Annotated in this window: 63 protein-coding genes and 2 tRNA genes (1 of these 65 cut by a window edge); 19 read left to right on the top strand and 46 right to left on the bottom strand. The window is 71.9% G+C overall.

The genetic code is table 11. The features are described 5' to 3' along the window. Together CLV30_RS23150 and CLV30_RS23145 are read right to left on the bottom strand one after the other, a co-directional pair. Positions 1-858, bottom strand: partial view of a phage/plasmid primase, P4 family gene (locus CLV30_RS23150; RefSeq protein WP_106539612.1) — the beginning only. 3,639 nt of this gene lie to the left of the window's left edge; only the first 858 of its 4,497 coding nucleotides appear in the window; the start codon lies at positions 856-858; its stop codon lies beyond the left edge, outside the window. Continuing rightward, positions 855-1,316 (bottom strand): hypothetical protein, encoded by a 462-nt coding sequence (locus tag CLV30_RS23145; protein ID WP_106539611.1) that lies wholly within the window; start codon positions 1,314-1,316, stop codon positions 855-857. The genes CLV30_RS23150 and CLV30_RS23145 overlap by 4 nt, the downstream gene beginning before the upstream one ends. Before the next feature lie 57 nt (positions 1,317-1,373). Here CLV30_RS23145 and CLV30_RS23140 point away from each other — a divergent pair, with 57 nt between their 5' ends. Further along, a complete protein-coding gene (locus tag CLV30_RS23140; RefSeq protein WP_106539610.1) occupies positions 1,374-1,808 on the top strand; it encodes a hypothetical protein in 435 nt (144 codons plus the stop codon). 16 nt (positions 1,809-1,824) lie between these two features. Here the strand turns inward: CLV30_RS23140 and CLV30_RS26725 are convergent, their stop codons facing one another. The 14 genes from CLV30_RS26725 to CLV30_RS23080 all read right to left on the bottom strand — a co-directional run bounded on the left by CLV30_RS26725 (position 1,825) and on the right by CLV30_RS23080 (position 9,229). Next, entirely contained in the window at positions 1,825-1,983 is a 159-nt protein-coding gene (locus tag CLV30_RS26725) for a hypothetical protein (protein ID WP_165358732.1), read from the bottom strand. Between the two features lie 158 nt (positions 1,984-2,141). Further along, complete coding sequence (locus CLV30_RS23130; RefSeq protein ID WP_106539608.1) at positions 2,142-2,927, bottom strand: Lsr2 family DNA-binding protein; 786 nt, start codon at positions 2,925-2,927, stop codon at positions 2,142-2,144. Positions 2,928-2,929: 2 nt separating this feature from the next. Next, positions 2,930-4,702, bottom strand: coding sequence for a DEAD/DEAH box helicase (locus CLV30_RS23125; protein WP_106539607.1), 1,773 nt, complete (start codon positions 4,700-4,702; stop codon positions 2,930-2,932). Further along, positions 4,699-5,508 (bottom strand): hypothetical protein, encoded by an 810-nt coding sequence (locus CLV30_RS26720; protein ID WP_170119658.1) that lies wholly within the window; start codon positions 5,506-5,508, stop codon positions 4,699-4,701. The genes CLV30_RS23125 and CLV30_RS26720 overlap by 4 nt, the downstream gene beginning before the upstream one ends. Then, the gene (locus tag CLV30_RS23115; protein WP_106539606.1) at positions 5,505-6,326 is read right to left on the bottom strand and encodes a hypothetical protein; all 822 of its coding nucleotides are present in this window, start codon (positions 6,324-6,326) and stop codon (positions 5,505-5,507) included. Before CLV30_RS23115 ends, CLV30_RS26720 begins: the two co-directional genes overlap by 4 nt. After that, positions 6,326-6,670 carry a hypothetical protein gene (locus CLV30_RS23110; RefSeq protein WP_106539605.1) on the bottom strand — a complete coding sequence of 115 codons (345 nt, stop codon included), beginning with the start codon at positions 6,668-6,670 and terminating at the stop codon, positions 6,326-6,328. Before CLV30_RS23110 ends, CLV30_RS23115 begins: the two co-directional genes overlap by 1 nt. Next, positions 6,670-7,047: a hypothetical protein gene (locus CLV30_RS23105; RefSeq protein WP_106539604.1), complete on the bottom strand. Its 378-nt coding sequence runs from the start codon at positions 7,045-7,047 to the stop codon at positions 6,670-6,672. The genes CLV30_RS23110 and CLV30_RS23105 overlap by 1 nt, the downstream gene beginning before the upstream one ends. Next, positions 7,044-7,427 (bottom strand): hypothetical protein, encoded by a 384-nt coding sequence (locus CLV30_RS23100; RefSeq protein WP_106539603.1) that lies wholly within the window; start codon positions 7,425-7,427, stop codon positions 7,044-7,046. Before CLV30_RS23100 ends, CLV30_RS23105 begins: the two co-directional genes overlap by 4 nt. After that, positions 7,424-7,771, bottom strand: a complete 348-nt coding sequence (locus tag CLV30_RS23095) for a hypothetical protein (RefSeq protein WP_106539602.1) — start codon at positions 7,769-7,771, stop codon at positions 7,424-7,426. Before CLV30_RS23095 ends, CLV30_RS23100 begins: the two co-directional genes overlap by 4 nt. Beyond that, the gene (locus CLV30_RS23090; RefSeq protein WP_106539601.1) at positions 7,768-8,112 is read right to left on the bottom strand and encodes a hypothetical protein; all 345 of its coding nucleotides are present in this window, start codon (positions 8,110-8,112) and stop codon (positions 7,768-7,770) included. Before CLV30_RS23090 ends, CLV30_RS23095 begins: the two co-directional genes overlap by 4 nt. A 331-nt stretch (positions 8,113-8,443) precedes the next feature. Then, positions 8,444-8,596, bottom strand: a complete 153-nt coding sequence (locus tag CLV30_RS26715) for a hypothetical protein (protein WP_165358731.1) — start codon at positions 8,594-8,596, stop codon at positions 8,444-8,446. Then, positions 8,593-8,826 carry a helix-turn-helix domain-containing protein gene (locus CLV30_RS26710; protein ID WP_211300108.1) on the bottom strand — a complete coding sequence of 78 codons (234 nt, stop codon included), beginning with the start codon at positions 8,824-8,826 and terminating at the stop codon, positions 8,593-8,595. Before CLV30_RS26710 ends, CLV30_RS26715 begins: the two co-directional genes overlap by 4 nt. After that, positions 8,826-8,999 (bottom strand): hypothetical protein, encoded by a 174-nt coding sequence (locus tag CLV30_RS26705; RefSeq protein WP_165358729.1) that lies wholly within the window; start codon positions 8,997-8,999, stop codon positions 8,826-8,828. The genes CLV30_RS26710 and CLV30_RS26705 overlap by 1 nt, the downstream gene beginning before the upstream one ends. Continuing rightward, positions 8,999-9,229, bottom strand: coding sequence for a helix-turn-helix domain-containing protein (locus CLV30_RS23080; RefSeq protein WP_106539599.1), 231 nt, complete (start codon positions 9,227-9,229; stop codon positions 8,999-9,001). Before CLV30_RS23080 ends, CLV30_RS26705 begins: the two co-directional genes overlap by 1 nt. A gap of 111 nt (positions 9,230-9,340) precedes the next feature. Between CLV30_RS23080 and CLV30_RS23075 the strand changes: the two genes are divergently transcribed. Then, complete coding sequence (locus CLV30_RS23075) at positions 9,341-9,640, top strand: helix-turn-helix domain-containing protein (protein WP_165358728.1); 300 nt, start codon at positions 9,341-9,343, stop codon at positions 9,638-9,640. Positions 9,641-9,896: 256 nt separating this feature from the next. On the opposite strand, the gene CLV30_RS23070 is transcribed toward CLV30_RS23075, so the two are convergent. The 4 genes from CLV30_RS23070 to CLV30_RS23055 all read right to left on the bottom strand — a co-directional run bounded on the left by CLV30_RS23070 (position 9,897) and on the right by CLV30_RS23055 (position 12,424). Then, positions 9,897-11,126, bottom strand: a complete 1,230-nt coding sequence (locus tag CLV30_RS23070; RefSeq protein ID WP_106539597.1) for a tyrosine-type recombinase/integrase — start codon at positions 11,124-11,126, stop codon at positions 9,897-9,899. Between the two features lie 101 nt (positions 11,127-11,227). After that, positions 11,228-11,299, bottom strand: a tRNA-His gene (locus CLV30_RS23065). 66 nt (positions 11,300-11,365) lie between these two features. Beyond that, positions 11,366-11,989 carry an oligoribonuclease gene (gene orn, locus CLV30_RS23060; protein WP_106539638.1) on the bottom strand — a complete coding sequence of 208 codons (624 nt, stop codon included), beginning with the start codon at positions 11,987-11,989 and terminating at the stop codon, positions 11,366-11,368. A gap of 39 nt (positions 11,990-12,028) precedes the next feature. Next, on the bottom strand, positions 12,029-12,424 hold the full coding sequence (locus tag CLV30_RS23055; RefSeq protein WP_106539596.1) for a hypothetical protein: 396 nt from the start codon (positions 12,422-12,424) through the stop codon (positions 12,029-12,031). 226 nt (positions 12,425-12,650) lie between these two features. Between CLV30_RS23055 and aztD the strand changes: the two genes are divergently transcribed. Then, on the top strand, positions 12,651-13,898 hold the full coding sequence (aztD, locus tag CLV30_RS23050; RefSeq protein ID WP_106539595.1) for a zinc metallochaperone AztD: 1,248 nt from the start codon (positions 12,651-12,653) through the stop codon (positions 13,896-13,898). A gap of 95 nt (positions 13,899-13,993) precedes the next feature. Continuing rightward, entirely contained in the window at positions 13,994-14,890 is an 897-nt protein-coding gene (locus tag CLV30_RS23045) for a phosphatidylinositol-specific phospholipase C/glycerophosphodiester phosphodiesterase family protein (RefSeq protein WP_106539594.1), read from the top strand. Between the two features lie 30 nt (positions 14,891-14,920). Here CLV30_RS23045 and CLV30_RS23040 read toward each other — a convergent pair whose 3' ends face one another. Beyond that, positions 14,921-15,301: a hypothetical protein gene (locus CLV30_RS23040; protein ID WP_106539593.1), complete on the bottom strand. Its 381-nt coding sequence runs from the start codon at positions 15,299-15,301 to the stop codon at positions 14,921-14,923. A 20-nt stretch (positions 15,302-15,321) separates the two neighbouring features. Next, on the bottom strand, positions 15,322-15,918 hold the full coding sequence (locus tag CLV30_RS23035) for a DinB family protein (protein ID WP_106539637.1): 597 nt from the start codon (positions 15,916-15,918) through the stop codon (positions 15,322-15,324). Positions 15,919-16,185: 267 nt separating this feature from the next. Here CLV30_RS23035 and CLV30_RS26700 point away from each other — a divergent pair, with 267 nt between their 5' ends. Together CLV30_RS26700 and CLV30_RS23030 are read left to right on the top strand one after the other, a co-directional pair. Then, positions 16,186-16,323 (top strand): hypothetical protein, encoded by a 138-nt coding sequence (locus tag CLV30_RS26700; protein WP_165358727.1) that lies wholly within the window; start codon positions 16,186-16,188, stop codon positions 16,321-16,323. Positions 16,324-16,481: 158 nt separating this feature from the next. Further along, positions 16,482-17,072: an Rv1352/Rv1906c domain-containing protein gene (locus CLV30_RS23030; RefSeq protein WP_129711100.1), complete on the top strand. Its 591-nt coding sequence runs from the start codon at positions 16,482-16,484 to the stop codon at positions 17,070-17,072. 109 nt (positions 17,073-17,181) lie between these two features. On the opposite strand, the gene CLV30_RS23025 is transcribed toward CLV30_RS23030, so the two are convergent. The 12 genes from CLV30_RS23025 to CLV30_RS22970 all read right to left on the bottom strand — a co-directional run bounded on the left by CLV30_RS23025 (position 17,182) and on the right by CLV30_RS22970 (position 26,549). Then, on the bottom strand, positions 17,182-17,805 hold the full coding sequence (locus CLV30_RS23025) for a histidine phosphatase family protein (RefSeq protein WP_106539591.1): 624 nt from the start codon (positions 17,803-17,805) through the stop codon (positions 17,182-17,184). Positions 17,806-17,950: 145 nt separating this feature from the next. Next, complete coding sequence (locus CLV30_RS23020) at positions 17,951-18,151, bottom strand: hypothetical protein (protein ID WP_106539590.1); 201 nt, start codon at positions 18,149-18,151, stop codon at positions 17,951-17,953. Positions 18,152-18,503: 352 nt separating this feature from the next. Continuing rightward, positions 18,504-18,577, bottom strand: a tRNA-Arg gene (locus tag CLV30_RS23015). 32 nt (positions 18,578-18,609) lie between these two features. Further along, positions 18,610-19,152, bottom strand: coding sequence for a YbaK/EbsC family protein (locus CLV30_RS23010; RefSeq protein WP_106539636.1), 543 nt, complete (start codon positions 19,150-19,152; stop codon positions 18,610-18,612). A 172-nt stretch (positions 19,153-19,324) separates the two neighbouring features. Continuing rightward, a complete protein-coding gene (locus CLV30_RS23005; RefSeq protein WP_106539589.1) occupies positions 19,325-19,870 on the bottom strand; it encodes a YbhB/YbcL family Raf kinase inhibitor-like protein in 546 nt (181 codons plus the stop codon). Positions 19,871-19,951: 81 nt separating this feature from the next. Further along, positions 19,952-20,626 carry a GntR family transcriptional regulator gene (locus tag CLV30_RS23000; protein WP_106539588.1) on the bottom strand — a complete coding sequence of 225 codons (675 nt, stop codon included), beginning with the start codon at positions 20,624-20,626 and terminating at the stop codon, positions 19,952-19,954. Continuing rightward, positions 20,623-21,558, bottom strand: coding sequence for an ornithine cyclodeaminase family protein (locus CLV30_RS22995; RefSeq protein ID WP_106539587.1), 936 nt, complete (start codon positions 21,556-21,558; stop codon positions 20,623-20,625). The genes CLV30_RS23000 and CLV30_RS22995 overlap by 4 nt, the downstream gene beginning before the upstream one ends. Then, complete coding sequence (locus tag CLV30_RS22990) at positions 21,555-22,556, bottom strand: proline racemase family protein (protein WP_106539586.1); 1,002 nt, start codon at positions 22,554-22,556, stop codon at positions 21,555-21,557. The genes CLV30_RS22995 and CLV30_RS22990 overlap by 4 nt, the downstream gene beginning before the upstream one ends. 13 nt (positions 22,557-22,569) lie before the next feature. Beyond that, a complete protein-coding gene (locus tag CLV30_RS22985; RefSeq protein ID WP_106539585.1) occupies positions 22,570-23,475 on the bottom strand; it encodes a dihydrodipicolinate synthase family protein in 906 nt (301 codons plus the stop codon). Between the two features lie 242 nt (positions 23,476-23,717). Continuing rightward, a complete protein-coding gene (locus tag CLV30_RS22980) occupies positions 23,718-25,142 on the bottom strand; it encodes an FAD/NAD(P)-dependent oxidoreductase (protein WP_106539584.1) in 1,425 nt (474 codons plus the stop codon). Further along, positions 25,123-25,395, bottom strand: coding sequence for a (2Fe-2S)-binding protein (locus CLV30_RS22975; protein WP_106539583.1), 273 nt, complete (start codon positions 25,393-25,395; stop codon positions 25,123-25,125). Before CLV30_RS22975 ends, CLV30_RS22980 begins: the two co-directional genes overlap by 20 nt. Continuing rightward, positions 25,392-26,549, bottom strand: a complete 1,158-nt coding sequence (locus tag CLV30_RS22970) for an NAD(P)/FAD-dependent oxidoreductase (RefSeq protein WP_106539582.1) — start codon at positions 26,547-26,549, stop codon at positions 25,392-25,394. Before CLV30_RS22970 ends, CLV30_RS22975 begins: the two co-directional genes overlap by 4 nt. Before the next feature lie 102 nt (positions 26,550-26,651). Here CLV30_RS22970 and CLV30_RS22965 point away from each other — a divergent pair, with 102 nt between their 5' ends. From CLV30_RS22965 to CLV30_RS22935, 7 genes are all read left to right on the top strand, one after another. After that, on the top strand, positions 26,652-28,298 hold the full coding sequence (locus CLV30_RS22965; protein WP_205741065.1) for a dynamin family protein: 1,647 nt from the start codon (positions 26,652-26,654) through the stop codon (positions 28,296-28,298). Then, positions 28,295-29,908 (top strand): GTPase, encoded by a 1,614-nt coding sequence (locus CLV30_RS22960; protein ID WP_106539580.1) that lies wholly within the window; start codon positions 28,295-28,297, stop codon positions 29,906-29,908. The genes CLV30_RS22965 and CLV30_RS22960 overlap by 4 nt, the downstream gene beginning before the upstream one ends. A 262-nt stretch (positions 29,909-30,170) precedes the next feature. Next, entirely contained in the window at positions 30,171-30,824 is a 654-nt protein-coding gene (locus CLV30_RS22955; protein WP_165358726.1) for a single-stranded DNA-binding protein, read from the top strand. A gap of 118 nt (positions 30,825-30,942) precedes the next feature. Then, the gene (gene ettA / locus CLV30_RS22950; RefSeq protein ID WP_106539578.1) at positions 30,943-32,619 is read left to right on the top strand and encodes an energy-dependent translational throttle protein EttA; all 1,677 of its coding nucleotides are present in this window, start codon (positions 30,943-30,945) and stop codon (positions 32,617-32,619) included. Between the two features lie 77 nt (positions 32,620-32,696). Next, complete coding sequence (locus CLV30_RS22945; protein ID WP_106539577.1) at positions 32,697-33,149, top strand: acyl-CoA thioesterase; 453 nt, start codon at positions 32,697-32,699, stop codon at positions 33,147-33,149. Beyond that, positions 33,146-33,550 carry an acyl-CoA thioesterase gene (locus tag CLV30_RS22940; RefSeq protein ID WP_106539576.1) on the top strand — a complete coding sequence of 135 codons (405 nt, stop codon included), beginning with the start codon at positions 33,146-33,148 and terminating at the stop codon, positions 33,548-33,550. The genes CLV30_RS22945 and CLV30_RS22940 overlap by 4 nt, the downstream gene beginning before the upstream one ends. Beyond that, a complete protein-coding gene (locus CLV30_RS22935) occupies positions 33,547-34,191 on the top strand; it encodes a DUF8185 domain-containing protein (RefSeq protein WP_106539575.1) in 645 nt (214 codons plus the stop codon). The genes CLV30_RS22940 and CLV30_RS22935 overlap by 4 nt, the downstream gene beginning before the upstream one ends. 215 nt (positions 34,192-34,406) lie before the next feature. Here CLV30_RS22935 and CLV30_RS22930 read toward each other — a convergent pair whose 3' ends face one another. Both CLV30_RS22930 and CLV30_RS22925 read right to left on the bottom strand, forming a co-directional pair. Continuing rightward, the gene (locus CLV30_RS22930; protein WP_106539574.1) at positions 34,407-36,050 is read right to left on the bottom strand and encodes a glycoside hydrolase family 13 protein; all 1,644 of its coding nucleotides are present in this window, start codon (positions 36,048-36,050) and stop codon (positions 34,407-34,409) included. A gap of 37 nt (positions 36,051-36,087) precedes the next feature. Then, positions 36,088-36,750 (bottom strand): hypothetical protein, encoded by a 663-nt coding sequence (locus CLV30_RS22925; RefSeq protein ID WP_205741064.1) that lies wholly within the window; start codon positions 36,748-36,750, stop codon positions 36,088-36,090. A 54-nt stretch (positions 36,751-36,804) separates the two neighbouring features. Between CLV30_RS22925 and CLV30_RS22920 the strand changes: the two genes are divergently transcribed. Beyond that, positions 36,805-37,335: a mycothiol transferase gene (locus tag CLV30_RS22920; RefSeq protein ID WP_106539572.1), complete on the top strand. Its 531-nt coding sequence runs from the start codon at positions 36,805-36,807 to the stop codon at positions 37,333-37,335. Here the strand turns inward: CLV30_RS22920 and CLV30_RS22915 are convergent. From CLV30_RS22915 to CLV30_RS22895, 5 genes are all read right to left on the bottom strand, one after another. Then, a complete protein-coding gene (locus CLV30_RS22915; RefSeq protein WP_106539571.1) occupies positions 37,332-38,018 on the bottom strand; it encodes an ABC transporter ATP-binding protein in 687 nt (228 codons plus the stop codon). The two genes, CLV30_RS22920 and CLV30_RS22915, sit on opposite strands and share 4 nt — an antisense overlap. Further along, positions 38,015-38,932, bottom strand: a complete 918-nt coding sequence (locus CLV30_RS22910; protein WP_106539570.1) for an ATP-binding cassette domain-containing protein — start codon at positions 38,930-38,932, stop codon at positions 38,015-38,017. The genes CLV30_RS22915 and CLV30_RS22910 overlap by 4 nt, the downstream gene beginning before the upstream one ends. After that, a complete protein-coding gene (locus CLV30_RS22905; protein WP_106539569.1) occupies positions 38,929-41,598 on the bottom strand; it encodes an FtsX-like permease family protein in 2,670 nt (889 codons plus the stop codon). The genes CLV30_RS22910 and CLV30_RS22905 overlap by 4 nt, the downstream gene beginning before the upstream one ends. Then, positions 41,595-44,222 (bottom strand): FtsX-like permease family protein, encoded by a 2,628-nt coding sequence (locus CLV30_RS22900; RefSeq protein WP_106539568.1) that lies wholly within the window; start codon positions 44,220-44,222, stop codon positions 41,595-41,597. The genes CLV30_RS22905 and CLV30_RS22900 overlap by 4 nt, the downstream gene beginning before the upstream one ends. Before the next feature lie 132 nt (positions 44,223-44,354). Beyond that, positions 44,355-44,744: a globin gene (locus CLV30_RS22895; RefSeq protein ID WP_106539567.1), complete on the bottom strand. Its 390-nt coding sequence runs from the start codon at positions 44,742-44,744 to the stop codon at positions 44,355-44,357. Between the two features lie 130 nt (positions 44,745-44,874). Here CLV30_RS22895 and CLV30_RS22890 point away from each other — a divergent pair, with 130 nt between their 5' ends. Further along, a complete protein-coding gene (locus CLV30_RS22890; RefSeq protein ID WP_106539566.1) occupies positions 44,875-45,300 on the top strand; it encodes an OsmC family protein in 426 nt (141 codons plus the stop codon). 142 nt (positions 45,301-45,442) lie between these two features. On the opposite strand, the gene CLV30_RS22885 is transcribed toward CLV30_RS22890, so the two are convergent. Then, on the bottom strand, positions 45,443-46,468 hold the full coding sequence (locus tag CLV30_RS22885) for a mechanosensitive ion channel family protein (protein ID WP_106539565.1): 1,026 nt from the start codon (positions 46,466-46,468) through the stop codon (positions 45,443-45,445). Then, positions 46,465-48,585, bottom strand: coding sequence for a prolyl oligopeptidase family serine peptidase (locus CLV30_RS22880; protein ID WP_205741063.1), 2,121 nt, complete (start codon positions 48,583-48,585; stop codon positions 46,465-46,467). The genes CLV30_RS22885 and CLV30_RS22880 overlap by 4 nt, the downstream gene beginning before the upstream one ends. A gap of 99 nt (positions 48,586-48,684) precedes the next feature. On the opposite strand from CLV30_RS22880, the gene CLV30_RS22875 reads away from it, so the two are divergent. Then, a complete protein-coding gene (locus CLV30_RS22875; RefSeq protein WP_106539634.1) occupies positions 48,685-49,137 on the top strand; it encodes a VOC family protein in 453 nt (150 codons plus the stop codon). Positions 49,138-49,173: 36 nt separating this feature from the next. On the opposite strand, the gene CLV30_RS22870 is transcribed toward CLV30_RS22875, so the two are convergent. Further along, a complete protein-coding gene (locus CLV30_RS22870; RefSeq protein WP_106539564.1) occupies positions 49,174-49,569 on the bottom strand; it encodes a VOC family protein in 396 nt (131 codons plus the stop codon). A 124-nt stretch (positions 49,570-49,693) separates the two neighbouring features. On the opposite strand from CLV30_RS22870, the gene CLV30_RS22865 reads away from it, so the two are divergent. The 3 genes from CLV30_RS22865 (at position 49,694) to CLV30_RS22855 (ending at position 52,542) form a co-directional block, all read left to right on the top strand. Further along, positions 49,694-50,209 (top strand): putative immunity protein, encoded by a 516-nt coding sequence (locus CLV30_RS22865; protein ID WP_106539633.1) that lies wholly within the window; start codon positions 49,694-49,696, stop codon positions 50,207-50,209. Between the two features lie 101 nt (positions 50,210-50,310). Beyond that, positions 50,311-50,991 carry a hypothetical protein gene (locus tag CLV30_RS26120; protein WP_205741061.1) on the top strand — a complete coding sequence of 227 codons (681 nt, stop codon included), beginning with the start codon at positions 50,311-50,313 and terminating at the stop codon, positions 50,989-50,991. Continuing rightward, a complete protein-coding gene (locus CLV30_RS22855; protein ID WP_106539562.1) occupies positions 50,992-52,542 on the top strand; it encodes a DNA polymerase Y family protein in 1,551 nt (516 codons plus the stop codon). 71 nt (positions 52,543-52,613) lie between these two features. Here CLV30_RS22855 and CLV30_RS22850 read toward each other — a convergent pair whose 3' ends face one another. Beyond that, positions 52,614-53,357, bottom strand: a complete 744-nt coding sequence (locus CLV30_RS22850) for a GNAT family N-acetyltransferase (RefSeq protein WP_165358725.1) — start codon at positions 53,355-53,357, stop codon at positions 52,614-52,616. 32 nt (positions 53,358-53,389) lie between these two features. Continuing rightward, positions 53,390-53,848, bottom strand: a complete 459-nt coding sequence (locus tag CLV30_RS22845; protein WP_106539560.1) for a nuclear transport factor 2 family protein — start codon at positions 53,846-53,848, stop codon at positions 53,390-53,392. Positions 53,849-54,193: the final 345 nt, after the last annotated feature.

Raw genomic sequence — 54,193 nt, 5'->3', positions numbered from 1 at the left:
TTCGGCGCCGTCCGGGTACTGCCGCCACGCCGCGCGGATCGTCGACTCGAACTCGTCCGCGGTGAACTCGTGCCCGCCGGCGGTTTGGTCGATCAGCGGCCACACTCGCGCGTACATCACCGCGACCGCGTCGTCGGACTGCCAGCCGCCACGCCCCCGCAGCGCGGCGGCCAGCTTCGCGACCCCGTTGTTCCGGCCGTCGGCGAAGAACGCCTCCGGGTTCGCCGTCAGCGACTGCCACGGCCCGGTCTTCATGAAGTCCTCGACCGTGCCGGTTGTGTCGGTGTGCGCGGGTTCGGCGAGCATCCGCGCCAGCGCGGCGCCGGACTGGTCGTGGCCGGACTGGTCGTGGCCGGACTGCGCGAGCCGCGCCAGATCGGGTGGTTGCACCCATCGGTAGGCGCTCGGCTGGCCGGTCGACTTCGACACCCGCACCGTCGGCGCGATGAACGCGAAGCCGCGGCCGCGCCCGTCCGGGGCGCCAGCCTTGATGTCCAGCCCGGGCAGCACGCCGTTTTTCGACCGCACGCCCATCGAGCGGACGAACGAGTGCACCCCGCCGGAGGCGCTGACCGCCGAGCCGTAGGACGTCGGCAGCTTGGCGTCGATCGCGTCGAGGGTGGCGCCCTTGTACAGGTCGACGTCGACGAGGTCGAGCCCGCAGCCCATCACCGCGCACAGCGCCATGCCCGGCCGCCACACCTCGACCACGGCCGGGTCCGGTCTGGTGTCCTGCCACCGCGGCGGCAGCTTGTACCCCGTCGGCTCGGTCTCGTCCGGGTACGCGACAAAGATCGGGACGCCGGCCGAAGCCAGCGCCCGCGCGACGTTCAGGGCCTCGATCTGGTCTGGTGTCATGCATGGCCCTTTCGGCTCAGAGGATCGGGCAGTCCGCCGTCGCGGACCGCGGCGTACAGGGCGTGCCGGGCTGCGTCGCGGGCGTGGCGCATGCCCTTCGTGGTGGTGAGCAGCCCGGCGGCGTCGAGACGTTCGTCGGTGGCCCACGGCTTCACCGCAGCGGCCGGGCGCTGGACCATTCGGTCGTCGGTGCCGAGCACAACGTCGGCGATCGCTCCGATCAGCTCGCGGGTGACCTCGCCCGCGTCGGGCCTACGTGAGCGCGCGGCGCGCTGTCTGACGACGAACTTCTCGACGGCGACGAGCGCCGGCGGGCCGTCGTCCAGCAGCAGCTTCACCACGTCGAGCGCCAGCACCGGCGAGCACTGCGCGACGTGCACCTCGGTGATGTGGGTACGGTCGACCAGCAACGCGACGATGCCAGGCACCGGGCCCGGGTCGACTCCGACGATCTTCATGCGCTAACCGACCGGTTTGGCTCAATTTCGTCCTGGCTGTCCGCTACCGTCTGCCTCATGGACTGGGCAGACATCATCGGCATGGTCGGCGGGATCGTCGGCGTCGCGTCGATCTTGATAGCCAAGCGTTCCGCAAATGCTGCCGAGCGCTCAGCACGCACCGGAGAACAGGCGCTGGAAGTCGAGAAAGAACGCGACAGAATTGCGCTGGAAGACCGCCGAAGCACGCAAGTGGACTTGCAGCCCGAATCACGCGGTAACGGAGAATTCGACGTGCGGAACGAGGGCAACGGATCGGCGTACGGCATCCAGTTCGAATTGCCGGACGGCCAGACCCCTCGGTTCAGCGAGTTCCCGCGGGGGTATTTCGAGCGGTTGTGGATCCGCGTTGAAGACGCTCGCCGCAATCCGGCAGTTACAGTGACCTGGCACTGCGAGCCCGATCTCTCGGATACCAAGCGTTCAAAGACGTTCTCCGTCAAGTTGGACTGACCCACTCCGACGATCTTCATGCGAGCTGCTCCGTCCTCGTGAGTCGTTCGACCAAGTCGTGCCGGTGCTGGCGCGTGAGCACGCTCGTAAGCGAGTCGAGGTGGCCGTAGCCGAGGCGGCGCGCGATGTTGTCCGGCTCGTCGGTGCCGATCAGGTGGTCAACCTCTCCCACCACGTACGCCGGGTCGTAGGTGCCGGCGGGACCGGAGACGCCGCGAGCTCGTCGACGAGCACAGCCGCTGCACATGCCGTGGTGACCGAGAGGCACCGTTCCCGGATAGTCAGCGGGGGTGGCGCGTTTCGGCCGCATCGCGCGATCGCAGACCACGCACGTCATGACGCTGTCGCCTCCCTCCACGCGTCGACGACACCCCGGGGTAAGAACCGCCCGCGGGTGGGACACTCGATGCCGTTCTCGCGTGCCCACGCGCGGACCTCGGCGGCGTTGTAGTCGAGCGCGGCCTGGGCCGCCTTGCCGCCTGGTGTGCGTGACTCGGCCGACGGTGAGCGGGTGACGGCGGCACGGCCGTTGCCACCGGGAGCGTTCTTGAACTTCCGCGCCTTCTTCCGCGCCGCCTCAAGCTGCTCTTCGAGCCGGCGGACCTCCTCGAGGGCGGCGGTCCGCTCGGCCTCACGCTCGGCTGCTTGCCGCGCCTCCTCTTCCTCGGAGTCGAGCCGGCGACGCAGGTCGTCGACGAGGCCTTCGATCCTGGCGCCGAGGTTGCGAGTGCGCGCCTTGCCGCTCTCCCGTGCCTGGGCGATCAGCTCGTCGACCGCCGGCGGCGCGGGTTCACGGCGACTGGAATCCAGTCGATCATGGTTCACGTCCGAGGCCGTATTCTGGAATCCGGTCGTCTCAGCGGCGTGAACACGGCGGGCAGGTGCGGACGCCTTCGCCGGCGGCACCTCGGCGCGTGCCTCGCGGAGCTTCTGCTTCTCGAGGATGTCTACGGCCCATGCGAGCTTGTCGCGGTCCGGGTAACCGTGCTCCGCGCCGAGGTGCTCCACGCCGCTGGCAGTCAGCCCGGCGTCCGGTACAGCCGAGGCGACGAACTCCGCGTCCCGGCCGGAGGCGAGCATCTTGAGAATCGTGATCTTGGCAGCTATTGCGATCGCCATGCCTACGCCGCCTTTCGATCTGGCGTGGATTCGGGTGTGCCGCCGAGCAGCTCGGTGACGATGCGTGGGTCTTGGACCAGGTCGCCGAGCTGGCCGGCCTTCTCGCGCAGGACGGCGCGCACGCGGGTGTCGATGGTGCGCGCGGCGACGACGTCGACGATTTCGATGGAGTCGTGTTGTTCGGAGCCGATCCGGTGGAACCGGTCCTCGGCCTGCATCGCCTCGACGATCGACCACGGTCGCTGCAGGAACACCGCGGTGCGCGCGGCGGTGAGGGTGAGCCCGACGCCGCCGGCGCCGGTGGTGCAGCAGATGACGTCGAGCTCGCCGGACTGGAACGCGTTTACGGTCTCGGTGCGCTCGGTCATGCATTGACCGCCGACGACGTAGCCGACGCGGTAGCCAGCCTTGGCCGCGGCCTCGCCGGCCAGCGTGATGAGCTGACGCGACGGCGCGAACACGCCGACGGCCTGTCCGGGGCGTTCGGCGAGAACCTCGAGCAGCGCGTCGACCTTCCATGACGGGCGCTTCAGCGTGACGGTGACGTGCTCGTGCTCGACACCGTCCTCGTCGACCTCCGTCGAGACCGCGATGTCCGCCGCCGCCGAGGCCAGCTGCGACAGCCGCGTGAGCTGAGCCAGCACGGACATGACCGACAGCTCCTCGCCGTCGGGCAGCTCGGCGAGCATCTTCGACTCGACATCGTCGTAGATCTTGCGCCACGCCTGCGGCAACTCCACCGTGCGCACCGAGTACACCTTCGGCGGCAGCTGGCTGAGCACGTCGGCCTTCGCCACACGCCGGGTGGCGCCGAGCAGCGTGGTGCGGAACTCCGGCTCGCGGTGCGGGTGCAACCCGATGATCTCTTCGTCATAGTCGCCGGAGACGCTCTGGCAGTACCGGTCGACCCACCGCTCACGCGACGGCCAGGCCGCCGGCTCGAGCGCGACCAGCGTCGGCCACAGGTCGCCCGGGTGGTGGGTGATCGGCGTGCCCGACAACGCGACGACGGTGTCGGCGTGCCGGGTCAGCCGGCGCACCGCGAGCGAGCGCAGTGACCGTTGGTTCTTGATCAGGTGGCACTCGTCGACGACCACCGCGCCGGGCTCGAGGTCGAGCAGGGGGCGGCCGCCGCGGCTGTGCGCCTCGGGTGGCGCGTCGATGCGCGCGGTGTCGTAACTGGCAACGTACACGTCGGCCGTACCGGCGAGCTTGCGTCGCTGCGCCGGGGTGCCGCGCCAGGCGACTGTGCGCCTGGCCGGCGCCCACGTTCGCCACGCCTCGACCCACGGATCGACGACCGACGCCGGTACGACGCACACCACCGGCCACACCGGATCGTCCTGCCCGCCACGCTCGACGATGCCGAGGATTGCGGTGATGGTCTTGCCCGTGCCGGGCTCGTCGGTCAGCAGCACCTTCCCGACCGACGCGATCATCTGCGCGCCCTCGAGTTGCCACGGATACGGCGTCAGCCCGTCCGGCGGTGTATACGCGAGATCCGGCGCACCCCCGTTGCGGCGCCGGATCTCCTCCTGCGTCCACTCGACCAGCCGCGGCCCGGGCCGCCAGCTGACGCCGTAGACGTGCGTCAACTGGACGACCGCGGGCCACGTCGCGGGCAGGGTGACCGCGCCGGGCGGGTCCGACTGCGAGATCAGCGGCGTCAGCAGCTTCAGCTGCCGGGCCGCCGCGGCGACGTCGACGTCCGACCCACCGGCGACGAGCACGATGTGCTCGCCGTCGGCGGTCAGCTCACCCGCGATCGTGGTCACTGCCCCTGACCTCCACCGGTCAGCTTGGCCAGCAGCTCCTGCTGCTCGGCACTGAGACCTTCCGGAGCAGGCTGCGCCGGGGCGGTCGGCGCCTGCGGCGCGGGAGCGGCCGGAGCCGGTGCCGGAGGCTGGGCGTACTGCGGTTGCGGTTGCGGCTGTGGCTGCGGTTGCTGGACGGGAGCGGGCTGCGGCTGGGGTGCCGGCTGCTCGGTCTGCGGGACCGGCGGCTGAGCCGTCGCGCCGTCGGGCCGCTGGTAGCGAACCGCGAACACGTTCGACGGGATCCCGCCGCCGCTGCCACGGCGTCCGGTCAGCGTGACGGTGATGACCGCGCCCGCCTCGGGCGGGCCCGACGGTGCACCCGCCTCGGCCATCGCACGGACGAGCTCGTCACGAGCCTGCCCACGCACGTACCACCGGGCCTGCCCTTCGGGAAACTCCTGGTTGGCCTGCACGTGCAGCGGCACGATCATGACGAAACGGGGACGGCCGTCGCGGTAGGTTTTCGGCTGGCCGGTCTGCGGGTCGGTCTCCTGCTGGACGTCGCCGGACGTGACCTCGCGGGACACGATCCCGATGTACGTCGTACCGTCCGGCTTGCCCTTCCAGCTGATCGCGGGACCTCCGCCCGCGGACGGCTGGCCGAAGAACTCGTCGAGCGAGCCCTTCGCGAGAGGCTGCGCCGGCGGCTGTTGCGGAGCTTGCGGATACGGCTGACCCATCGGCTGGGCCGGCGGCTGAGGGTACTGCGGCGCGGGCTGCTGCGGGTACTGGGGGTACTGAGGGAACTGCTGCGGGTAGGTCATTGACCTGGTCCTTTCGGGTTGACGGTGCCCGGACATCCCGGGCCTTGATCACGGGCGGATTGCGGTCGATAGAACGGGCAGAAGTAGCATTCGGAGTCGTCAGGAGAATTCGGAACGTCATTCAGGGCAGCGGCATTCGCGAGTAGGGCGTCCGCCCATTGCTTGCGGTATTCGGTCTGGGTGAAAACCTCCGTGAGTAGCTCGTCGTCGGCGGTGGAATAGTGCCGCTCCCAGACATAGAGACCGTCGAGGGTCGCGGCGGTGCGCGGGTAGGCGGCCAGCGCCACCCGTTGCACCGGCAGGCCGAGCCGGCGGTAGCCGAGCCCGTACAGCAGCAGCTGCACGACGTACTTCCGCGGCGGCCCGCCGGATGCGCGGACCTTGGTCATCGACGTCTCGCCGAGCACCTTGTGGTCGACCACGGCCTGCTCGCCCGCGTCGTACAGGTCGGCGGTGCCGGAGTGGTTCGGGTGTGGCACGACCCGCGTCTCGGTCACGAACCGCAGCAACCCGCGGCGCGTGTTCTCGGCCTCGAACGCTTCGGCCAGCCACGCGTGCACCGCGGTGCCGACGATCGACGGCCACGGGTCCGCGACGTGGTTCGTCGTGGGCAGGCCGGCCATTTTCCCGGCCACCTGGCGGTCGCACACCGAGCCGAGTTCCGACGGCCCGAGATGCTTCTGCACGTTCCGCGGCGCCCGCACGGCATGCCCGGTCACGATCTGGCGCAGCTCGGCCGCATACCGCGACGCCCACGGCGACGACCCGTTCATCGGCGCCGGCGCCGCTCCCATGAACTCGGCCGGTGTCGTCGTCATCACTTCACCGCACGCAGCTGCCACGTGCCGGACTTGCGGGCGTAGCGCACGTAGCTCTCGGGGTCCTCGGCCTTCATCCGCTTGGAGTCCAGCGACCACCGCTCGACGTGCACCAGCCGCAGCGGCTGCTGCAGCGACGGGCTCGCGACGTCGACCTGATCGACGCCCGGCGCCGCGGCGGCGAGCTCGGCCTTGATGCCGTCTTTCACCGCCTCGAACCGGGCGTTCGCCTCATCGGCCCACGCCTTCGCCGCGTCGTACTCGCCGAGCAGCTGCGCCAGCCGCCCGTCCGGCTCGGGCTGCACGCTCACGGCCGTCGGGACCGGTATCTCCGCGGCCGTCATCAGTACGTCCTCAGCACGTTCTGGGCCAGGACCTGGACCCGATCGATGTGACCGAGCTCGTGGCAGTAGTCCCGCGTGAAATGCTTCGTGCTGTGGTCCCCGCCCCAGGCGTGAAAGGTCTTACAGACCGGCCGCGGGCCGAAGTTCCGGGTGCCGGGCTTCTCCCGGCGCGGGCACTCGGTACAGTCGCTGATCTCGGCGAGGAACTCCTGGCCCGGGCTCACGGTGCGCGAGTTGCGACCCTTGACCGTCCAGCCGTTCTCGTGGCGGGTGATCACCACCTCGCCGTTCTTGTTCGTGAAGGTGTCGACGGTCTCGACGAACGCGCCGAGGTCGAGGTCCGGCGCCATCGGGCCGGCACTGGGTGCGAGGGTCATGCGGTCACTCCTGTGGAGGTGTTGAGAAGGCAGGGGCGGATGGCCGCGCGCAGCTCGTCGAGCGAGGCGAACGGCATCGTTTGAGTCGAGTTCGGGTAGGTGTGCGCGGCCGCGATCTCGACTGCCGCGCCGACGTCGATCGACGTGGCCGGCATCACCCAGTGCTGGACGTAGCCGACGACGTGCTCGAGGGGCCGGATCGCGTTCCAGCCGACCTGGCGGAACGCCTTGACCATCCCGTCGCGGTAGATGTTCGTCACCACGCCGACGTCGATCTGGTCCTCAGTCGACGCGCCCGCGGCGCCATGGGTGCGCTGCTGCCGGAGAACGGCGATCAGGTCACCACGCTTCGCCGGCTGCGTCACGATGCGCGCAGTCATGGCTGCTCACCCCGTTTCCAGGCGGCGCGCCGGTCGAGCGCTTCGACCCACGCGAGAGCGACGGCAGACACCTTGACGAGCTCGGCGCGCAGCTTGGCCGGGTCCGGCTGTGACGCCGCCTCCCAGAACTCTTCGTGAAGGATGTGCAGCCACGTCACGTAGCCGCCGGCCGCGGCGTCGCGGCGCTCGTCCCGCGCCTTGATCGCGCGGTCCTCGAGCTGCGCGACGGTGCCGTCGCGGTGATTCTGCTCGCCCCACTTCGCGTCCTGACGGTCGCGCTCGTCCTCGATCTCGTCGAGCACGTGCTGCCTGCGGATGCCGGCGGCCAGATTCGGGTAGGTCATGACGCGGTCCCTTCCGGCTCGAGAGCGGGCAGGATCGGGACCATGCGCTCGTTGCGCTCGTCCAGGACGAAGTCCCGCGGCGGGGTCCAGCCACCGACCACCGGCTCGTCGATCTCCGAGGCATCCGGTACTGGCTGGTGCGGCTGCTCGTCGACGACCTCGCGCAGCCGGCCGCCGAGCTCGCCGGGCCAGCCGAGCGCGTCGCAGACCTGCCAGACCGCGTCGAGGATGATCGTGTCGCCGTCGCGGATCACCCGGTCGACACGGCCGCGCGCCATCCACGTCCCGGCGATCAGAGCCGCGGCCAGTGCGATACCCAGCAGAACCGCCGCCGCACTCATCGCGGTCCCCAGAGGGCTACCTTGGTGGTGACTACGTGCGCGTGGTGCCCGGGGGCGCGCACGTGGTGCTTGGCAGCATCACGGGCAGCAGGCGACATTTCGGCGCGCCAGCCGCAGCCTTCTTCGAGGCACTCGGCGTATGGGTGATACTCGGCTTCCGTCTTCTTCGACGGTGTGTGCTCCATCGGTACACTTCCTCTCGTCTGGTGCTCGCCGTCTGCTTCGCGGTAGGTCGGCGGGCACTGGTCTGTCTGGCGACCGGGTGCGCCGAGTGGATCGGCTTCGGGGGGCTTCCGCCTCCGACCCGGCGCACCCGGGGTCTATGGAGCGGTCACCGGCTCACCGCGATCCCGATCTGCGCGCCGATCAGGAGCACGAACGCCAGCGGCAGGCCGACGACGAGGACCAGGACCGGCCACACCGGCTCGTCCGCGTGCTCGAGATCCATCCGGCGGCCGGCGCCGTGGTCGTAGTAACGGTTCATGCGGACCGCCTCCCTCGCTTGAGCCGCGATTCGCTCTGGGGGCTGCGCTTCCACGGGTCCTTGCCCTGGCGGGCGCGCTCGAGGTAGTCGTCCAGGTCGGCGTCGGTGAAGCGGCGATAGCGGCCGATCTTGCGGCTCGGGACGGTGCCCTTCCGTGCGGCCTTCGCCAGCCACTGCGGCGTGACCTTCAGCTGCGTGGCGGCCTGGTCGAGGGTCAGCAGCTCCTGCATCACGCACCGTCCTTCCATCCGTCGCGGATGGTGCGACCGAGGCCACCGACCGGCTTGCCCTGCTTGCCGCTGCGCTTGTCCTGGCGCTGTTCTTTGCGTTCGAGCTTCCGGACGGCCTTGTCCAGCGTCTTGCGCTGGTCGTCGCGGCCATTGCCCTGACCCCGGCGCGGCATCAGGCGACTCCCGATTCGGCGCGAGCGAGGATCGTGGTGATGGGCAACTCGAAGAACTCGGCGACGGCCGCGAGCTCGTCGTAGGTGAACGGGCGCTTCCCGGACAGCCGGCGCTGCAGGGTGACGTACGTGATGCCGGTGCCATTCGCGAGCGAGGCCCGGCTGATACGGCGGCGGGCCAGCTCGGCGAGCACTTCGGCGGCGACGCGCTCCCTGGGGGGGTAGTCCATATGAGCAAGCTAGTTCATACGAACTAGATCATGCAAGACGTGCCCCCTAGTTCATGTGAGCTATTTCGCGTCTTTCTGGACTACCTACCGGGGAGTTGGCATGATCTGAGCATGCCAACCGGACGAAGAGGCGCACCGAGTCCCGTCGCCAAGGAGATCGCGGCCGTCCTCAGCCGCGCGCTCAGCGAGACGAAGCGGACCCAGGGCGAGATCGCCGACCAGGTCGGCGTGTCCCAGTCGCAGCTCTCGAAGATCCTCCGGGGGGATCGGCAGATGGACGTCGACCAGCTGTACATGCTGTCCGGCGCGCTGGGTATCAAGGCACGTGATGTGATCCACGAGGCTGAGGAGGTCACGACGGTGCGGCGACGCGTGCAGGACGCTGGTTCAGATGGCAGCGAGGATGAGTAGCTGACGCTGCTCCCTCCGTCGCTCGCGTCGGACGGTCTCGCGCCTGCCTGCCTCGAAGCTCGCTGCGACAGCCACCACGGCAAGCGCTGTCCCCACCACGGCATTCACGTTCATACCTAGCCCCTCGCACGAAGAATCCCCCGGCCCGGCCCGCCCCCAGGCCGACAGAACCCACACATTACGCCGGGGTCGGACACAACGGGAAGTAACGGCAGTGGGCGAAATTGTCACGATCTGTTAGCTTCCGATCGCTCGGCTACTCATCGACCTCGACCACGACGAACTCGTCGGCGGCCTCGAGGGCGGTGCGGGAGGGGAGTAGCGGCGGCGTCAGCGCGGCCTCGGCCGCGGCCGCGGTCACCTCGAGGTGGTCCGGCAGCAGGTGACCGTAGGTGTCCGTCGTGGTCTGGATCGACTCGTGCCCGAGCCGCCGCGAGATCTTGAACAGGTCGACGCCCTCGTTGATGAGCCAGCTTGCGTGCGAGTGGCGGAGGTCGTGGATGCGGGGGCGCTTCGTGATTCGCGGCGCGTCGACGAGCTCGGTCCCGTTCTTGTCGCGCGGGTCGTTGGCCTGCCCGACGGCGCGGTGCCACACGCGGGGGTGGAAGTTCTGGTGATGCACGCGCCCGCCCTTCTGCCCGCGGAACACGAGCACATCCGGCCTGTCCTGCAGCGGCTGAAGTGCGGCGACGGCCCGCGGCGGCAGCGACACGGTGCGGCGGCTGCGTTTCGTCTTCGGCGTGCCGATGACGCGAGTCGTCGCGCCGCGCTTCCACGACTGCACCACCGTCAGGCGCGGGGGAGTGGCTACCAGATCGACGTCCATCCATCGCAGCGCGGTCAGCTCACCCCACCGCAAGCCCGTCGCCGCGGCGACGGTGACGAGCGGGCGCCAGTACTCGGGGATGTAGGAGAGCAGGATGTAGAACTCGGCCTGGGTGAGGAAAACCATCTCCTCCTGGACGTCGTCCGGGATGGTGATCCCACGGGCCGGGTTGTCCGGTCGGTGCTTCGGCACGGCCGCGGTGAGTACCGTGCTCAACAGGCCGTGCTCGTTCTTCACGGTCTTGGACCTGATCCGCTCGCCGCGCTGCGTGGTCGAGTAGCGCCGCTTCTGGATCCACTCCGTGATGTCGTCGCGCTGGATCGTGTCGATCGGCCAGGCCCCGAACGCCGGCATCCACGAACGGCCGGCCATCCTGGCGTCCTCGGCGATTGTGCCTTCGGTCACATCGGTGCGCGTCTTCTGCCACCGGTCGAAGAACTCGCGCAGGGTCGGGATGTTGCCCGCGGCAACACCCTCGCCGCTGCGTGCGTCGCGGATACGGCGCGCAGACGCGCCGCCGGCCTGGTCGACGAGCGCGGCGAACTCGAGCGCGGTCGCCTGGTCCTCGAACGTCTCGGACGTCTGCTTGCCGTCGATGCGGAACATGACCCTGTACGAGGTGTTGCCGGAGGCTCCTGGGCGCTCCTGAATGCTCGCCATGAACGCACAATAGCCCGACAACGCCCCTCAAATGTTGCCAAGGGTGTTGCCGGGTGCTACGGTCCTTCTCAGAACCGGCCGTTGACCTGCCAGTTCTTTCGGGTGAGTGACGGGATTTGAACCCGCGACTTCCTGGACCACAACCAGGTGCTCTACCACTGAGCTACACCCACCATGACGCGTCCGTACGGACGCGGCTGGACAAGTATACGGCCCGTCGGGCCGTGGTCGTGAACGGGTCAGGCGGTTGTCTCGTCCGTCGGACGCGGCGACTCGACGGCGGCATCCTTCACCGCGACGGCGGCGGCCCGGGCGTGGTGGCTGTCGGGGCCGGGATGCGGCACGAAGACGGTCTGCCGGTAGTAGCGCAGCTCGTCGATGGAGTCCTTGATGTCGCCGAGAGCGCGGTGGTTGCCGGTCTTGTCCGGGCTGGCGAAGTAGACCCGCGGGTACCAGCGCCGCACCAGCTCCTTGATCGACGAGACGTCGACGTTGCGGTAGTGCAGCCACGCCTCGACCTCGGGCAGGTCCCGGGCGAGGAAGAGCCGGTCCATGTGCACCGTGTTGCCCGCGAGCTGTGCCTTGGACGGCTCCGGGACGTAGGTCTTGATGTAGTCCATGACTCGGGCGCTGGCGTCCTCGAGCGTCACACCGTTCGCCAGCTCGTCGAGCAGGCCGCTGGCGGTGTGCATCTCGCGCACGACGTCGCCCATGGTCTTCAGGGCGAGGTCGGGCGGTCGGATGACCAGGTCGACGCCGTCACCGAGGACGTTCAGCTCGCCGTCGGTGACCAGGACGGCCACCTCGATGAGCGCGTCCTGCTCGAGGTCGAGCCCGGTCATCTCGCAGTCGATCCACACCATTCGGTCGTTGTTCACGCCGACCACCCTACGGGTAACCCGCTATTCGCGCCTGCGTCGGCGGGCACGCCCCGATTGTCGGGCGGTGGTTGCCGCCCACCGGGACGAGGCGAACGCGAGCGTGCTGACGACGACCACGGCGACGGTGACGACCACGGCGGCGTGCCACCACGGCCGCCCGCTGACCAGCAGGATCACCACCGCGACGGTGGTGGCGACGGTGCCGTAGAGGACGACTTCGACGGTCGACGGGATGTCCGGCGTTCCGGAGTCGTCGGTCGCCGAGGACCGGCGGCGTCCGGACGCGCGTCGCCTGCCCTCCGTGCCGGGCGTGCCGGCTGATTCGTTCTCGGTGGGCGGAGGCGTCGCGTCCGGCTCGGGCGTGTCGGGAGCGGACGGCGGATTCGCGGCCGCTGCGTCGTCCGTCGGGGCGGGCATGTGTCGCGTGTCGTGCGAATCGGGCGCGCCGGAGGCTGGCTCTTCGGGGCTCGGGCGTCCGGCTGCTCTGCGGCCGGCATGACGGCGTTTCGCCACCAAGCGCTCCTCGTGGCGTGCTGTGTGCTGCGGGTGGGGACGAGCGTAGTCGGCCGCACGTGATCGTGTCCGGCCGGTCGGCGAATGCCTCCGGTTGTGAATGAGGATGATTCTCATTTATGTTCATCCCATGACCTTCCGCACCATGCCGACGCGGCGCGTACTCGCCGCGCCACTGACGATCGCCGCCCTGACGCTCACCGCCTGCGGCACCGACGACGACGCCGGAACGCCGTCCGCCGGTTCGACCGGGGCCCCGACCGAACAACCACGCGAGACCGACGACGCCACCCCTCGCCTGGTGGCCACGTACGACGGCGGCGCGCTCGTGCTCGACGGCGAGACACTCGATGTGCTCGAGACGTTCGACGCCGAGGGATTCACTCGCGTCAACCCGGCCGGCGACGGACGCCACGTGCTGTGGTCGGTCGGCGACGCGTTCCGCGTCATCGACACCGGCGTGTGGAGCGGTGAGCACGGTGACCACGAACACCACTACGTCCAGGACCCGGCGCTGACCGACATCGAGTTCGAGGCCGACCATCCTGGGCACGTCGTCCACCACGCCGGCCTGACGGCCCTGTTCAGCGACGGGTCCGGGAAGATCGAGATCTTCGACCCGAACGCACTCGCCGAAGGGCGGCCGGAGACCGAGACCCACACCACCGCGGAAGCACACCACGGCGTCGCCGTGCAGCTCGAGAACGGTGAGCTGGTGACGACCCTCGGCGACGAGGACAGCCGCAGCGGCATCGTCGTGCACAACGCCGACGGGCAGGAGGTCACCCGCAACGAGCAGTGCGCGGGCGTGCACGGCGAGGCCCCGGCAGCCGACGGCGCCCTACTGTTCGGGTGCGAGAACGGCGTGCTGATCTACCGCGACGGCCGCATCACCAAGGTCGACAGCCCGGATCCGTACGGCCGCATCGGCAACCAGGCCGGCTCGCACGCGTCGCCCGTGGTGCTCGGCGACTACAAGGTGGACCCCGACGCCGAGCTCGAGCGTCCGGAGCGGGTCTCGCTGATCGACACCCGCTCCGGCACGTTGCGACTCGTCGACCTGGGCACGAGCTACTCGTTCCGGTCCCTCGGACGTGGGCCGCACGGCGCCGCGCTGGTCCTCGGCACCGACGGCGCCATCCACGTCATCGACCCGGCGACCGCGGAGGTCACCACGTCGATCCCGGTCGTCGATCCGTGGACCGAACCGATGCGGTGGCAGCAGCCCCGGCCGACACTCACCGTCGTCGGCCACACCGCGTACGTCACCGAGCCGGCCGCCGACGAGATCCACGCCGTGGACCTCGAGTCCCGCACGGTCACGAGCACCACCGGCCTGCCCGCGACACCGAACGAACTGACCGGCGTCAGCGGCTGACCCCGTGGCGGCGTCGGTGACCGTTCCACGGCTCGCCGTCGCCTGGTCGACACCACGTCATCGACTCGTTGTCACGGCGGCTGAACGTCGGGGGCATGAGAAACCACCCCCGCATCCACCGCCCTGCCCGCCTCACTCGGACCGCCCGGGTCCTGGCGGCCGTTCCCCTCGTGAGCGCGGCCGCCCTCGCGGTAGCCACCGTGGGGGCGGCCGCCACGTCGTCGGTCGAACCGCTCGACCAGGCCCACGCCCACAACGACTACGAGCACGAGCGGCCGCTGCTCGACGCGCTCGATCACGGCTTCACCAGCGTCGAGGCCGACGTCTGGCTGGTCGACGGGGAACTGCTCGTCGCGCACGACGCATGGGAGGTCGACCCGGACCGCACCCTCGAATCCCTCTACCTCGACCCGCTGCGCGACATCGTCCACGACAACGGCGGCTCGGTGTACCCGGGCTGGGACGGATCGTTGCAGCTGCTCATCGACATCAAGAACACCGGAGAGGCCACCTACGCCGAGATCGACCGGACGCTGCGCCGATACCAGGACATGATGACCCGGTACGTCGGCGGGCGGGTGCAGGAGAAGGCGGTCACCGCGGTGATCAGCGGGGACCGCCCGCGCGCGACCATGCGCGAGCAGCGGCTGCGCTTCGCCGGCTACGACGGGCGTCTCGCCGACCTCGGTAGTGGCCTGCCGGCCGGCTTCATGCCGCTGGTCAGCGACAACTGGAACAACCACTTCACCTGGCAGGGCGTCGGGCCGATGCCGGCCGCCGAACGCGAGAAGCTGCGCCGGATCGTCTCCCGCGCACACGACGCCGGGTACCGGGTGCGGTTCTGGGCGACGCCCGACCGGCCGACGCCGGCCCGGGAGGCGCTGTGGTCGGAGCTGGTGGCGGCCGGCGTCGACCACCTGAACACCGACGACCTGGCGGGCCTGGCCGAGTTCCTGGGTGCACGCGTGGCCGGGTCGGCGACGGCGAGTTGAGGCCGTGCGCGCGGCCGGGGAGCGGCACGGTCACGGTTCGTCGGTGTCGTGCTGCTCCTCGGCCGCGTCGCGGCTTCTCAGGACGTTGCGGATGCGGACGGCGACCGCCGCGCAGACGACCGAAGAGGCGAGTGCGCCCACGAAGATCCGGTTCGACAGTGCCGGGGCGACGTCGCGGGTGGTGCCGTCCTCCAGAACGCACGTCTTCTGCGGCGGTACGACCGTCCAGTGCACATCCGCGATTCGGGGCGAGTCGCCGGCGAGTCCCGGCGCGCAGGCGTCACCGTATTCGCTGGCGGCGAGAGCCAGCAGCCCGTACCCGTAGGTGACGATGACGGCCCAGATCAGGACCGCCAGCAGCACCCACAACGTGTCCACGGCATTCTGCAGCCGGTCGCTCGTGATCGCCAACGTGTCGGCGCCGGGCGGCGCTACTGGCCGATCCGGCCGTCGATGCGTTCGCGGAGAAGGTCGGCGTGCCCGTTGTGCCGCGCGTACTCCTCGATCATGTGCACCAGGACCTCGCGCAGAACGTGGCCCTCCGGACCGACGAAGCCGAGGTCCGGCGCATCGTCCACGAACCGCTCGGCGAAGGCCACCTCGACGCGCCACGTCCGCCACGCCTCCTCGACCACGCCGGGGTCGGCGACCGCGTCGTCGAAGTCGCCGTCCGGATCGTCGTCGTCGCGGAAGTGCTTGGAGATGCCCTGCCCGGCGAGACGGTTACGGAACCAGTGCAGTTCGACGTCGGCCATGTGCCGGACGAGCCCGAGCAGCGACATCGTCGACGGTGGCACCGAACGCCGGGCCAGCGCCTCGGCGTCGAGATCCGCGCACTTCATCTCCAGGGTCAGTCGCTGGTCCCGGAGGTAGCCGACGAGGGTGGCGCGTTCACCGTCGAGCCTGCCGTCGGAGCGCGGGTCGTCATCGGGGTGGGCGAACAGGTCCTGCCATCCGAACGACCGGACGGGGTCTGCGTCGTCGGACCGGCTGTCGTCGTGGGCGGAGGTGGTTTCGGCGGGTGGCATGTGCACACCCTAGTGAGGCAGACGGTCGGGGCAGAACGGTCATTCCCGAGCATCGGGGGCGCCGGCCCGGGCTCAGCGGGCCGTCGCGTTCGATGATCTCGAGGCAGCGCAGATCGCTGCGGTTGATCCCGTAGTTGTCGGCGACCGTGTCGAACATCGCCTCGGTGGCGCTGTGCAGTTCACGGACGGCACGGAGCGCAGCCGTCACGATGCAACCGCGTCAACAGCCGACTCGGGTACTGGCTCAACCGCGTCGTGCTCGGTGTCGTGGACGTGACGTTCGTGCCGGTGCTGGTCGTTCCCGGCCACGTCGATCCGGTCGGCGGCCTGTCCGGCCCGCTCGTGTGGCTGCTCGCGGCGGCATGCGCGACCGTCGCGCTCCGCAGGGAACCCGTGACCACCTGAGATCGCGCACGCCGACGGCCCCACGTGCGTCGGCCGTTGTGTCCCGGGTTGGTGCGACCGTCCTGGCGAAGCCCGGCACCGAGCCGGGCCGACATCAGTCACGTACCGCCTGCGACGTCGCGGACGTCACGCGGGCGACCGACTTGGGGGGCGACAACATGAGCGACGAGCAGAGCACCAGCGCGCCGCCAACACCGAGGAAGCCGAGGCGCTGGGTCTGGCCACTGGCAGCGTTCCTGCTGTTCTTCGTCGGCGTGGGCATCGGCACGTCCGGTGACACGGGCGGCACGGGTGATGCCGCGGCGGTCGACGACCTTCGCGGGCAGCTCGAAGAGGTGACCAGCGAGCGCGATTCGCTGGCCGAATCCGCCGACGCCGGAGAGTCCGACCTCGCGGAACGCGAGGCCGCTCTGGAAACCAGGGCAGGGGAGCTGGACGAGCGAGAGGCCGCACTGGACGAGCGTGCCGGGCAACTCGACCAGCGGGAGACCGCCATCACCGAATCCGAGGAAGCCGTAGCCGCCAACACCGTCTCCGACGGCTACTGGATCGTCGGAACCGACATGGAACCCGGCACGTACCGAGCCGTCGGCGTCTCGTCCGACTGCTACTGGGGCATCTACACGTCCGGAACCAACGGCTCCGACATCCTCGGCAACGGCCTTCCGGGCGGCGGCAACCCGCAGGTGACGGTGGAGGAGGGGCAGGACTTCGAGAGTCAGCGCTGCGGCGAGTGGACCAAGCAATAACTCCCGACGCGAGTGGCGGTGGCTACCCGATGGTCGAGCTGGTTTCGACTCGTGTCGTATACCGCGACTGCGAATCCCGGAGCGCTGAGTCGTGAGCGTCGGGGAATGGTCAACGGAGATGGCCGGTCTCGTTCAGCTGGACGATCTGGTGGCTGTGAAACACATCCTCCTTGCGCAACAGGCTGATTCCTCCAGAGGTGAATCGGAAGTGGACCCGGTCGGCCGCGTCGATGGGCATACCGATCCATGCCGCGAGGAGATAGGTCGCCGTTCCTCCGTGAGTGACCACCACTTGGCTCTCGACTGCCATTTCCTGGATGCGTTCCATTGCTGCGTATGCCCGCACAGCGAGGTCCATCCGGGACTCAGCACCTTCGACGCCTTCGTCGTGGCGCATCCGCTCGCCAACCTCGGGTGGCGGGATGAACCGTTCATTCAGCCATGCCTGGGGCCGTCCGCCCGCCGCTCCATAGGACTTTTCCCGCAGGTCGGTGTCGATCGTCATGTTGGCATCGAGACGCTTGGCGATAACGTCTGCGGTCCGCCGAGCGCGGAGGAGGTCGGAAGAATGGACCTCGACAGTGGCGTTACCCAACCGTTCCGCGAGACTGTCCGCCATCGCCTGGGCATGCGCAGCTCCGCGATCCGTCAGATTTGAGTCGAACCAGCCACCGACGAGGCCGTCGACGTGGTGCGTGGCCTCTGGGTGCGTAACGACATAGACGTTCTTCATTCGGGGTCCTCAGGTTTGGTAGTCCCCTGCCCGTCCGGGAGCACGCGACGGCGACCCACACCGTAGTGCTCGGCGTCATGGACGGCGCGCGACGACCCCGTCACCTTGCGGTGGCGGGGTCGGTCGTTCCCGGCGGGTCGTCGGTCTACCTGAAGAGCTCGACGACCTGGTGCAGGGACCAGAGTCCGGTGAGGACGGCTCCGAGGGCGATGGTCAGGATCTTGGCCGCATTGCGGGTGATCCGGACCGCGATCTCGGTCCACCTCTCGACACGCAACATCGTCACCTCGAACTCGTCGGGGCGCAGGTCGTTGGTTGCGTGCCGCCGACCGTCGTGACAGGTCATTCGGGGAGATCCTCCGATTGCTCAGGGTTCCCGAGTGCCGCTGGTGACGGTCATCCGGGAACCAAACGTGCTGGTTGACCCGGATGGGCTCCAGTTATTGAGTTAGACCTTCAGCGTGACGTGGCCGTGACATGTCGTCAACCCGCCGTCTAGGCTGGTGGGTGCCGGTGGAGGTGCTGGTGACACCGACGATCCCGGTGACGCCCCGGCGCGGCTCGTGACAGGTCCGCGTCGGGGCGTTCTGCCGATGTGAACGCGACGGACCCTCGCCGGCCTTTGGCGAGTGCGGCATTGATGGCATCCCGACCTTACAAGCCAGGACGACCGGTCGTCGCGCGTTTCTGCTGGTGAGTGCGCCTGGAGGGATTCGAACCCCCGACCAAGAGCTTAGAAGGCTCCTGCTCTATCCGACTGAGCTACAGGCGCCGGACGCGATGCGCGACCATTGTCGTCGAACGTCAGCTGGACCGCATCGGGACGCCGAGACCGTCGACCACCTCGGCGCCGGGCCAGTCACTGAGGACCTCGCCGGGAACCGCTAGCTTCGAGTGCCGCACCCCGCTGCCGACCACGGCGAAGGGTAGCGCGGCGACGGCGGTGTCCACCAGGATCGGCCAGTCCGTGGGCAGGCCGAGCGGGGTGATCCCGCCGTACTCCATCCCGGTGGCGGCCACCGCGTCGTCCATCGGCAGGAACGACGCCTTGCGCGCGTCCAGCCGGCGCCGGACGACGTTGTTCACGTCCGCGCGCGTGGTGGCCAGCACCATGCATGCGGCGATGCGTACGTCGTCGCCGCGTTTACCGGCGACGACGACGCAGTTGGCGGAGATCTCGGGCGCGACGTCGTAGGCCGCGCAGAACTCGGCGGTGTCGGCGAGCCCGGGGTCGATCTCGGCGACGTACGCCGTGCCGTCGGGCCGGTCGTCGAGGGCGGCCCGGACGGGGGCGGCGAGCAGGTCGGGCCGGTCCAGCGCTGGCACCGTGGTCAGGGTGCCGATCATCGGATTGTCCACGAGACTCCATCCTGCCGGACCCGCTCCCGTGGCCGTCGCCGCCCCGTCGCCAGCCGCTGCCCCATCACTAGGCGTGTGCACGCGTCACGAGGCTTGCAAGGGTGGTGACGCATGGAATTCCATGCGGGACGTGATCATTCTCGGGCGGCCGCCGGGGCGGTCAGTGGGAGTAGACGGGGACGATCATGCCGCGGGCGAGGGTGTGGAAGGCGAGGTTGAACGACACGACCGCGGGCGTCGCGTCCGGTCCGACGCCCAGGTTCTCGACGTCGACGGCGTGCACGACGAAGAAGTACCGGTGCGGCACGTCGCCGGGCGGGGGAGCGGCGCCGCTGTAACCGGTGGAACCGGTGTCGTTGCGCACCGAGTACGCGGGCGCGGGCAGGCCGGAGTCGTCGGCGGCGCCGGCGCCATGCGGCAACGAGGTCGTCGTCACCGGCAGGTCGACCGCGGCCCAGTGCCAGAATCCGCTCGGCGTGGGGGCGTCCGGGTCGAAGCAGGTGACGGCGAAGCTGCGGGTGCCCTCGGGCGCGCCCGACCAGCTCAGCTGCGGCGACTGGTTGCCGCCGGTGAAGCCCCAGTCGTCGAAGACGTGCTCGGTCGCCAGCTGCTGGCCGTCGGCGACGTCGTCACTGCGCACATCGATGCCGGCGACGGCCGGGAGCATGGTGTACGGGTCGGGGGCGGTCGGTCGTTCCAGCGACATCGATCCTCCAAAACAGCGCGTGATCCTTCTCGCGGCCGACCGTAGCGGAGTGGGCGCGCGGACGTGCACGCAAGGCCCGGGTCAGCTGTCGTCGCCGGCCCACTCGTGCCGGACGTGGCCGATGTGGATGCGCACGAGCTTCTCCAGACCGTGCGCGTCGCCGTCGGCGAGCAGCTCGCACATCCGCAGGTGTTCCTCGGCCGAGTCGGCGAGGTGGCCGCGTTCGGCCAGACCGGCCAGCCCGTAGAGGCGGGTCTGGGCCCGCAGGTCCTTGACGATCTCGACCAGCCGCGGGTTGCCGCCGATGGTCAGCAGCCGGACGTGGAACTCGCGGTCGGCTTCGACGTAGGCGATCAGATCTCCAGCGGCGGCCGCGTCGACGATGGCCCGGGCCAGCGGCCGCAGCGCCGCGACGTCGTCCTCGGTGGCGACCGTGGCGGCCGCGGCGGCGGCAGGCGGCTCGAGCAGCAGCCGGATCTCGGTGATCTGGTCGAGATCGGCACCGGAGACCTCGGTGACCTGGAAGCCCTTGTTGCGCACGACATCCACCAGGCCCTGTTTGGCCAGATCGAGCATCGCTTCGCGCACCGGTGTGGCGGAGATGCCGAACCGTGCCGCCAGTGTGGGCGCCGAATACACCTGGCCCGGGACCATCTCGCCCGCGACGACCGCCGCTCGGAGGGCGTCGGCGACCTGCTCGCGCAAGCTGGTGCGCGGCGCGAACGACGGCAGGCCCAGCGGTCGCGGCTCGGTCATGGCTGATCCCCGGGGTCGTGTGCGGCGGCGGCGAGCGCGAGGTCCTCCCAGCTCATCCCGACGCTCTTGAACAGTGTGGGCCGTCCCGGTGCCACCCGCACGCGGCCGGTCACCAGCTCCGCCAGTGTCGCGTCCACCACGTCGGCGTCGTCGGCGGGGTCCTGTTCCGTGGCCGCCATGATGACGTCACCGGCCTCTCGTGCGGCGCTGGCGCGTGACTCGACCACGACGGTGCTGCGGCGTACGGTCTGCCCGCCGACCTCGCGGGCGTCGGGTTCGTGTGAGCCGACGGCGACGACGCAGGCGTGTGCGGCGAGCTGGTGGTCGTCGAACAGGGGAGTGCGCGCCGTCGTGCAGCACGCCACCAGGTCGGCCCCGGCGACGTCGGCCGGCTCGCCCGCCCGTGCGGTCAGGCCCGCGTCGCGGCAGCGCCGGACGAACTCGTCGGTGGGCTCGGTGCGGCGGCCGACCACCGTCACCGACGAGACCGGACGGACGGCACGCAACGCCTCCACGTGTCCCCACGCCTGCGGGCCGGTGCCGAACACCAGCAGCCGTGTCGCGTCGGGCGGGCTGAGGTGACGCACCGCGGCCGCGGAGACGGCGGGGGTGCGCAAGGACGTCAGCGCCGTGCCGTCGAGCAGCGCCACCGGAGTCAGCGTCGTCCCGTCCATCAGGACGTAGACGGCCTGCACCCGCGGTAGCCCTCGGCTCGGATTGCCCGGGGCAACCGTGGCGAGCTTGACACCGGCCCACGGTCCCGTCGCGGACGGCATTAGCAGGAACTGTCCGGACGGCGCGTCGGTGATGCCGCGAGGCGGGTCGGCCTCGGGATCGAACCCGCCGCGCAGCACGTCCTCGATCGCCTGGGCAGCGTCCACGGCCGGCAGCCGCGCGGCGAGCGTCGTCGCGTCCAGGTACGGCAGGTTCACAGCACGAATCCCTCCGGGAACGGGTCGGTGGGGTCGAGCATGTACTGCGCGGTGCCGGTGATCCACGCCCGGCCGGTCACGGTGGGGACGACGGCGGCGCGGTCGCCGACCGTCGTCGCCTCGACCAGCCGGCCGACGAACCGGGTGCCGATGAACGACTCGTTCACGAAGTCGGTGTCCAGGTCCAGCTCACCACGCGCGTGCAGCTGGGCCATCCGCGCCGACGTGCCGGTGCCGCACGGCGAGCGGTCGAACCAGCCCGGATGGATCGCCATCGCGTGCCGCGACCGTTTCGCGTCCGACCCGGGTGCGACGAACTGGACGTGGTGGCAGACGTCGATGGCGGGGTTCTCGGGGTGCACCGGCGCGTTCTGCTCGTTGATCGCGTCCATCAGCGCCAGCCCGGCGTCGAGGATGCGCTGCTTCTGCGACAGGTCGAAATCGATGCCGAGCTGGTCGAGGTCGAGGATGGCGTAGAAGTTGCCGCCGTAGGCGAGGTCGTAGGTGACGTCGCCGTAGCCGGGCACGTGCACCGTCGCGTCCAGCTGGTGGCTGTACGAGGCGACGTTGCGGATGGTCACCGACGTGGCGGCCCCGTCCTGCACCGACACCTCGGCCATGACCAGCCCGGCCGGTGTGTCGAGGCGGACCGTCGTGACGGGCTCGACGACGTCGACCATCCCGGTCTCGACCAGGACGGTCGCGACCCCGATGGTGCCGTGCCCGCACATCGGCAGGCAGCCGGACACCTCGATGTAGAGCACGCCCCAGTCGGCGTCGTCCCGGGTGGGCGGCTGCAGGATCGCCCCGCTCATGGCGGCGTGACCTCGAGGCTCGTTCATGAGCAGCCGGCGCAGCCCGTCGCGGTCGCGGACGAAGCGCTGGCGCCGTTCGAACATCGTGTCGCCGGGCAGGACGCCGACGCCGCCGGTGATCACCCGCGTCGGCATCCCCTCGGTGTGCGAGTCGACGGCGTGGAAGACGCGGCTGGAGCGCATCGGCGCGATCCCCTCAGGTCAGGCCCGCGGCCAGCGCGGCCTCGGTGCGTTCCCGGACGTCGCGCTCGGCGTTCGGCAGCAGAGGCTGGCGGGGCGGGCGGCACGGTCCGCCGTAGCGTCCGGCGACGTCCATCGACAGTTTGATCGCCTGCACGAACTCGGTGTCGACGTCCCAGCGCAGCAGTCCGTGCAGCTGCCGGTAGAGGGGCAGTGCGGTGTCGAGGTCGTGGGCGAGTACCGCGCGGTACAGCCGGACGCACGAACGCGGCAGCGCGTTCGGATAGCCCGCTACCCATCCCTTGGCGCCGGCGAGGCCCACCTCGAGCACGGAGTCGTCGGTGCCGATGAGCACGTCGAGCCCCGGAGCCGTCTCGGCCAGGCGGTAGGCCCGCCGCGGGTCCCCGGTGAACTCCTTGACGCCGACCACGAGGCCCTCGGCGTGCAACGTCGCCAGCAGGTCCGGCCGGAGGTCGATCTTGGTGTCGATCGGGTTGTTGTACGCCGAGACCGGCAACCCGGCCTTGGCGATCTCGCGGTAGTGCTCGACGACGGCGCGGTCGTCACCGCGGTAGGCGTTCGGCGGCAGCGCCATCAGCACCTGTGCGCCGGCTTCGGCGGCCTGTTCGGCCCAGGCCCGGGCTTCGCGCGCACCGTAGGCACCGACCCCGGGCATCACGGTGAACCCGGCAGGCGCCGCCTCGACGGCCGTGCGGACGACGGCGGCGCGCTCGTCCGGCGTGAGCACCTGGTACTCGCCCAGGGAGCCGTTCGGGCAGACGCCGTCGCAGCCGTTGTCGGCCAGCCACCGCACGTGCTCGGCGTAGCGGTCGAGGTCGACCGAGGCGTCGTCACGGAACGGCAGCGCCGTGGCGACCAACACGCCGTGCCAGGGTTTCGCGCGTACGTCGGCAGCTGTCATTCGGACCCTCCCGCCAGCATCAGTGCAATGTAATATTGCACACTCTGCGGATGGTCCTCAACCAGGCCTCCGACACCTGATCATCTCGGTGAAGATGATCAGGTGTTCAGGTGCGCAAAGGACGCCGGCTCAGCACTCGAGTGGCGTCATCTGATCATGTCCACGCGCTGGACGCGGAACGATCAGGTGACAGAGCACCGCTGAATCAGTCGCTCACGTCACCTGATCCACGTTGGAGTTGATCAGGTGACGTCGACGTCGCGGGGCGAGGCGTCGGCCGGATCGGCGGCGAGGGTGCCCAACGGGACGGGAACCGCGACGGGACGCTCGAGGTGCCCCCGCGGGTCGACGTCGACACCGGCGGCAGCGGCAGTCAGGCCCGCGGTCGCGTCGCCGCAGATGCGTCCCTGGCACCAGCCCATGCCGGCACGGGTGAGCAGCTTGACGGACCGGACGTCGGTGCCGCCGAGCTCCGACGCGGCCCGCGTGACGGCGCCGGCGGTCACCTCCTCGCACCGGCAGACCACGGTGTCGTCGGACAGCCGGTCGCGCCAGCCGTCCCGGACCGGGTGCGCGGCGTGCATCGCGGTGGCGAAGGCGCGCAGGTGCCGGCGGCGACGCATCGCACTCGCCGGGAACGACGAGGGAAACCCCAGCCGCACCGCGGCGGCCCGCCCGGCGATCTCACCGGTCACCGCGGCCCACTGTGCGCCGCCGACACCGGTGGCCTCACCGGCGACGTAGACGTCCGGTACGGAGCTGCGCTGCAACCCGTCGACGTCGACGACGGCGGAACCGTCCACGTCGACCCGCGTGCGACAGCCCAGCGCGGCGGGCAGCTCCAGGCGCGGGACGAACCCCCAGCCGACGGCGACGGCGTCGCACCGGATGCGCCGCCGGCTGCCCGCGAGCTCGTTCCAGGACCGGTCCAGGCGCGCGACGGTGACCGCGGTGACCTCGTCGGTGCCGTGCGCCGCCACGACGGCGTGCCGCGGCCGGTACGGGATGCGGTGCCGGGCCAGGGCCGCCGCGTAGCCGGCACCTTCGGCCAGCTTCCGCGGCGAGCGCACGACCGGGACCGCGCCCGCTCCGCGGCGCAGCCACTCGCCGGGGCTGTTCGCCTCGAACACGCCGCTCACGTTCACGCCCCGCTCGGCCAGACCGGCGGCGACCGGCAGCAGGAACGGCCCGGTGCCGCCGACGACGACCCGCCGGCCGACCGTGACCTGATGTTCCTTGAGCAGCGCCTGCGCGCCGCCGGCGGTGTAGACGCCGGGCAGGTCCCAGCCGGGGAAGGGGAGCTGGCGGTCGTAGGCCCCCGGGGCCAGCACCAGCGCACGAGCCCGGAACACGACCTCCGCGCCGTCGCGCACGGTGTGCAGGCCGAAGGCGTCGTCCTCGCGCGTGACGGTCCACACCTGGTGCCCCGGCAGGTGCTCGACCGTGCCGCGCACCCGGGCGTGCAGCCGGCGGAACGTCCGAACATCGTGGTGCAGGTCGCGGACGTGATCGATGCCGCCGGGCGGGTGCCGCCAGAACTGCCCGCCCGGCCGCTCGGCCGCGTCGACGAGTGCGACCCGGCACCCCGCGTCGCCCGCGGCCGCGGCGGCGGCCATCCCCGCCGGGCCCGCGCCGACCACGGCGAGGTCATACGTCGAGGTCGTCATGGCCGGTCCCTTCCTGTGAACGCACGGGCAGATCGGTCGTCGCGGGCACCAGGCACGCCCGCCGGTTCGGTGCGCCGTCGACGGTCACGAGGCAGTCGAAGCACACGCCGATGCCGCAGAAGATGCCGCGCGGACGGGCCCGGCCGCGGGTGGTCCGCCACGACCGGACGCCGTCCGCGATCAGCGCCGCGCCGACGGTCTGGCCCGGCTCGAACGGCACCGCGCGGCCGTCGAAGTCGAAGGTGTCGCTCATCCGAAACGCTCCGGGAGAAACGGTGTGGGGTCGGTGCCGGGCGGGTGACCGGTGAGCGCCCGGGCGACGACGTGCCCGGTCGCCGCGGCCAGGCCGACGCCGGCGCCCTCGTGCCCGCAGGCGTGGTACAGCCCCGGGCAACGGGCGTCGGGGCCGATGACCGGTAGGTGGTCGGGGCAGTACGGGCGGAACCCGCGGTAGGCGCGCAGCACGTCCGCCCCGGCCAGCACGGGGAACAGCCGCACCGCGTGCGCGGCGATACGCCGCAGCGCGGGCACCGAGAGGGTGCGGTTGAAGCCGACGCGTTCGCGGCTGGAACCGAGCAGGACGGGGCCGGCGGCGGTGCTCTCGATGACCGGGGAGCTCTGCAACGACGCGTCGTCGCTGGCGACGTCCGAGACGTACTCCGCCGCGTAGACCTTGTGCCTGACGACCCCGGGCGGCAGCGGCTCGGTCACCAGGACGAACCCGCGCCGCGGCAGCACCGGGACGTCGACGCCGGCCAGTGCCGCGATCTCGCCGCCCCATGTGCCCGCAGCGTTGACCACAGCCCCCGCCGGCACGTCACCCGCGGACGTGCGCACACCAGCGAGCCCGTCCCGGCTGCGCAGCACGCCGGTGACCTCGACGTTCGGCCGCACGGCCGCGCCGTGGGCCCGGGCGTCGCGCAGCAGCCTCGCGGCGGCCGCGGCCGGCTGCACCTGGGCGTCCTCGGGGTAGTACATGCCGCCGGCGAGATCGTCGGCGAGGTGCGGCTCGTGCTCGTGCAGCTCGTCCGGCCGGACCTCGGTCGCCGTGACACCGCGTTCGCGCTGTCCGCTCGCGGTGGCCCGCAGCCCGTCCAGCGCCGCGGCGGAGCCGGCGACGACGAGCCCGCCCTTCGGGTCGTACTCGAAGCCCTCGACCGCGTCGGCGAGGTCGCGCCAGCACCGGACCGACAGCCGGGCGAGCTCGAGTTCGGGGCCGGCCGGCTTGTCGGAGACGAGGATGTTCCCCTCACCCGCTCCCGTCGTTCCGCCGGCGACCGGCCCGCGGTCGACGACGGTGACGCGCAGCCCGGCACGCGCCGCGTACCAGGCGCACGCGGCACCGACGACACCGGCGCCGATCACCACGACCTCGGGGAGACGGTCCACGGTCATGAGCCGTACCATGTCACATGGCAGTGCCCTCCGCGATGGCCGAAGATGACCGATTGGCATCAAAGCGGCCACGAGACTTGGCCGCGACCGCCGTCAGCGGGCAAGATCTGCGGGGTGGAAACCGCTGAGCTGAGCATTCACGATGCTCTCGCCGCTCTGCGCGGACGTCTCGCGAGTACGCGGTTCCCGCTGGAGTCCGGTGACGTCGCGGACGCCCGGCGGGCCCGCGGCCAGGCGCTCGCCCAGCTCGACGACTACATCCTGCCCAGGCTCGACCGCCAGGACGCGCCGCTGCTGGCGGTGGTTGGCGGCTCTACGGGCGCGGGGAAGTCGACACTGGTCAACACGTTGGTGGGCCGTCCGGTGACGGAGACCGGGGTGCGGCGCCCCACCACCCGTTCGCCGGTGCTGATCCACCACCCCGACGACGCCGAGTGGTTCGACGAGCAGCACGTGCTGTCGGACCTGCCCCGGGTCGAGATCCACGACCGGGCGGGCGGCGCGTTGCGCGTCGTCGCCGACGACGGCGTGCCCGCCGGTGTCGCATTGCTGGACGCGCCGGACATCGACTCGGTCGTGGCCGAGAACCGCGCCCTGGCCACGCAGCTGGTGGAGGCCGCCGACCTGTGGATGTTCGTCACCACCGCGGCGCGGTACTCCGACGCCGTGCCGTGGGACCTGCTGGCAGCGGCCGCCGCCCGGCACGCCGCGGTCGCGGTCGTCCTGGACCGGGTGGCGCCCGAGGCGGTCAGCGAAGTGCGTGGCCACCTCGCGAGCATGCTCACCCGGCACGGCCTCGGGGACGCGCCGTTGCTGGTGGTCGAGGAGGGGACGCCGGACGGGAAGGGCCTGCTGCCCGCCCCGGCGGCGGCGACGGTGCGTGGCTGGCTGCACGATCTGGCCGCCGACGACACCGCGCGGACCGAGATCGTGCTGCGCACACTGGGCGGCGCCGTCGGCGAGGTGCTACGGCGGGTGGGCGAGCTGGCCGACGCCTCGGACCGGCAACGCGAGGTGCGTGCGGCGCTCGAGTCCGACGTCGCCCGTGCCTACGGCTCCGCGCGGACCCGCGTCGACGACGCGGCGAGCGACGGCAGCCTGGTCCGCGGCGAGGCGCTGGCCAGGTGGCGCGAGTACGTCGGCACCGTCGCACGCGCCGGCAGGGGCGAAGGGCTCCGCGGCCGGGCGGTGTCGTTCCTGCGCGGGCGCCCGCAGCCGGCGCTCGACGTCGGTGAGGCGCTGGAGCACGCGCTCGCCGCGCTCGTCGTCGACGAGGCCGAGCAGGCTGCCACGCAGGCCGACCACCGGTGGCGCGAGAACCCGGCCGGTGCGGCCCTGCTGGGCGACGACGACCTGTCGCGGGTGGGCCGCGGATTCTCCGACCGGGCAGCCGAGGCGGTGCGGGCGTGGCGCAGGGCGGTGCTCGAGCTGGTCCGCTCCGCCGGCGTCCACGACGTGCAGGCGCGTCCGCACGGTGTGGAGGGTGTCGCCCTGGCGCTGACGATCGCCGCCGTGTCGCCGGACTCGGCGGACGGTGCCGCGGCCGTGGCACGGCGCATACTGTCGTCTGTCGTCGACGACGAGACGCTCCGGCGGCTGGCCGCTCAGGCGCGCTCCGACCTGTCCACGCGCGTGGAGGCCGTGCTGGTGGCCGATTCGGCCCGGTTCACCGACCGGCTGGCGGACCTGCCGATCGAGGCCGGGGACGGGCTGCGTAGCGTCGTGACCACGGTCGAACTGGCTCAGGAAGGTGGCAGATGACGCCATGGCCGCAGCGTGAACGGGTGAGTCTTCCGCAGCGGCTGCGCGCGCTCGAGGAGGTGCTCTCGACCGCGGCCGGGCGGGTGCCGGCCGAGCTCACCGAGCCGGTGCAGGCGGCGCTCGACGACGCCGGCGCGCGTCGCGAGGTGTCGGTCGAGCACACCGTGGTCGCCCTCGCGGGCGCCACCGGCAGCGGGAAGTCGTCGCTGTTCAACGCGGTCGCCGGTATGGACCTCTCGCGCGTCGGCGTGCGCCGGCCGACGACGTCGGAGCCGATGGCGTGCGTGTGGGGGACGCAGGGCGTGGTGCCGCTGCTGGAATGGCTGGGCGTGCCGCAGCAGCGGCAGCTGTCGCGCGAGAGCGTGCTCGACTCCGGCGAGGCCGACGACCTGGACGGGCTGGTCCTGCTCGACCTGCCCGACCACGACTCCACCCACGAGGAGCACCGCGAGTCCGTCGACCGGCTGGTCGAGCAGGTCGACCTGTTCGTCTGGGTGCTCGACCCGCAGAAGTACGCCGACGCCGCGGTGCACGAGCGCTACCTGCGCCCGTTGTCCTCGCACCAGGCGGTGACGGTCGTGGTGCTCAACCAGACCGACCGGCTCGGTCACGACGACGTCGCCGAGTGCGTCACCGACCTGCGTGCGCTTCTCGACGAGGACGGGCTGCCCGACGTGCCGATCGTGCCGTTGTCGGCGGCGACCGGACACGGTCTCGAGGCGCTCGTCGACGTGGTCCGCACCGCGGTGACCAAGCGCCGTGCGGTCGAGGAGCGGGCCGAGGCGGACGCGCGGGCCATCGCGGAGCAGTTCGCGGTGGCGGTCGGGGTCGACGGGCAGCCGCCGGACGACGCACGGGAGGACTCGCGCGGAAGCACGACCTCCGGGGCCGACCGGGAGCGCCTGGTCGACTCGCTGTTCGAGGCCTCCGGCGCCGACGTCGTCGCCGGGGCGGCGGGGCGCTCCTTTCTGCTCCGTGCCCGTGCGAGCACCGGCTGGCTGCCCACGCGGTGGATCTCGCGGCTGCGCCGGAAGGCGAAACGCGCCGGCCTGCCGGAACCGACCTCGGTGCAGCGTGCCCGGGCGGCGACGGCGGTGCGCGAGTTCGGTGACGCCGCCGCGTCCGAGACGCCGGCGCCGTGGCGCGACAGCGTGCGCGCCGTCGCGGCGACGTCGGCCGAGCGGTTCCCGGATGCATTGGACGCTGCCGTGGCCGCCGCCGATCTGGGGATCGGAACCCGGCCCGGGTGGTGGCGCACGCTGAACCTCGTGCAGTGGACGGCGCTGCTGACGGTGCTGGCCGGCGCCGGATGGCAGTTGACCACCGCGGGCCCGGAGGCGTTGCGCCTGGACCTGCCGGCTGTCGACGTCGCGGGGGTGGCGCTGCCGTGGCTGGTCATCGGCGCAGGTGTCCTCGTCGGCTGGGTCGTCGGGGTCTGCGGCCTCGTGGCGGCGCGGCGAGGCGCCGACCGGCAGGCCGCGGCCGTGCGGGAGACGCTGCACGAGGTGGTCGAGCGCACCGCCGGCGAGGTCGTCGTCGAGCCCGTCGACACCGAGGTCTCCCGGTTCCGCCAGTTCCACCGTGCACTCGCCCGCGCCCGCTCCGCCTGACCGCTTCGGGAATGATCACGTCCCGCATGGAATTCCCTGCGTCACCACCCTTGCAGGCCTCGTGACGCGTGCACTCGCCTGGTGATGGCCACCGTCGAACCGTGCCGGGGCGCCGTCCATCCGCGCCGGACTCCGGTTTCCACAGGCCCCTGCGCAGCGCCGAGTTGTCCACATTTCCGTGATCGTGCCTTCCGGTGAGGGCCACACAGCGCGAGTCTCGTCCCGTCCGAGCAAACACGGCATGAGCACTCAGGAGGCCCTCATGAGCGACGCAACCGTCACCGTCACCGGCAACGTCGCGAGCGACGTGCAGACGGTCCCGGTCCGGAAGGAAGAAGTCGCGAGTTTCCGGTTGGCGAGCCAACGCCGGTACCTGAACCGCCGGACGGGGCGCTGGGTGGACGACGAGCCGTCGTTCTACCGCATCGTCTGCTGGCGGCCGGCGCTGGCCGAGAACGTCGCGAAATCGGTGAAGAAGGGCGAGCCGGTGGTGGTCCAGGGGCGCCTGAAGCTCAAGGACTGGACGGATGCGAACGGCAACCAGCGCACCGACGCCGAGATCGACGCCTGGTCGGTCGCCTACGACCTGGTGCGTGGCACGGCCGAGTTCACCCGCACGCGCCGGCAGCTGCTGAACCGGACCGACGACGGCGACCCGCTCGACGCGCTGCGCTCCGAGCAACGCGCCCGTGCCGAGGACGAGGTCATCGAGGACCCGGCGACCGGCGAGATGTTCCACGTGTCGGAACTGCAGCGGGAACGTTCGATCCCCGGCGGTGCCGACGGCTCCGCACAGCAGACGACGGCCGACGCCGACGCCGACGGCGACGACGACGGCGACGGCGACACCGGCACGGTTCCGGCGACGGCCGACGGTGCCGACACGGAGGTCGCCCGCACCGGACATGCGGCGTGAATTTGCCGTATCCGAGCGGGTGAGCGCGGTGGCGCAGGGCAGCGACGCGGTCTCTGCGCCACCGCCGGGTGGTATCGGTCGTCGCTCACCCCCTGGAGGCCTTAAGCTTGGGAGCGTTATGGCGGAATTCATTTACTCCATGCGCAAGGCGCGCAAGGCCCACGGCGACAAGGTCATCCTCGACGACGTCACGTTGTACTTCCTCCCCGGAGCGAAGATCGGCGTCGTCGGGCCCAACGGTGCCGGTAAGTCGAGCATTCTCAAGATCATGGCGGGCGAGGATCAGCCGTCGAACGGCGAGGCGCAGCTGGCGCCCGGGGCCACGGTCGGCTATCTCGCGCAGGAACCGCCGCTGAACGAGGACAAGACGGTCCTCGGCAACGTCCAGGAGGGCGTTGCCGAGACCATGACGATGCTCGCCCGGTTCAACGAGATCGCCGAGAAGATGGCGGTGGACTACTCCGACGAGCTGCTCGAAGAGATGGGCAAGCTGCAGGAGAAGCTCGACCACCGCAACGCGTGGGAGCTGGACTCCCAGCTCGACCAGGCGATGGACGCGCTGCGGTGCCCGCCACCGGACGCGGACGTGACGACCCTCTCCGGTGGCGAGCGCCGGCGGGTGGCGCTGTGCAAGCTGCTGCTCGAGCAGCCGGATCTGCTGTTGCTGGACGAGCCCACCAACCACCTGGACGCCGAGAGCGTGCTGTGGCTCGAGCAGCACCTCGAGCGTTACCCGGGCGCGGTCATCGCCGTCACCCACGACCGGTACTTCCTCGACCACGTCGCACAGTGGATCGCCGAGGTCGACCGTGGCCGGGTGCACGGCTACGAGGGCAACTACTCGACGTACCTCGAGACCAAGCAGACGCGTCTCAAGGTCGAGGGGCAGAAGGACATCAAGCGCCAGCGGCGCCTCAAGGAAGAACTCGAGTGGGTGCGGTCCAACGCAAAGGGGCGCCAGACCAAACAGCGTGCTCGTCTCGACCGGTACGAGGAGATGGCCACCGAGGCGGAGAAGACGCGCAAGCTCGACTTCGAGGAGATCCAGATTCCGCCGGGCCCCCGGCTGGGGAACCTGGTGGTCGACGCACAGGGCGTCACCAAGGGCTTCGACGACCGCACGCTGATGCGCGACCTGTCGTTCACGTTGCCGAAGAACGGCATCGTCGGCGTCATCGGTCCGAACGGCGTCGGTAAGACGACGCTGTTCCGCATGATCGTGGGCGCGGACAGCCCGGACGAGGGAAACCTGCGCATCGGCGACACGGTCCGGCTGTCGTACGTCGACCAGACCCGGGCCGGGATCGACCCGGACAAGAACGTCTGGCAGGTCGTCTCCGAAGAGCTCGACCACATCAAGGTCGGCCAGGTCGAGATGCCCAGCCGGGCCTACGTCGCGGCGTTCGGGTTCAAGGGACCGGACCAGCAGAAGCCGGCCGGCGTGCTGTCCGGCGGCGAGCGCAACCGGCTCAACCTCGCGCTGACGCTCAAGCAGGGCGGCAACCTGATCCTGCTGGACGAGCCGACCAACGACCTCGACGTCGACACGCTGCAGTCGCTCGAGAACGCCCTGCTCGAGTTCCCCGGCTGTGCGGTCATCACCTCGCACGACCGGTGGTTCCTCGACCGCGTCGCCACGCACATCCTGGCGTGGGAAGGCGACGACGAGGACCCGGCCAAGTGGTTCTGGTTCGAGGGGAACTTCGAGGCCTACGAGAAGAACAAGGTGGAGCGGCTCGGTGTCGAGGCGGCTCGCCCGCACCGCGTGACCTACCGCAAGCTCAGCCGCGACTGACGCGACGGTGCGGCCCCGGCGCCCGCCCGAGCGGGCCGCCGGGGTGTGCCGTTCCGGCGTGCGGCAGGATGGGGAGCGTGCCTCGACACGTCACGCACGTCCCCCTCCGCTGGGCGGACATGGATGCGTTCGCCCACGTCAACAACGTCGTCTACCTGCGCTACCTGCAGGAGGCGCGCGTGGACATGCTCTTCGTGCACGCACCGCGTCACGGCGCCGAGCAGCTGGCCGAAGGCGTGGTGGTCGCCCGGCACGAGGTCGGCTACCGCGCGCCGCTGCAGTTTCGTGCCGGTGCGGTGCGGGTGGAGACGTGGGTGAGCGCCATCGGCAACGCATCGTTCACGCTGGGCTACGAGGTGCTGGACGTGAACGGCGACGGCGAGCGGGTGGTCTACGCGGTGGCCTCGACCGTCCTGGTGCCGTACGACCTCGAGGACGCCCGCCCGCGCCGGGTCAGCGACGAGGAGCGGCTGGTGCTGGAGTCGTTTCTCGAGACCGACGGACCGTTGCCGGGGAGGTCAGCCGCGTGAGGCACACCTACGAGTGCTCGGTCCGCTTCGACGACCTCGACGCGTTCGGGCACGTCAACAACGTCACGTTCGCCGAATACCTGCAGGAGGCGCGGGTCGACTTCGCCTACCGTCATCTGGCCTACGGCGACGCCCCGCACCAGGGCTCGGTCGTCGTGCACCAGTCCATCGACTATCTGGCGCCGGTGCCGTTCCGCTCCGAACCGCTGCAGGTGCACGTCTGGGTGACCCGCATCGGCACGTCGTCGTTCGACCTGGCCTACGAGGTCAGCGACGCGACCACGCTGTTCGCCCGCGCCACCGGCTCACTCGTGGCCTACGACGTGAGCGCAGGGAGCCCGCGCCCGATCAGCGACGACGAGCGCGCCACACTAGAGCGCTTCGTCGAGGAGGCCGCGTGACGTCCCTGGTCCCGGCGCAAACGGGCGCCGCTGCCGATCTGGCGACGTTCGCCCGCCGGGTGTCGTCGTTCGAGCCGGACGCGGTGGTGCGCATCGTGTCGTACGGCGCCGTCGTCGGCTGTTTCGCCGAGACGCCGTTCGATGCTCTGGCCCTGCGAGCGGTGGCCCTGGCCGAGCCTGCCGAGATCGACGTGGTGGTGGAGGCGGGGACGCTCGCGGCCCGGGCCGTGGGAGCCGGCGGCGTCCTGGAACTGCCGCCGCCGTTGCCCGCGCTGCGGTGGGCCAGCAGCCTTCCGCCGCGCACCGGGTGGACCGAGCTGCAACGGCTGCCTACCGACGCGGTAGTGGCCCGCGTCGACGAAGGCATCGAGGAGTTCAAGTCCCGCGCCGGCGAGGTCGCGGACGGTTCGTCGCCGCGAGCGGGCCGGGCCGCGCTCGAGGGCCTGGCGACTGAGATCTGGGACCGCGAGCTCGCCGCCGGTGTTCCGCTGCGGCTGGCGCACGCCGCCTCGTCGTACGGCTTCATGCCCGGCGCGGACGACAGTGAGGTCGTACTCCGCGAGGCGGGCGCGTGGTGGCGCTTCGACGCCCCCAACGGCGCCGTCCTGGCCCGCAGCGGCCCCGCCCTGTTCGCGCTGTAGGGCACTCGGGGCGGTGGCAGGTCACTCGGGGCGTTGACGAGATCTCGCGCCGCCTGTCCGGGCGCGGGTTGCTGGTTCTGTGCGGCTGCACACAGCGGACGGTCGTCGTTTGCGGGAGTTGACACGGTGGTCAACAGTTGTCTCCCGTGTCATCCTCCTGCAAAAGCGAGTCGCGATCCTGTCCGTCGTCTCTCAGCTGGACCGAGGATCGAGAGTCAGAGTGCGAGCCAGGCGGCGGCGTCACCGGGCAGGCGGCCGTCGTCGGTCAGCTCGGCGCTGGTGAGCAGGATCGAACGGTGCTCGGGCAGCACCGCCGGCTCGGCGCCGAGGTTGACGACGCACGCGAACCCGGAGCCGCGCCGGAACGCGACCACGTCGGAGCCGACCCCCTCGATCCAGCTCAACGGCTCGGCCGCGGGCACCACCTCGCGACGGGTCCGCAGCGCCGCGCGGTAGAGATGCAGCAGCGACGCCTGGTCGGCATCGGCCGCCTCGACCGAGCGTGCGCCCCAGCCTGCCGGCTGCGGCAGCCACGAGCCGTCGGCCCCGAACCCGGACGACGGGCCGTCCACGGTCCACGGCAGCGGCACCCGGCAGCCGTCCCGGCCACGTTCGGTGTGCCCGGAGCGCTCCCACACGGGGTCCTGCAGGGAGTCCTCGGGCAGGTCGAGGACCTCCGGCAGGCCGAGCTCCTGGCCCTGGTAGATGTACGCGCCGCCGGGCAGCGCCAGCATCAGCAGCGCTGCGGCACGCGCGCGCCGCAGCCCGAGCTGTTCGTCGACCGGGCCGGTGGCGGTCCGTGCGCTGCCGTCGCCGGCGGCGGTGGCGCCCCGCCCGTAGCGGGTCACCACCCGTTCGACGTCGTGGTTCTCGAGCACCCAGGTGGCCGGCGCGCCGACGGACGCGAGCACGGTGATCGACTCGTCGATCGAGCGGCGCAGGTCCTGCGCGTCCCACGCCGACTTGAGGTAGTCGAAGTTGAACGCGCTGTGCAGCTCGTCGTCGCGCAGGTAGCGGGCCAGCCGTTCCGGCGGGTGCACCCACGCCTCGGCGACGTAGAGCCGGGGCGGGTCGTAGGAGTCGGCGAGCTCACGCCAGCCCCGGTAGATCTCGTGCACGCCCTCGCGGTCGAAGAACGGGTGGTCGGCGATGCTGGGCCGGTCCAGCAGCCCGGACTCGTCGTACGGCAGGTCCGGCATGGTCATGTCCTTGACCATCCCGTGCGCGACGTCGATGCGGAAGCCGTCGACGCCGAGGTCGAACCAGAACCGGAGCACGTCCAGGAACTCCGCGCGGACCTCCGGGTTGGACCAGTCGAAGTCCGGCTGGGAGACGTCGAAGATGTGGAAGTACCACTGGCCGGGTGACCCGTCGGGTTCGGTGACGCGTTCCCAGGCGGGACCGCCGAAGACGCTGCGCCAGTTGTTGGGCGGCTGGTCGCCGTTCGGGCCGGTGCCGTCGCGGAAGATGTAGCGCGCCCGTTCCGGGGATCCGGGCGGCGCGGCCAGCGCCTCCTTGAACCACGCGTGCTCCCACGAGCTGTGGTTGGGGACGATGTCCAGCAGGATCCGCAGCCCGAGTCCGTGCGCCTCGTCCAGCAGCGCCTTGGCCTGGGTGAGGTCACCGAAACGGGGGTCGATGTCGCGGAAGTCGGCGACGTCGTAGCCGCCGTCGTTCAGCGGGGACGGGTACCAGGGATTGATCCACAGCGCGTCGACGCCGAGGTCGCGCAGGTAGGGCAGCCGGTCACGGAGACCGGCGATGTCCCCTTCACCGTCGCCGTTGCCGTCGGCGAACGAGCGGATGTAGACCTGGTAGATGATCGCGTCGCGCCACCAGTCGCGGGAAGCCTGAGTCACGGGACACCACTGTAAGTCACCGTGGGTGGCGTCGTCGTCAACGGCGGCCGGGACGCAGCAGCACCTCGCTGCCCACCGGGACGAACCCGGCCGCCAGGAACGCCCGCAGCGACCGTGCGTTGCCCGGGCTGACGGCGGCGAACACCGGCTCCCCGGCGGGGACGTGCCCGAGTGCGGCGGTCAGCAGCGACCGGCCACGTCCGTCACCGCCGGGTTCGGTCTCGATGCTGATCTCGCGGCGTCCGGCGAGCCCGTCGGCCAGCGTCAACAGGCCGCGGTCGTCGCCGTAGACGTCCACGTTGCGGCGCAGCGCCCGTGCACGGCGCACCCGGTCGTGCCCGTCGGCGTCGGTGCGGCGCGGCAGGGACGGCTCGCCGCGGCCGGGCGCGACGAGCGTCAGGTCGATCACGCCGACCCACCCGTCGGGGCCGGCGAGGCGCCGCAGGAAGTCCGGCGCCATCGAGCCGCCGTACCCGTCCGGGCCGGCCGCGCCCGGCTCGTCGGCCGTCACCACCTCGTCCGGCGGCAGCGCGGTGGCCACGACGGCGTGCCCGGTGAACGCGACCGAGCACTCCAGCCCGTCACCCGGCGGGCCGAGCACGGTCACGGCGCCGTCGGCCGGCGGGAAGCGACCCTCGAACGCGTCGAGGTACATGTCGTGCAGGGGATGCAGGCCGGGGCACGATGTGTTCGACTGCACGAGAGCGAGGGTAGTCACCGTGCATAGGCGACCCGACTGACAGGAGACGTTCAGGTGAGAAGTTCCGAGGTGCTGATCGACGCCTTCGACCGGGTGCGGCAGAACGTCCACTCCGCCGTCGGCGGGCTGTCTCCGGAGCAACTGACGGTGCGGCTGGACAGCCAGGCGAACTCGATCGCCTGGCTGGTGTGGCACCTGACACGGATTCAGGACGACCACGTGGCCGACGTGGCCGGTACCCGGCAGGCCTGGATCGCCGAGGGCTGGGTCGACTTCTTCGGGCTGCCGTTCGACCCGCTCGACACCGGCTTCGGACACGGCAGTGACGACGTCGCGGCGGTGCGGGTGGACTCCGGGGATGTGCTGACCGGGTACCACGACGCGGCGTACGCGCGGACGGTGTCGTATCTCGAGCGGCTCGCCGACGCCGACCTGGACCGGGTGGTGGACGAGTCCTGGACGCCGGTCGTGACCCTCGGCGCCCGGCTGGTGAGCGTGGCGAACGAGGACGCCCAGCACGTGGGCCAGGCGGCGTTCGTCCGTGGCGTCGTCGAGCGCGGCGCGGTGCCGCCGGTGGCCGGTTAGTCCTGCGGGGCCGCCTCGATGCGGCCGTCGTGCAGGTGCAGCACCCGGTCGGCGTAGGACACCAGCGTCTCGTCGTGGGTGGCGACGAGGGCGGCGCTGGACGCGTCGTGCACCAGGTCGCGCAGCAGGCCGACGACGGTCTGGCCGGTCTCCGAGTCGAGCTGGCCGGTGGGCTCGTCGGCCAGCAGCAGCCCGGGGCGCGGAGCGAGGGCGCGGGCGATGGCCACCCGCTGCTGCTGCCCGCCGGAGAGCTCACCGGGGCGCTGCTCGGCGTGCGGCTCGAGGCCGACGACGTGCAACAGCTCGTCGACCCGGCGGTCGCGCTCGGTAGCGGGCGTGCGCAGCATGCGCAGCGGCACCCCGATGTTCTCGCGGGCGGACAGGAACGGCAGCAGGCCGAAGGACTGGAACACGAAGCCGACGCGTCCGCGGCGCAGGCGCTGCAGGCCGGCGTCGTCCATCGATCCGAGTTTCTCGCCGTCGATGGTGACCTCGCCGCCGTCCGGGCGGTCCAGCCCGCCGACGACGTTGAGCAGTGTCGTCTTTCCGGAGCCGGAGCGGCCCACCAGCGCGACGAGCTCACCCGGCACGAGCGACAGCGACACTCCGCCGAGGGCGTGCACGGTGCTCGGCCCGCGGCGGAACGTGCGGACCACGTCATCGACGGTGACCAGTGGACTCATCGGCGTTCATCCTCCTGCCCGGACGGCCACATGCCGACGTGGTCGGGTTCCAGCTCGAGCCGGACGCGGTCGCGCAGCCCCAGCTGGTCGACGAACTCGCGCGGGATCTGCACCCGGCCGGCACGGTCGAGCACGGCGTACTCCTCGGCCACGATCCGCTCGTGGCCCTCGGCGGTCAGCTCGGTGCGGCGCCGCACCTCGCTGGAGGTGCGCCCGTCGCGGATCGCGACGGTGCGGTCGACGTGCCCGGCCACGTCCGGATCATGGGTGACGATGACCACGGTCGTGCCGAGCTCGGCGTTGGTGCGGCGCAGCGCGGCGAAGACCTCGTCGCCGGTGGCGGAGTCCAGCTCGCCGGTGGGCTCGTCGGCGAACAGCACCCGCGGCCGGTTGGCCACGGCCACGGCGACGGCGCAGCGCTGCTGCTGACCGCCGGACAGCTCGCCCGGGCGCCGATCACGGCAGTCGGCGATGCCGAGCAGCTCCAGCAGCTCGCCGGCTCGTGCGCTGCGCTGCGACCGTGGCGTCCCCGCGATCAGCAGTGGCAGTTCGACGTTCTCGGCCGCGGTCAGGAACGGCATCAGGCCGCGTGCGGTCTGCTGCCAGACGAACCCCGCGACGTCGCGGCGGTACGCCGCGCGGTCCCGCCCGGACATCTCCAGCAGGTCGTGCCCGGCGACCAGAGCGCGCCCGGCGGTGGGCACGTCGTTGCCGGAGAGGATGTTCAGCAGCGTCGACTTGCCGGAGCCGGAGGCGCCGACGACGGCCAGCAGTTCGCCGGGCTCGACGAGGAGGTCGAGCCCCTGCAGCGCCACCACCTCGACGCCTTCGGTCTGGTAGATCCGGACCAGGTTGTCGCAGCTGATGTCGTATCCGTCGGACAGGCTGGTCATGCTCGCCTCCGTTGCCGTCATGTCGATTCTCCCGCCTGGACGGTGGCGCCGAGACCGGCACGCCGCACGGCGACGACCGCACCGAGCACGGCGAGCAGGACGACCCCGAGCACGGCCGCGGCGGTGCCGGCCGCCTGTGGCAGGTTCGCGACGGCGGGGGCGTCACCGGTCAACGCGCCGGACAGCGCCGGCAGATCGAGTGCGCCGGCGATGACGAGACCGGTCCCGGTGCCCACGCCGATGCCGGCGAGCGCGGCGACGACCGACACCGGCACCACCTCGGCGGCCGTGAGCGCGGCCGACTGCCGCGTCGTCAGCCCGAGGGTGCGCAGCACCGACAGCCCGTGCAGGCGGGCGCGTTCGCCGATGGCCAGGCCGAGGACGGCGGCCGCGGCGGCCAGCACCGCGCTGACCGCGGTGACGACCTGGAACACGGTCAGCACGGCGTTCAGGACGCTGTCGCCGTAGAGCGAGGTGAGCGCGTCCGCCCGGGTCGAGACCACGCCCGGCTCGATCTCCAGCGCGCGGGCGACGCCGGCGGCCGTGACGTCGCCGCTGACGTAGACGACGCTCGGCCACGGGGGCATCGCCTCGGCCACCGGCGCCATCGGCACCACCAGGGTGGTGCCGGAGGTCGCGCCGGGCACGTCCTGGAACGTCTCGACCACCTCGACGGTGGTGGTGCTGTCGCCGAGCGTGACGTCGAGGCGGTCGCCGGCGCCGACGACGTCGATGCTGCCCTTCAGCACCGCCGCCGGCGCGCCGGAGTCCGTGGATCGTCGCATCGCCTCGAGTACCTCGGGCCGTTCCGGCGAGGCGGCGACGACGTCGTCCCAGGCGGCGACGTCGACGGCCAGGATGTCGACGCCGGCGGCGCGCCCGTTCTCGAGGTTGATCGGCCGCTGGGCGGTGAACACGTTCCCGGTGGCGACGCTGTCGGCGCCGGGAATGTCGTCGATGCGCTCGGGATCCACCCGGATCACGTCGGACTCGGCGACCGCGTCGCCGGTGACCTCGTTCCACGACGCGGCCTGCCGTGCCTGCTCCACGCTGGCCTGCACCGTCCCGCCGAAGGTGGCCACGCCGATGGCGACGAGCAGCGCGATGACCGGCAGGACCGCATGCGCGGGAGCGCGCGCGGCGCGGGTGACCGCGAGGAACGGCGTGGCCGCGTCACCGCGGCGCAGCATCGGCAGGACGGCGGCCAGCAGGTACGGAACCACCCGGAAGATCACCAGGCCGGTCGCCGCGGCGAGCAGGATCGGCGTGAGCGACACGACCGGATCGGCACCGGCGTCGGGCCGGCGGGTGCCGGCGAGCCACAGCGCCAGCCCGGCGACGACCACGGCGGCGGCCTCCGCGACGAGCCGGCGCGGCGTCGGCCGGACGGCCGCGGTGTCCGCTCGCGCGGCGGAGCCCGGCGAGGCGATGGGGGAGCGGCTCGCGGCACGGAGCCCGGCGAGCGGCAGCGCGACGGTGGCGACGGCGGCGGGTGCGGCGGCCAGCAGCACGCTGAGCGTCCCGCCGTCACCGGCGACGGTGGCGACGGCGGCGACGGCGGCCAAGCCCGCCGCGGGCACCGCGACGACGGCGGCGTCGAGCGCCAGCAGACGCGCCAGGGCGCCTCGGCCGGCTCCGCGGGTCCGGGCCAGCGCGATCTCGTCGGCGCGCCGTTCGGCCAGGTAGCGCACCGCCAGCAGGGTCAGCGCCAGGCACAGCGCGGCAAGCGAGACGATCCCGAAGCCGACGACGCCCTCGGCGGCGGAGCGCTTCGCCGGGTAGCCGGCGAGCACGTCGGTCAGCCCGCTGGACCACATGGTGGCCGAGGACAGCCGCCGCAGCTGCGAGGTGACGGCGTCGAGCTCCGACGCGTCGGCCGCGGCGGCCTCGATGGCGACGTGCCACTCGGCGTCGACGGACTCGCCGGTCGCGGCGATCCACGGTTGCATCAGTTCCGGACCGCTCAGCAGCGTCCCGGTGGTGATACGCGGCTGCGCGCCCGGCTCGCCGAGATCCGGTTCGGCCGCGGTGCGCGCGTCGGCCCAGAACGGGTCGTCCGGATCCGCCGGCTCGATCAGCCCGGTCAGCCGGACCGCCGGGCGCTGAACCGACGCGGCGTCGGGCGGCTCGGCGATACCGGTCACCGGACGTCGCTCGACCGTGACGACGTCCCCGATCTGGAGCTCGAGTGCCTCGGCGACCGGGCGGGTGGCGACCACGTCGACGACGCTCGACCCTTCCTGCTCGGTGACGCCCGACGGCGGCGAGCCCTCGACGACCCGGACCTTCTCGGTCAGCTCGTCGGGGAAGCGGACGTCCAGACGGCGCGGCCGCAGCCCGTCGTCGACCACGGCGCCGTTCTGGGTCACGAAGTACCGCGCGGTGCTGTGCACCGACCAGCGTCCGGCGCCAAGCAGGTCACCGAGCTCGGCGCCGGCGGACGAGCGCAGGGAGGCGATCCGCGCGTCGAGGGAGTCCGGCGTGGCGGTGACGGTGTCACGGGCGGACACGCGTGCCGTCGAGCCGGACTCCGCGACGGTGTCGCGCAGGGTCCGGTCGAGTCGCTCGTCGATCCAGCGCGGCGCACCCGCGCCGAGGGCTGCGCCGACAGCGACCACCAGTGCGAGCACGACCGCGGCCCGCCGGTGGGTCAGCAGCGAGCGCCGCAGCAGCGTCCAGACGCTCACCCGCCGCCTCCTTCCCGCAGCACCGCGGCGACGTCGAGGCGCCTGGTCAGCGCGGTCTGCACGGCGATCAGCGCGACCGTCAGCGCCACCACCGCCGCGGCGAGCGCGCCGACAATCGGCCACGGGACGTCCAGGTGCAGCGGCGGGACCGTAGAGGACCGCGCCAGCCCGGCCAGCCCGCCGACCGCGTGCGGGACCACCAGCCAGGCCACGACCAGCCCGAGCCCCAGACCGGTGACGGTAGAGAAACCGAGCAGCACGGCGTGCTCGACCGCGACCGTCCCGGCGACACCGCGGCGGTCGAGCCCGATGGCGCGCAGTACCGCGTACTCGCCGGCACGGGCGCGGAACGACGTCAGCGCGTGCACGACGACGCCGATGAGCACGAAGACGGCGGCGAACCCCAGGCCGGCGGTGAGCCCGGTGCCCACGCCGGCCGATGACGGATCGTTCAGGGCCAACCGCCGTGCCCCGGCGTGGGTGGCCGTGTCCACGACCCCGGGCAGGTCCGCGGCAGCCGTCGCGGCGTCCCGGCCGTCGTCGGTGGTGGCGAGCCACCACTCGTCGGGGCGCTGCCGGTCCAGTGCGGAGGCGAGCGCGGCACCGTCGGTGAGCATCGCGTTCGGGGCGGTCGTGCCGGGGACCGCGTCGACGATGCCGGCGACCCGTACCGTCGTCCGTCCCGGCCCGCCGAGGTCGATGTCGGTGGCGTCGCCGGTGGACAGGCCGAACCGTTCGGCGAGGCCGGAGGTGACCAGCGCGGGCACGGTGCCGTCGTCACCGACGCCGAGCAGTTCCAGCTTGGACCCGGCCGGTCCGCCGGCCAGCCGCGCGTCCCAGCGCGCTGTCGTGCCCGCGCGCCGCGGGTCGACGCCGACGACGTCCACGGTGACGTCGCCGGTGGTGCGGACCTCGGTCCGCACCACCGGCATCGCCTGCTCGACACCCGGCAGCCGCAGCATGCGATTCTCGTCCGGAGATTCACCGCCGGCGCCATCGGTGGTGACGCGCACGTCGGCCGGCTCGCTGACCTCGGCCCCGTCCACGCGGAACGTCTCCCAGGTCGACTGGGTCGTGGCGGCGAACACGCTGACGGTCACCGCCAGCACGACCAGTACGCTCGCGGCGACGTGCCGGGTGGTGCGCCGCGAGGTCTCCTGCCCGCCCAGCATCGCGGCGGCGCCGGCGAGGCGGCTGCCCACCGCGCCCGCCGCCCGGGCCACCCACGGCAGGGCGCGGATCAGCACCACGGCCCCGGCCAGCACCACCAGCGCGGGCGCCGCGACCAGGACCACCTCGGAGGCCTCCTCCGGAGGGCGCCGCAGTTGCTGCAGCGCGATCGCGCCGAGGGCCAGCAGCACGAGGTCGAGCCCGGCCCGCTGCGCGCCCGCGCGGCGCGGACGGGAGCTGTCGGCCACCACGCCGGTCATGGAACGCCCCGCCCGGACGTCGGCGGCGACCATCATGACCAGCCAGAGCGCCGCGACGCCGACGGAGACCGCCCACGCCGAGCCGGTCAGCACCGACTCGTCCAGCGCGGCGTCCGCGAGCGGCGGCGCGAGCACGGCCACCAGGACGGCGGGCACCGCGGTCCCGAGCGCCGACCAGCGCAGCACCGTCCGCTCGCCCGCGCCGCGCGACCGCAGCAGCGCCGTCGCCGGGGCACGGCGCACCGCGACCAGGCGCGCGGTGAACGCCAGCGCCCAGACCCCCAGCACGGTGAGCATCGCGACCACCACCAGCAGCAGCGCCCGCGTCGACGAGGCCGCGTCGTCCGCCCGCTCGACCAGCGCGGCGACGTCGCCGGTGACGGCCATCTGCTGGCCCGCCTCACCGGCGCGCAGGTCCGACAGCGTCGACGTGAGCCCACGCAACGCGTCCGCGGCGTGCCCGGCGCTGCCCAGCGTCACCGCGGAGGTGTCCAGGGGCAGCAGCCACTGCGCCGTGGCCGAGGACGCGACCACCCGGTCCAGCAGGTCGTCGCGGTCGAACAGCAGCGGCCCGAGCACGGTGAACCCGTCGCCGCCGGCCGGGCGGACGCCGGCGCCGTAGTCGCGCCAGACCGGATGCCCCGGCGCGTCGGGCTCGTAGGTGCCGACGACGGTGACCGGGACCGGGCCGGCCGAGCCGGTCAGCGGGCGCACCTCGATCGCATCGCCCGGCTCGAGGCCGAGCTCGTCGGCCGCCGCCCGGTGCACGACCGTCTCGGCGGCCGCCGCTCCGCCGTCGGGCCAGCGGCCGGCGTCGAGCCTCGCCCGCGACCCGGCGTCCTGGACGTAGCCCACGGCGACGCGTGTGCGGTCGGCGGTGCCGGGCAGGGTGAACGCGGTGCCGATGACCGTCGCGGTGACCGCGCCGACGACACCGGAGTCCGCGGCGGCCGAGCGCACGTCCTCGTCGAGCTCGGTCCAGCGCCCGTCCAGCCCGGTGCTGCCGGCGAGGCTCGCCTCGGCCGCGTCCGCGTCGTCGAGTGTGCGTTCCAGCGCGCTCTCGGCCACCGACGGCGCCAGGACCACAGCCGACACCAGGAGCACGGCGGTCACGAGCGCGGTCAGGCCGGCCGTCAGCGACACACCGAGATGGCCGGTGGCGCGGCGGCGGACGAGACGAGCGCTACCGAACACCTGACCTCTCCTCGTCGGCGCGGCACGCACCGGCGAGGAGCTCGCGGGCGGCACGACGTTTCGCGGCTTTCGCGGGAATGTACTCCGCGGCTTTCGCCGTGACCGACGCAGGGTCAGGATCGACCCGGCGGGTTACTCCTCGAACGTGTTGACCATGGAGTACGCCGCCCGCTCGAGGTAGTCCCACAACGTGTCGCGGTAGACGGGCGGGAGGTCCAGCTCGTCGAGAGCCACCCGCATGTGGTGCAGCCAGCGGTCGCGGGCGGCGGGGTTCACGGCGAACGGCGCGTGGCGCATCCGCAGCCGCGGGTGCCCGCGCTGCTCGGAGTAGGTGGTGGGCCCGCCCCAGTACTGCTCGAGGAACATCAGCAAGCGCTGCTCGGCGGGGCCGAGATCGTCCTCCGGGTACAGCGGCCGCAGCAGCGGATCCTCGGCCACGCCCTCGTAGAAACGGTGGACCAGGCGGGCGAACGTCTCGTGTCCGCCGACGGCGTCGTAGAAGTTGTCCAGGCGGGTGCTCACCCGCCCATCCTCGCCGCGCCGTCATGCGCCGTGCAAACGTGCGGGTGCCGCTGGACGGGCGCCGGACCCGTCGCGAGAAGATGGGCGTGCACGTGGAACTTGGCGCATGCCGTACATGAGAGGACTGTTCATGGCTACCACCCGTACCGCCACGACCCGCTGGGAAGGATCGCTGTTCGAGGGCAGCGGCCGCGTCACGCTCGACTCGTCCGCGTTGGGCACCTACGACGTCAGCTGGCCGGCGCGGGCCGAGGAGCCCGGAGGCAAGACGTCGCCGGAGGAGCTCATCGCCGCGGCGCACTCGTCCTGCTTCTCGATGGCGCTGTCGAAGCAGCTCGCCGACGCGGGTGCACCGCCAACGTCGCTGGGCACCTCCGCCGACGTGACGTTCCAGCCGGGTGAGGGCATCACCGGCATCAAGATCACCGTCCGCGGCGTGGTGCCGGGCATGTCCGCCGACGACTTCGTCGCGGCCGCCGAGGCGGCCAAGGAGGGCTGCCCGGTCAGCCAGGCGCTGAAGGGCACCACCATCACCCTGGACGCGGCCCTGGCCTGAGGTCGATGGTCCGGCGGTGGGCCGGCCGATACCGGTCCCGCCCGCGGCTCGTACCTCGCCGATGCCCGTCCGAACCCTGACCGGCATCAGCCGCCCCACCGCCTGAGTCCGCCCACCTTGAGCGCCCGAGGTCGGTCCGGGGTCAGGCGCCGCCCGCCTCCTTCCCGGGGTTGCGGAGGGCCTTGCGCACCTGCTCGTCCGCTGTGTCCTCCGACTGCTCGGCGGGCGGCTTGGGCGCGGCGGCGCTGTCCGGGCTCTCCTGCTTGATCCACAACGCACGCTGCGGGAACGGGATCTCGACGCCCTCGGCGTCGAAGCGGCGCTTGATCCGCTCGCGCAGCTCGCGCGCGACCTTCCACTGCTCGAGCGGGCGCGTCTTGACCACCAGCCGGATGACGATGCTGTCGGCGGCCAGCTGTTCCACGCCCCACACTTCGGGCTCCTCCAGGACGAGGTCGGCCCAGACCTCCTCGCCGGCCATCTCGACGGCGATCTCCTCGAGCAGCCGCCGCACCCGGGCGGTGTCGGACTCGTAGGCGACGCCGACGTCGACGACCGCCCGCGCCCAGTCCTGGCTGGAGTTGCCCAGGCGCATGACCTCGCCGTTGCGGACGTACCAGACGGTGCCGTCGATGGCGCGCAGCCGCGTCACGCGGAGGCTGACCGCTTCCACCACGCCGGACGCCTCGCCCATGTCGACGACGTCTCCGATGCCGTACTGGTCCTCCAGCAGCATGGCAGCACCGGCCAGGAAGTCCTTGACCAGGTTCTGGGCGCCGAACCCCAGGGCCACACCGGCGATGCCGGCCGACGCCAGCAGCGGGCCGACCGAGTAGCCCAGGATGTCCAGGATCATCACGACGACGATCACGCCGATGAGCACGGTCACGCTGCTCCTGAAGACCGAGCCCATGGTCTCCGCGCGCAACGACCGGCGCTCGGAGTACGCGCCGGTGCTGCCGAAGACGATCCGGGCCGCGTGCGTCGAGCCCAGGACCTCCTGCGGCGGCCTGCGGTCGACGGTGCGGGCGACAAGCCGGTTGATCAGTTTGTGCAGCAGGTACCGGACGACGAACGCGACGACCAGTAGCGCGACGATCCGCAGCGGCACGTCGAGCAGCACGTCGTGCCACCAGTCGGCGGTGAACCGGTCGGCGGCGGTGATCATGCCGGGTCCGAACCGAGCGTGGCGGCGAGGAAACCGAGCTGGTCTGCGGTGAGGTCGACGGTCCGTGACACGGCACGGGCGCTGTGCCCCACGTCGCCCTCGGCACGGACGAGCACCGGGCGGGTCTCGGAGTCCCCGGCGGTCGACGCCTGCAGCAGCGCGGCCATCTTGCGGGCGTGCAGCGGGTCGACGCGGGTGTCGCCGTCGAAGACGGTGAACAACACCGCCGGATACGTGACCCCGCCGTGGACGTGGTGGTACGGGGAGTAGCCGTACAGCCAGCCGAACTCGGTGACGTCGTCGGCCGTGCCGTACTCGTCACTCCACAACCGGCCCAGCCCGAACCGCTCGTAGCGGACCATGTCCAGCAGCGGTGCCGAGCACACGACGGCGCGGTAGAGCTCGGGGCGCTGGGTCAGCGCGGCGCCGACCAGCAGCCCGCCGTTCGAGCCCCCCGACACGGCCAGGTGCTCGTGCGTGGTCCAGCCCTGCTCGACCAGGTACTCCGCGGCGGCGTGGAAGTCGTCGAACACGTTCTGCTTGTTCTGGCGCATACCCGCGCGGTGCCACTGCTCGCCCTCTTCGGAGCCGCCGCGGAGGTTGGCGACCGCCCACACTCCGCCGGACTCGACCCAGGCGAGGATCGTCGCCGAGTACGCGGGGGTCATCGAGATGTCGAAGCCGCCGTAGCCGTAGAGGACGGTGGGCCGGGGGCCGGTGCTGTCCGCTGTTTCCGCGGCCGGTGAGATGACGATCATCCGGACCTCGGTGCCGTCCTTCGAGCGGTACGCGACCTGGGTGGAGCGCACGGCGGGCACGTCGACGGCGCCCGGGCTGCGGGCCCAGGTGCTGACGGCGCCGGTGCGCGCGTCGTAATGCAGGACGACCGGCGGCGTGGTGTGGTCGGTGTAGCCGAACCACGACTCGTGCCCGCCCTCGGGGCGCTCGGACAGCCCGCCGATGCTGCCGAGCCCGGGCAGCTCGATCGTGTGCAGGGCAGCGCCCGTGGCGAGGTCGTGCGCGGTCAGTTCGGCGACGGCGTGCCGGGTGCGGGCCGCGAGCACGACGGGACGGTCCAGCTCGGGGCCGTCGAGCAGGGCGAAGCCGTCGAACACGGCGGTGGGGTCCTCGGGCAGCAGGTCGCGCCAGTGCTCCGGTGCGGGCGTGGCGGGGTCGGTGACGGCCAGCCGCCGGCGCGGAGCGTCCAGGTCGGTGCTGACGTAGAGCCGGCCGTCCCGGCCGATGCGCAGGGCGGTGCGCGCGTCGAGGCCGGTGACCACCGGACGCAGGGCGGGCTCGTCGATCGGGCTCGCCTCGAGGTCGGCGATCCATGCGTCGTTGCGCGGTGACGTGCCCTGGGCGGCGGTGACGATCAGCCAACGACCGTCGTGGCTGACCGACACCCCGTAGAAGTCGGTCTTGTCGCGGCCGGAACCGAAGATCTCGACGTCGGCCTCCGGATCGGTGCCCAGGCGGTGCAGCCGGACGCGGCGGTGGTACTGCCGTTCGTCCTCCGGCACCGACCCCGGTGGCTGGCGGCGGACGTAGTAGAAGCCCTTGCCGCCGGGCAGCCAGGCCAGCGGCGAGACCCGGATGCGGTCGATGGGCCCGTCGACGATCTCGCCGGTGGCGACGTCCAGCACCCGGATCGACGACTCCTCGGTGCCGCCTTCGGAGAGCTGGTACGCCAGCAGGTCGCCCTCCTTGGACGGCTGCCAGGTGTCGAGCGTGGTGGTGCCGCCGGGGTCGATGGCGACGGGGTCGACGAGGACGCGTTCGGTGCCGTCGGGGTCGATCGTCAGCAGGACCGCGTGCTCCTGGTCGGGCAGCCGCCGGGTGTGGAAGGCCCGGTCCCCGCGCCAGACCGGCGTGCCGACCGAGCCGGCGCGCAGCAGCTCACCCAGCCGGTCGTGGAACCGGTCGCGGGAGGACCAGCGGGCACGGTGCTCGTTGAGCAGGACGTCCTGCGCCTGGGACCAGGCCTGGGTGGCCGCTGCCTCCGGATCCTCCAGTGTGCGGAACGGATCCGGCACGGTGTGCCCGTGCAGGATGTCGGCGTCGTCGCCGCGCGGGGCGGGTGGGTAGGTCAACGCAGAGATCGATCGCTCGGAAACCACGGGTCGACTGTAGCGGCGGCGGTACCGTCCTCGGTTGTCAGTGGGGACCGTCAGGATGTCGGTCAAGAACGGAGCAGCGGAATCGAGGAGGTGGCCGGCGTGCCGGACGGAGCAGAGTTCCCGGAACTCCGGCAGGTGGTGCTGGACTGCACCGACGCGCGGGCGCTGGCGGAGTTCTACCGCCAGTTGCTGGGCCTGCGGTACCGGCCGGGGGACGAACCGCCGGGGCCGGGCGAGCCGGACCCCGCGGGAGCCGACTGGCTGGTGTTGCGTGACTCCTCCGGTCGGCCGAGTGTGGCGTTCCAGCAGGTGAACCAGTTGCCGGAGGCGACGTGGCCCGAGGGGCCGGTGCCTCAGCAGCTGCACCTCGACCTGACGGTGCCGACGGCGGACGGGTTGCGAGATCAGCACGAGCGTGCCGTGGCGCTCGGGGCGCGGATGCTGCTCGACCGTTTCGACGATCCGGAGGAGCCGTTGCGGGTCTACGCCGACCCCGCCGGGCATCCGTTCTGCATCTTCGTGGCGCCGCCGTCAGCTCCGGCGCCGCCGTGAGGCTTGGCCCGGTCCGGTGCGGCGTGCGGCCCGCGATCAGGGGTGACGGCCGGCAAGGACGCAGAACTCGTTGCCCTCCGGGTCGGCCAGCACGACCCAGCTCTCGTCGCCCGTCTGGCCGACGTCGGCGTGTCGGGCACCCAGGTCGAGCAGGCGGCGGACCTCTTCGTCCTGCTCCCGGTCGGTCGGGTTGATGTCGATGTGGAGCCTGTTCTTGACGGTCTTGCCCTCGGGTACGGGTGCGAATGTCAACGTCGGTGGCACCGGGCCACGGCGGTTCTTGCCTTCAGGGACCATGGGGGAGCCGATCGTGACGGCCCCGTCGTCCTCGTCCTCGCCGTGCACCTCGTAGTCGAGGACCGAGCACCAGAACCGGGCGAGGCCGCCGGGGTCGGCACAGTCGATCGCGATCTCGGTGAACTTGCTTGCCATGTCAGGACCTCCCGATCGAGTAGCGGGGTGCGCCGAAGGGCACGCGGTGATCGAAGTGTTTCACGGCGGCCCCACCGAGTACGTTCGGCGGGCGGCTGTCAACGAGTCGGCGAAGGGGCCCGCCATGATCCTCCCGAAAGTGCGAGACCCTCGCTTCGTGACGATCCGCCGCGGTGGGACCCTCACCGATGCTGATCACCATCTCCTCGCTCTGTGGGCGGCGTCGTGCGCGGAGCACGTACTGGATCTTTTCGAGTCGGCTCGGCCCGAGGACCCGCGGCCGCGGCAGGCGATCGAGCATGCTCGCGCCTGGGTGCGTGGCGAGGTGAAGATGATGCAGGCCCGCGCGGCCGGCGGTCACGCCATGGGCGCGGCGAGAGATCTGCGTGGGGCCGCCCGGCACGCCGCCTACGCCGCTGGTCAGGCTGGGGCCGTCGCGCACGTCGCCGCGCACGAGCTTGGCGCTGCCGCCTATGCGATCAAGGCCGCCCGTGCCGCCGCGCCGACGGGCGAGGGTGCGGCCGCGGGGCGTCGCGAGTGCCGGTGGCAGCGTGACCAGCTCCCGGAGGCGATCCGCGAGCTCGTGCTCGACGATCAGCGGTTGCGCAACGAGATCTGCTGGTCGGTGTTCGACTGCTGAGCTCGTCCGCCTGATCGAGCCGCGCCGACCCGCGCCGAGCCGCACGAGAGTTCGGCTCACTCCACCTTGACTGAATCGAACGTGCGTTCGATCATAGTCGGGTGAGGGATCCATCGCTGGAGCAGGCCGAAGCGGCGTTGGCGGACGTGTCCGACCGGCTGGACGTGCGGCGGTTCGAAGAGTCGTCCCTTCCGGCGTTGCCGGCGTTGCGGCCGGTGCTTCCCGGGCTCCGTCGTGGCCAGGTGGTGACGGTCGACGGCGTCGGCGCGCTCGCGCTCGCCCTGATGGCGGGGCCGTCGCAGGCCGGGTCCTGGTGTGCGGTGGTGGGCGTGCCCGACCTCGGGGTGCCGGCGGCGTCGGGCATGGGCTGCGATCCGGAGCGGATGCTGCTGATCGACGAGCCGGGGGAGCGCTGGGTGGACGTGGTGGCGGCGTTGCTGGGTGCCGTTGACGTCGTCCTGGTGTGCCCGCCCGCCAGAGCGCCGTCGCCGGTGGTGCGCCGGCTGTCCGCGCTGGCGCGCACGTCCGGGTCCTGCCTGGTCGTGGCCGGTGCGTGGGAGGGCGCCATGGCCCGCCTCCGGGTCGAGTCATCGCTGTGGACGGGGGTGGGGCAGGGGCACGGACACCTGCGCGGACGGCGGGTGCGGGTCGTGGCCGAGGGACGTGGTGCAGGTGGTCGGTCTCGGTCCGCGTGGCTGTGGCTGCCCGGCCCGGACGGGTCGGTACGTCCGGCGGACCTCGTCGCCGTCGACGGCGAGCGGACAGCGGCGGGGGCGGCGTAGATGGGGCTTGCCCGCGCGCTCGTGCTCTGGTGTCCGGACTGGCCGCTGATCGCCATCGGTGTCGATCCGGCGCAGGCGGCGGTGGTGGTGGCGTCGGGCCGGGTGGTGGCGTGCTCGGCCGCGGCGCGGGCGGCCGGTGTGCGGCGCGGCCAGCGGCTTCGCGACGCCCAGCGGTACTGCCCGGACGTCGCCGTCCACGACGACGACCCGGACGGTCAGGCGCGCGCGTTCGAGCTGGTGGTCGCGGCAATGGAGGAGGCCTGCCCGCGGGTCGAGGTGATCCGTCCGGGGCTGGCGGCCGTGCCGGTTCGAGGGCCGGCGCGTTACTACGGAGGCGAGGGCGCGGTCGCGGCGACGGTCCGCGACGCCGTCCTCGAGTCCGGGTTCACCTGCGCGGTCGGAGTGGCGGACGGGACGTTCGCGGCCGATCTCGCCGCGCGGCGCGCGTGGGACGAGAGCTGCGGCGACGACGGTGGGCAGGGGGTTCGGGTGGTGCCGTCGGCGTCCACCGCGGCGTTCCTCGCGCCGCACCCGGTGGCGGTGCTGGAGATGCCGGAGTTGACCGACGTGCTCGTCCGGCTGGGGGTGCGCACGCTCGGCGACCTCGCGGCGCTGCCCGGGCGGGACGTGCTGGCCCGCTTCGGCGCCGACGGCGAGGCGGCGCACCGGCTGGCCTGGGGCCGGCAGGCGCGGGCGCCTGCCACCAGAGCGCCCGGCGAGGACCTCGGCGCCGAGTTCGAGTTCGACCCGCCGACGGCGCAGTCCGAGCCGGCGGTGTTCGCCGCCAAGAGCTTGGCCGACCGGATGCACGACAATCTCGCCGCGCGTGGGCTGGCCTGCACCCGGGTCGAGATCGAAGCGGTCACCGCCGACGGGCGCAGCCGGTCGAGGCTGTGGCGCCACGACGGCAGGCTGTCCGGGTTGGCGGTGGCCGAACGGGTCCGCTGGCAGTTGAACGCCTGGCGGACCTCGGGTGAGCTCGCCGCGGAGCTCACGTTCCTGCGGCTGGCGCCGGACCAGCTCGTCGTCGACACCGGAAGGCAGCTGACGCTGTGGGGCCGGCACGAGGTCGACGACGCCGTGGCCAGGGTCGCCGATCGGCTGCAGGTCATGCTCGGTCATGCCGCGGTGACCCGGCCGGTTCCGTCCGGCGGGCGTGGCCCGGCAGCGCAGGTGGCCCGGGTGCCCTGGGGAGACTCGACAGAGCCTGCGTCCCAGGTTCAGCGGCCGTGGCCCGGGCGGGTTCCCGACCCGGCGCCGTCGGTCGTCCATCCGGAGCCCGAGCCGGTGGACCTTCTCGACACGACAGGAGTCGCGGTGGTGGTGAGCGGGCGGTCCGTGGTGCCCGAGCCGCCTGTGCGTCTGGTGCTCGGCGACGGCACCGAGCTGGACGTCACCGGGTGGACCGGGCCGTGGCCGGCGTCGGAGCGCTGGTGGGACGCGCGTCGAGGGCGCCGTCTCGCCCGGCTGCAGGTCCTCACCGACGACGGCCGGGCCTGGCTGCTGCTCGTCGAACAGGGCCGATGGTCGGCCGAGGCGGTCTATGCGTAAGGTCCGGCGAGATGAACGGCGTGAACGTCCGGCCTGCGCTGATCGGTGACGCCGCGGCGATAGCTGAGCCGTTACACCCGCTCCGTGGGCGCGTAGAGCGACAGGGTCGCGGCGTACCGGACGAGGCCGAGGCGGCGGGCGACGGCCTGCGAGGACGTGTTCGACCACGAGGTGCTGTAGAGCGGAATGCGTCCGCCGGCCCGCACCAGTTCCGCCCAGTACGCGGTTACCGCCGTCGCCAATCCGCGGCCGCGGTACTCGGGCAGCGTCTCGACGCCGGCTTCACACGCCTCCGGCGCCGTCCGCGACGAGAAGCACACGGCGGCGGGCCGTTCGCCGTCGAACGCCGCGACCACCGGCTCACGCTGCGTCAGTATCGGCGTGAGCTCGGGAAAAGCGCTGCGTAGGACGGCTGCGGAGTTGGGTGGGCACTGGGCGACACGGACGTTGCCGGGAAGCTCGCCGGCCGGCGCGGACTCGGGTGTGAACCGGTAGGCAGGACCGGAGAAGAGGCTCGGTCCGATAGCCGACGACGGGGTGGCTGCGGTCACCACCTCGTCCGGCAGTGCGGTGAAAGCGTCGAGGTCCAGCGGCGGGTGTACCCGGGTTCGCCACGCGTGCAGGGCGTTCGTCAGTGCTGCCGGCGGATCGGGCGTCGTCCAGTAGTGCACGGCGCCGGACGTCACCGAGACGAAGCATCGTGGCGCGGCGGGCCGGCCGACGTCGTTGACCCGCTCCAGCGTCTCGTCGGGGCCGACGACGAACAGGGTCCGCGCCTGCAGACGGGCGGTTTCGTCGTGGTCGGGTTCACGCACCTGGGTACCGTACGTGACGGTCGTCCGAGCGTTCATCGGAGTGGGACGTCGTCGTCCTCGTCGTCGGTGCGCGGGCCGAACAACCGGCGTTCGCTCTGGCTGATACGGAGGTCGTTGATACTGGCTTCGCGGCGGCTCATCAGGCCCGTTTCGATGAACTCCCACAGTTCGTTCCCGTAGCTGCGCCACCACAGGCCGTCGTGGTCGTGCGACTCGTACTGGAAGCGGACGGCGATGCGGTGGCCACGGAACCCCCACAGGCTCTTGCGCAGCACGTAATCAAGCTCGCGTTCCCACTTGGCAGTGAGGAAGTCGACGATCTCGTCCCGGCCGGTGACGAATGTGTCGCGGTTGCGCCACACGGAGTCGGGTGTGTACGCGAGAGCCACGCGATGCGGGTCGCGGGTGTTCCAGGCGTCTTCAGCCGCTCGGACCTTCTGCAGGGCGGATTCCTCGTCGAAGGGCGGGAACGGCGGACGGGACTCGGGCATGGGTTCCGCCCGCGCGGCGAGGCACTACGCCCGTCACGGCCGAACCCAGCGGTAGCGGACGCGCCACTGCGGTTGACGTCCGCTGGATGTGTGCGGACGACAGCAACGGTTCTTGCTGGCCACGTCGCGTGCGGATGAGGACCGTCGTGGGCTCGGGTGAGCCAGAAGACGATGGTGATTCGAACATGTGTCTGATAGCGTGGGTTGCATGATCGATGGTTGGGGTGACGGGGTCGAGGCGCCGGACGGTGGTCCGGGCGGGTGGGGCGTCGACGCCTGGGTCGATGCGCCCGATGCGCCGTTGCCGGCCTCGTTGGTGGAGCGTGATGCGGCGTGGTGTCCGGG

It is taken from the genome of Haloactinopolyspora alba, from assembly GCF_003014555.1.
In the GTDB taxonomy this organism is placed as follows: Bacteria; Actinomycetota; Actinomycetes; order Jiangellales; family Jiangellaceae; genus Haloactinopolyspora; species Haloactinopolyspora alba.
Note: the sequence above shows the minus strand (reverse complement) of the source record. Positions and strands in the feature narration are given on the sequence as shown.

Coding starts and splice junctions, on each gene's coding strand:
- CLV30_RS23145 (WP_106539611.1), bottom strand. CDS start 1,316: ATGAAGATCGTCGGAGTCGACCCGGGCCCGGTGCCTGGCATCGTCGCG.
- CLV30_RS23140 (WP_106539610.1), top strand. CDS start 1,374: ATGGACTGGGCAGACATCATCGGCATGGTCGGCGGGATCGTCGGCGTC.
- CLV30_RS23130 (WP_106539608.1), bottom strand. CDS start 2,927: ATGGCGATCGCAATAGCTGCCAAGATCACGATTCTCAAGATGCTCGCC.
- CLV30_RS26720 (WP_170119658.1), bottom strand. CDS start 5,508: ATGACCTACCCGCAGCAGTTCCCTCAGTACCCCCAGTACCCGCAGCAG.
- CLV30_RS23115 (WP_106539606.1), bottom strand. CDS start 6,326: ATGACGACGACACCGGCCGAGTTCATGGGAGCGGCGCCGGCGCCGATG.
- CLV30_RS23110 (WP_106539605.1), bottom strand. CDS start 6,670: ATGACGGCCGCGGAGATACCGGTCCCGACGGCCGTGAGCGTGCAGCCC.
- CLV30_RS23105 (WP_106539604.1), bottom strand. CDS start 7,047: ATGACCCTCGCACCCAGTGCCGGCCCGATGGCGCCGGACCTCGACCTC.
- CLV30_RS23100 (WP_106539603.1), bottom strand. CDS start 7,427: ATGACTGCGCGCATCGTGACGCAGCCGGCGAAGCGTGGTGACCTGATC.
- CLV30_RS23095 (WP_106539602.1), bottom strand. CDS start 7,771: ATGACCTACCCGAATCTGGCCGCCGGCATCCGCAGGCAGCACGTGCTC.
- CLV30_RS23090 (WP_106539601.1), bottom strand. CDS start 8,112: ATGAGTGCGGCGGCGGTTCTGCTGGGTATCGCACTGGCCGCGGCTCTG.
- CLV30_RS26715 (WP_165358731.1), bottom strand. CDS start 8,596: ATGAACCGTTACTACGACCACGGCGCCGGCCGCCGGATGGATCTCGAG.
- CLV30_RS26710 (WP_211300108.1), bottom strand. CDS start 8,826: ATGCAGGAGCTGCTGACCCTCGACCAGGCCGCCACGCAGCTGAAGGTC.
- CLV30_RS26705 (WP_165358729.1), bottom strand. CDS start 8,999: ATGCCGCGCCGGGGTCAGGGCAATGGCCGCGACGACCAGCGCAAGACG.
- CLV30_RS23080 (WP_106539599.1), bottom strand. CDS start 9,229: ATGGACTACCCCCCCAGGGAGCGCGTCGCCGCCGAAGTGCTCGCCGAG.
- CLV30_RS23075 (WP_165358728.1), top strand. CDS start 9,341: ATGCCAACCGGACGAAGAGGCGCACCGAGTCCCGTCGCCAAGGAGATC.
- CLV30_RS23070 (WP_106539597.1), bottom strand. CDS start 11,126: ATGGCGAGCATTCAGGAGCGCCCAGGAGCCTCCGGCAACACCTCGTAC.
- orn (WP_106539638.1), bottom strand. CDS start 11,989: ATGGTGTGGATCGACTGCGAGATGACCGGGCTCGACCTCGAGCAGGAC.
- CLV30_RS23055 (WP_106539596.1), bottom strand. CDS start 12,424: ATGCCCGCCCCGACGGACGACGCAGCGGCCGCGAATCCGCCGTCCGCT.
- aztD (WP_106539595.1), top strand. CDS start 12,651: ATGACCTTCCGCACCATGCCGACGCGGCGCGTACTCGCCGCGCCACTG.
- CLV30_RS23045 (WP_106539594.1), top strand. CDS start 13,994: ATGAGAAACCACCCCCGCATCCACCGCCCTGCCCGCCTCACTCGGACC.
- CLV30_RS23035 (WP_106539637.1), bottom strand. CDS start 15,918: ATGCCACCCGCCGAAACCACCTCCGCCCACGACGACAGCCGGTCCGAC.
- CLV30_RS23030 (WP_129711100.1), top strand. CDS start 16,482: ATGAGCGACGAGCAGAGCACCAGCGCGCCGCCAACACCGAGGAAGCCG.
- CLV30_RS23025 (WP_106539591.1), bottom strand. CDS start 17,805: ATGAAGAACGTCTATGTCGTTACGCACCCAGAGGCCACGCACCACGTC.
- CLV30_RS23020 (WP_106539590.1), bottom strand. CDS start 18,151: ATGACCTGTCACGACGGTCGGCGGCACGCAACCAACGACCTGCGCCCC.
- CLV30_RS23010 (WP_106539636.1), bottom strand. CDS start 19,152: ATGATCGGCACCCTGACCACGGTGCCAGCGCTGGACCGGCCCGACCTG.
- CLV30_RS23005 (WP_106539589.1), bottom strand. CDS start 19,870: ATGTCGCTGGAACGACCGACCGCCCCCGACCCGTACACCATGCTCCCG.
- CLV30_RS23000 (WP_106539588.1), bottom strand. CDS start 20,626: ATGACCGAGCCGCGACCGCTGGGCCTGCCGTCGTTCGCGCCGCGCACC.
- CLV30_RS22990 (WP_106539586.1), bottom strand. CDS start 22,556: ATGCGCTCCAGCCGCGTCTTCCACGCCGTCGACTCGCACACCGAGGGG.
- CLV30_RS22985 (WP_106539585.1), bottom strand. CDS start 23,475: ATGACAGCTGCCGACGTACGCGCGAAACCCTGGCACGGCGTGTTGGTC.
- CLV30_RS22980 (WP_106539584.1), bottom strand. CDS start 25,142: ATGACGACCTCGACGTATGACCTCGCCGTGGTCGGCGCGGGCCCGGCG.
- CLV30_RS22975 (WP_106539583.1), bottom strand. CDS start 25,395: ATGAGCGACACCTTCGACTTCGACGGCCGCGCGGTGCCGTTCGAGCCG.
- CLV30_RS22970 (WP_106539582.1), bottom strand. CDS start 26,549: ATGGTACGGCTCATGACCGTGGACCGTCTCCCCGAGGTCGTGGTGATC.
- CLV30_RS22960 (WP_106539580.1), top strand. CDS start 28,295: ATGACGCCATGGCCGCAGCGTGAACGGGTGAGTCTTCCGCAGCGGCTG.
- CLV30_RS22955 (WP_165358726.1), top strand. CDS start 30,171: ATGAGCGACGCAACCGTCACCGTCACCGGCAACGTCGCGAGCGACGTG.
- ettA (WP_106539578.1), top strand. CDS start 30,943: ATGGCGGAATTCATTTACTCCATGCGCAAGGCGCGCAAGGCCCACGGC.
- CLV30_RS22915 (WP_106539571.1), bottom strand. CDS start 38,018: ATGAGTCCACTGGTCACCGTCGATGACGTGGTCCGCACGTTCCGCCGC.
- CLV30_RS22910 (WP_106539570.1), bottom strand. CDS start 38,932: ATGACGGCAACGGAGGCGAGCATGACCAGCCTGTCCGACGGATACGAC.
- CLV30_RS22890 (WP_106539566.1), top strand. CDS start 44,875: ATGGCTACCACCCGTACCGCCACGACCCGCTGGGAAGGATCGCTGTTC.
- CLV30_RS22885 (WP_106539565.1), bottom strand. CDS start 46,468: ATGATCACCGCCGCCGACCGGTTCACCGCCGACTGGTGGCACGACGTG.
- CLV30_RS22870 (WP_106539564.1), bottom strand. CDS start 49,569: ATGGCAAGCAAGTTCACCGAGATCGCGATCGACTGTGCCGACCCCGGC.
- CLV30_RS22865 (WP_106539633.1), top strand. CDS start 49,694: ATGATCCTCCCGAAAGTGCGAGACCCTCGCTTCGTGACGATCCGCCGC.
- CLV30_RS22855 (WP_106539562.1), top strand. CDS start 50,992: ATGGGGCTTGCCCGCGCGCTCGTGCTCTGGTGTCCGGACTGGCCGCTG.
- CLV30_RS22845 (WP_106539560.1), bottom strand. CDS start 53,848: ATGCCCGAGTCCCGTCCGCCGTTCCCGCCCTTCGACGAGGAATCCGCC.